Source organism: Corynebacterium pseudotuberculosis (assembly GCF_002155265.1).
Classification (GTDB): domain Bacteria; phylum Actinomycetota; class Actinomycetes; order Mycobacteriales; family Mycobacteriaceae; genus Corynebacterium; species Corynebacterium pseudotuberculosis.
Map to the genome: position 1 here is coordinate 402,610 of NZ_CP021251.1, position 55,655 is coordinate 458,264.

General features: G+C 53.0%; 57 protein-coding genes and 1 pseudogene (2 of these 58 only partly in view). 45 read left to right on the top strand and 13 right to left on the bottom strand.

The window, feature by feature from the left end:
* The 11 genes from CpATCC19410_RS01990 to CpATCC19410_RS02045 all read left to right on the top strand — a co-directional run.
* A protein-coding gene (locus tag CpATCC19410_RS01990; RefSeq protein WP_013241243.1) for a sialidase family protein crosses the window boundary here: on the top strand, positions 1–560 show its 3' portion. Its footprint begins 1,525 nt before the window's first position; 560 of the gene's 2,085 nt are visible here — the last part of the coding sequence; its start codon lies beyond the left edge, outside the window; its stop codon occupies positions 558–560.
* A gap of 175 nt (positions 561–735) precedes the next feature.
* Positions 736–1,476: a L,D-transpeptidase gene (locus CpATCC19410_RS01995; RefSeq protein ID WP_014400991.1), complete on the top strand. Its 741-nt coding sequence runs from the start codon at positions 736–738 to the stop codon at positions 1,474–1,476.
* A gap of 297 nt (positions 1,477–1,773) precedes the next feature.
* On the top strand, positions 1,774–1,992 hold the full coding sequence (gene infA, locus CpATCC19410_RS02005; protein ID WP_013241245.1) for a translation initiation factor IF-1: 219 nt from the start codon (positions 1,774–1,776) through the stop codon (positions 1,990–1,992).
* 193 nt (positions 1,993–2,185) lie between these two features.
* Positions 2,186–2,554 carry a 30S ribosomal protein S13 gene (gene rpsM, locus CpATCC19410_RS02010; RefSeq protein ID WP_013910826.1) on the top strand — a complete coding sequence of 123 codons (369 nt, stop codon included), beginning with the start codon at positions 2,186–2,188 and terminating at the stop codon, positions 2,552–2,554.
* A gap of 3 nt (positions 2,555–2,557) precedes the next feature.
* Entirely contained in the window at positions 2,558–2,962 is a 405-nt protein-coding gene (gene rpsK / locus CpATCC19410_RS02015) for a 30S ribosomal protein S11 (RefSeq protein WP_013241247.1), read from the top strand.
* Between the two features lie 23 nt (positions 2,963–2,985).
* Positions 2,986–3,591 carry a 30S ribosomal protein S4 gene (gene rpsD / locus CpATCC19410_RS02020; protein WP_013241248.1) on the top strand — a complete coding sequence of 202 codons (606 nt, stop codon included), beginning with the start codon at positions 2,986–2,988 and terminating at the stop codon, positions 3,589–3,591.
* Between the two features lie 139 nt (positions 3,592–3,730).
* Entirely contained in the window at positions 3,731–4,747 is a 1,017-nt protein-coding gene (locus CpATCC19410_RS02025) for a DNA-directed RNA polymerase subunit alpha (protein ID WP_013241249.1), read from the top strand.
* A gap of 75 nt (positions 4,748–4,822) precedes the next feature.
* A complete protein-coding gene (gene rplQ / locus CpATCC19410_RS02030; RefSeq protein WP_013241250.1) occupies positions 4,823–5,308 on the top strand; it encodes a 50S ribosomal protein L17 in 486 nt (161 codons plus the stop codon).
* A gap of 215 nt (positions 5,309–5,523) precedes the next feature.
* Positions 5,524–6,399: a tRNA pseudouridine(38-40) synthase TruA gene (gene truA / locus CpATCC19410_RS02035; RefSeq protein ID WP_013241251.1), complete on the top strand. Its 876-nt coding sequence runs from the start codon at positions 5,524–5,526 to the stop codon at positions 6,397–6,399.
* 58 nt (positions 6,400–6,457) lie between these two features.
* Complete coding sequence (gene eccB / locus CpATCC19410_RS02040) at positions 6,458–7,816, top strand: type VII secretion protein EccB (protein WP_014400994.1); 1,359 nt, start codon at positions 6,458–6,460, stop codon at positions 7,814–7,816.
* Between the two features lie 84 nt (positions 7,817–7,900).
* Positions 7,901–8,323, top strand: coding sequence for a TIGR02611 family protein (locus tag CpATCC19410_RS02045; protein ID WP_013241253.1), 423 nt, complete (start codon positions 7,901–7,903; stop codon positions 8,321–8,323).
* Between the two features lie 20 nt (positions 8,324–8,343).
* Here the strand turns inward: CpATCC19410_RS02045 and mycP are convergent, their stop codons facing one another.
* Both mycP and eccD read right to left on the bottom strand, forming a co-directional pair.
* A complete protein-coding gene (gene mycP, locus CpATCC19410_RS02050) occupies positions 8,344–9,522 on the bottom strand; it encodes a type VII secretion-associated serine protease mycosin (protein WP_014522348.1) in 1,179 nt (392 codons plus the stop codon).
* A 2-nt stretch (positions 9,523–9,524) separates the two neighbouring features.
* Positions 9,525–10,961, bottom strand: a complete 1,437-nt coding sequence (gene eccD, locus CpATCC19410_RS02055) for a type VII secretion integral membrane protein EccD (protein WP_014522349.1) — start codon at positions 10,959–10,961, stop codon at positions 9,525–9,527.
* Between the two features lie 146 nt (positions 10,962–11,107).
* Here eccD and CpATCC19410_RS02060 point away from each other — a divergent pair, with 146 nt between their 5' ends.
* The 10 genes from CpATCC19410_RS02060 to CpATCC19410_RS02105 all read left to right on the top strand — a co-directional run bounded on the left by CpATCC19410_RS02060 (position 11,108) and on the right by CpATCC19410_RS02105 (position 21,470).
* Positions 11,108–14,959: a type VII secretion protein EccC gene (locus CpATCC19410_RS02060; protein ID WP_014522350.1), complete on the top strand. Its 3,852-nt coding sequence runs from the start codon at positions 11,108–11,110 to the stop codon at positions 14,957–14,959.
* A complete protein-coding gene (locus tag CpATCC19410_RS02065) occupies positions 14,952–16,007 on the top strand; it encodes a type VII secretion-associated protein (RefSeq protein WP_014400997.1) in 1,056 nt (351 codons plus the stop codon). Before CpATCC19410_RS02060 ends, CpATCC19410_RS02065 begins: the two co-directional genes overlap by 8 nt.
* 146 nt (positions 16,008–16,153) lie before the next feature.
* On the top strand, positions 16,154–16,471 hold the full coding sequence (locus tag CpATCC19410_RS02070; protein ID WP_014400998.1) for a WXG100 family type VII secretion target: 318 nt from the start codon (positions 16,154–16,156) through the stop codon (positions 16,469–16,471).
* Between the two features lie 24 nt (positions 16,472–16,495).
* Positions 16,496–16,777 carry a WXG100 family type VII secretion target gene (locus tag CpATCC19410_RS02075; RefSeq protein WP_013241259.1) on the top strand — a complete coding sequence of 94 codons (282 nt, stop codon included), beginning with the start codon at positions 16,496–16,498 and terminating at the stop codon, positions 16,775–16,777.
* 332 nt (positions 16,778–17,109) lie between these two features.
* Entirely contained in the window at positions 17,110–17,553 is a 444-nt protein-coding gene (gene rplM / locus CpATCC19410_RS02080; protein WP_013241260.1) for a 50S ribosomal protein L13, read from the top strand.
* Positions 17,550–18,083 carry a 30S ribosomal protein S9 gene (gene rpsI / locus CpATCC19410_RS02085; RefSeq protein WP_013241261.1) on the top strand — a complete coding sequence of 178 codons (534 nt, stop codon included), beginning with the start codon at positions 17,550–17,552 and terminating at the stop codon, positions 18,081–18,083. The genes rplM and rpsI overlap by 4 nt, the downstream gene beginning before the upstream one ends.
* A 197-nt stretch (positions 18,084–18,280) precedes the next feature.
* Positions 18,281–19,624 (top strand): phosphoglucosamine mutase, encoded by a 1,344-nt coding sequence (gene glmM, locus CpATCC19410_RS02090; RefSeq protein ID WP_013241262.1) that lies wholly within the window; start codon positions 18,281–18,283, stop codon positions 19,622–19,624.
* Between the two features lie 70 nt (positions 19,625–19,694).
* A complete protein-coding gene (locus CpATCC19410_RS02095) occupies positions 19,695–19,994 on the top strand; it encodes a hypothetical protein (RefSeq protein ID WP_013241263.1) in 300 nt (99 codons plus the stop codon).
* 34 nt (positions 19,995–20,028) lie between these two features.
* Complete coding sequence (locus CpATCC19410_RS02100; protein WP_014400999.1) at positions 20,029–21,171, top strand: hypothetical protein; 1,143 nt, start codon at positions 20,029–20,031, stop codon at positions 21,169–21,171.
* Positions 21,165–21,470, top strand: coding sequence for a hypothetical protein (locus tag CpATCC19410_RS02105; RefSeq protein WP_013241266.1), 306 nt, complete (start codon positions 21,165–21,167; stop codon positions 21,468–21,470). Before CpATCC19410_RS02100 ends, CpATCC19410_RS02105 begins: the two co-directional genes overlap by 7 nt.
* Positions 21,471–21,519: 49 nt before the next feature.
* On the opposite strand, the gene CpATCC19410_RS02110 is transcribed toward CpATCC19410_RS02105, so the two are convergent.
* Positions 21,520–22,362: a dienelactone hydrolase family protein gene (locus tag CpATCC19410_RS02110; RefSeq protein WP_013241267.1), complete on the bottom strand. Its 843-nt coding sequence runs from the start codon at positions 22,360–22,362 to the stop codon at positions 21,520–21,522.
* A gap of 155 nt (positions 22,363–22,517) precedes the next feature.
* On the opposite strand from CpATCC19410_RS02110, the gene alr reads away from it, so the two are divergent.
* The 9 genes from alr (at position 22,518) to groL (ending at position 31,521) form a co-directional block, all read left to right on the top strand.
* Positions 22,518–23,630 (top strand): alanine racemase, encoded by a 1,113-nt coding sequence (alr, locus tag CpATCC19410_RS02115; protein ID WP_014401000.1) that lies wholly within the window; start codon positions 22,518–22,520, stop codon positions 23,628–23,630.
* A 151-nt stretch (positions 23,631–23,781) separates the two neighbouring features.
* On the top strand, positions 23,782–24,276 hold the full coding sequence (tsaE, locus tag CpATCC19410_RS02120; protein WP_014300484.1) for a tRNA (adenosine(37)-N6)-threonylcarbamoyltransferase complex ATPase subunit type 1 TsaE: 495 nt from the start codon (positions 23,782–23,784) through the stop codon (positions 24,274–24,276).
* A gap of 541 nt (positions 24,277–24,817) precedes the next feature.
* A complete protein-coding gene (locus CpATCC19410_RS02125) occupies positions 24,818–26,425 on the top strand; it encodes an aspartate:alanine exchanger family transporter (protein WP_013241271.1) in 1,608 nt (535 codons plus the stop codon).
* A gap of 186 nt (positions 26,426–26,611) precedes the next feature.
* Positions 26,612–27,088 carry a hypothetical protein gene (locus tag CpATCC19410_RS02130; RefSeq protein ID WP_013241272.1) on the top strand — a complete coding sequence of 159 codons (477 nt, stop codon included), beginning with the start codon at positions 26,612–26,614 and terminating at the stop codon, positions 27,086–27,088.
* Positions 27,089–27,205: 117 nt separating this feature from the next.
* The gene (tsaB, locus tag CpATCC19410_RS02135; protein ID WP_014401002.1) at positions 27,206–27,880 is read left to right on the top strand and encodes a tRNA (adenosine(37)-N6)-threonylcarbamoyltransferase complex dimerization subunit type 1 TsaB; all 675 of its coding nucleotides are present in this window, start codon (positions 27,206–27,208) and stop codon (positions 27,878–27,880) included.
* Positions 27,881–28,372 (top strand): ribosomal protein S18-alanine N-acetyltransferase, encoded by a 492-nt coding sequence (gene rimI / locus CpATCC19410_RS02140; RefSeq protein WP_013241274.1) that lies wholly within the window; start codon positions 27,881–27,883, stop codon positions 28,370–28,372.
* A 1-nt stretch (position 28,373) separates the two neighbouring features.
* Positions 28,374–29,429 carry a tRNA (adenosine(37)-N6)-threonylcarbamoyltransferase complex transferase subunit TsaD gene (gene tsaD, locus CpATCC19410_RS02145; RefSeq protein ID WP_014300485.1) on the top strand — a complete coding sequence of 352 codons (1,056 nt, stop codon included), beginning with the start codon at positions 28,374–28,376 and terminating at the stop codon, positions 29,427–29,429.
* Between the two features lie 161 nt (positions 29,430–29,590).
* The gene (gene groES / locus CpATCC19410_RS02150) at positions 29,591–29,887 is read left to right on the top strand and encodes a co-chaperone GroES (protein WP_004566891.1); all 297 of its coding nucleotides are present in this window, start codon (positions 29,591–29,593) and stop codon (positions 29,885–29,887) included.
* A gap of 11 nt (positions 29,888–29,898) precedes the next feature.
* Positions 29,899–31,521, top strand: a complete 1,623-nt coding sequence (groL, locus tag CpATCC19410_RS02155) for a chaperonin GroEL (protein WP_013241276.1) — start codon at positions 29,899–29,901, stop codon at positions 31,519–31,521.
* Positions 31,522–31,617: 96 nt separating this feature from the next.
* Here groL and CpATCC19410_RS02160 read toward each other — a convergent pair whose 3' ends face one another.
* Complete coding sequence (locus tag CpATCC19410_RS02160) at positions 31,618–31,899, bottom strand: WhiB family transcriptional regulator (protein ID WP_038615729.1); 282 nt, start codon at positions 31,897–31,899, stop codon at positions 31,618–31,620.
* 299 nt (positions 31,900–32,198) lie between these two features.
* Between CpATCC19410_RS02160 and CpATCC19410_RS02165 the strand changes: the two genes are divergently transcribed.
* Together CpATCC19410_RS02165 and CpATCC19410_RS02170 are read left to right on the top strand one after the other, a co-directional pair.
* A complete protein-coding gene (locus CpATCC19410_RS02165; protein ID WP_013241279.1) occupies positions 32,199–32,789 on the top strand; it encodes a sigma-70 family RNA polymerase sigma factor in 591 nt (196 codons plus the stop codon).
* 2 nt (positions 32,790–32,791) lie between these two features.
* Positions 32,792–33,673 (top strand): hypothetical protein, encoded by an 882-nt coding sequence (locus tag CpATCC19410_RS02170; protein WP_013241280.1) that lies wholly within the window; start codon positions 32,792–32,794, stop codon positions 33,671–33,673.
* A 13-nt stretch (positions 33,674–33,686) separates the two neighbouring features.
* Here the strand turns inward: CpATCC19410_RS02170 and CpATCC19410_RS02175 are convergent.
* Positions 33,687–34,099: pseudogene (locus CpATCC19410_RS02175) on the bottom strand (DUF5319 domain-containing protein).
* A 139-nt stretch (positions 34,100–34,238) separates the two neighbouring features.
* Between CpATCC19410_RS02175 and guaB the strand changes: the two are divergent.
* The 5 genes from guaB (at position 34,239) to CpATCC19410_RS02200 (ending at position 41,174) form a co-directional block, all read left to right on the top strand.
* The gene (gene guaB / locus CpATCC19410_RS02180; RefSeq protein WP_013241283.1) at positions 34,239–35,759 is read left to right on the top strand and encodes an IMP dehydrogenase; all 1,521 of its coding nucleotides are present in this window, start codon (positions 34,239–34,241) and stop codon (positions 35,757–35,759) included.
* Between the two features lie 27 nt (positions 35,760–35,786).
* Entirely contained in the window at positions 35,787–36,929 is a 1,143-nt protein-coding gene (locus tag CpATCC19410_RS02185; protein WP_013241284.1) for a GuaB3 family IMP dehydrogenase-related protein, read from the top strand.
* Between the two features lie 162 nt (positions 36,930–37,091).
* The gene (locus CpATCC19410_RS02190) at positions 37,092–38,945 is read left to right on the top strand and encodes an APC family permease (RefSeq protein WP_014401007.1); all 1,854 of its coding nucleotides are present in this window, start codon (positions 37,092–37,094) and stop codon (positions 38,943–38,945) included.
* 60 nt (positions 38,946–39,005) lie between these two features.
* A complete protein-coding gene (gene guaA / locus CpATCC19410_RS02195) occupies positions 39,006–40,583 on the top strand; it encodes a glutamine-hydrolyzing GMP synthase (protein WP_013241286.1) in 1,578 nt (525 codons plus the stop codon).
* 141 nt (positions 40,584–40,724) lie between these two features.
* The gene (locus tag CpATCC19410_RS02200; RefSeq protein ID WP_013241287.1) at positions 40,725–41,174 is read left to right on the top strand and encodes an imm68 putative immunity domain-containing protein; all 450 of its coding nucleotides are present in this window, start codon (positions 40,725–40,727) and stop codon (positions 41,172–41,174) included.
* A 5-nt stretch (positions 41,175–41,179) separates the two neighbouring features.
* Here the strand turns inward: CpATCC19410_RS02200 and CpATCC19410_RS02205 are convergent, their stop codons facing one another.
* Positions 41,180–42,232, bottom strand: a complete 1,053-nt coding sequence (locus tag CpATCC19410_RS02205) for a PspC domain-containing protein (RefSeq protein ID WP_013241288.1) — start codon at positions 42,230–42,232, stop codon at positions 41,180–41,182.
* A 104-nt stretch (positions 42,233–42,336) separates the two neighbouring features.
* On the opposite strand from CpATCC19410_RS02205, the gene CpATCC19410_RS02210 reads away from it, so the two are divergent.
* Positions 42,337–43,497 carry an ATP-binding protein gene (locus CpATCC19410_RS02210; RefSeq protein WP_014401008.1) on the top strand — a complete coding sequence of 387 codons (1,161 nt, stop codon included), beginning with the start codon at positions 42,337–42,339 and terminating at the stop codon, positions 43,495–43,497.
* A gap of 4 nt (positions 43,498–43,501) precedes the next feature.
* Positions 43,502–44,179 (top strand): LuxR C-terminal-related transcriptional regulator, encoded by a 678-nt coding sequence (locus CpATCC19410_RS02215; protein WP_013241290.1) that lies wholly within the window; start codon positions 43,502–43,504, stop codon positions 44,177–44,179.
* Positions 44,180–44,182: 3 nt separating this feature from the next.
* Here the strand turns inward: CpATCC19410_RS02215 and CpATCC19410_RS02220 are convergent, their stop codons facing one another.
* The gene (locus CpATCC19410_RS02220; RefSeq protein WP_013241291.1) at positions 44,183–44,815 is read right to left on the bottom strand and encodes an AMIN-like domain-containing (lipo)protein; all 633 of its coding nucleotides are present in this window, start codon (positions 44,813–44,815) and stop codon (positions 44,183–44,185) included.
* Between the two features lie 178 nt (positions 44,816–44,993).
* Between CpATCC19410_RS02220 and CpATCC19410_RS02225 the strand changes: the two genes are divergently transcribed.
* Positions 44,994–45,866 (top strand): sucrase ferredoxin, encoded by an 873-nt coding sequence (locus CpATCC19410_RS02225; RefSeq protein WP_013241292.1) that lies wholly within the window; start codon positions 44,994–44,996, stop codon positions 45,864–45,866.
* A 131-nt stretch (positions 45,867–45,997) separates the two neighbouring features.
* On the opposite strand, the gene CpATCC19410_RS02230 is transcribed toward CpATCC19410_RS02225, so the two are convergent.
* The 6 genes from CpATCC19410_RS02230 to CpATCC19410_RS02260 all read right to left on the bottom strand — a co-directional run bounded on the left by CpATCC19410_RS02230 (position 45,998) and on the right by CpATCC19410_RS02260 (position 51,578).
* Positions 45,998–46,675 (bottom strand): methionine ABC transporter permease, encoded by a 678-nt coding sequence (locus tag CpATCC19410_RS02230; protein WP_013241293.1) that lies wholly within the window; start codon positions 46,673–46,675, stop codon positions 45,998–46,000.
* Positions 46,672–47,694, bottom strand: coding sequence for a methionine ABC transporter ATP-binding protein (locus tag CpATCC19410_RS02235; protein WP_013241294.1), 1,023 nt, complete (start codon positions 47,692–47,694; stop codon positions 46,672–46,674). The genes CpATCC19410_RS02230 and CpATCC19410_RS02235 overlap by 4 nt, the downstream gene beginning before the upstream one ends.
* Before the next feature lie 54 nt (positions 47,695–47,748).
* Complete coding sequence (locus CpATCC19410_RS02240) at positions 47,749–48,606, bottom strand: MetQ/NlpA family ABC transporter substrate-binding protein (protein ID WP_013241295.1); 858 nt, start codon at positions 48,604–48,606, stop codon at positions 47,749–47,751.
* Positions 48,607–48,818: 212 nt separating this feature from the next.
* Positions 48,819–49,688: a MetQ/NlpA family ABC transporter substrate-binding protein gene (locus tag CpATCC19410_RS02245; protein WP_014366558.1), complete on the bottom strand. Its 870-nt coding sequence runs from the start codon at positions 49,686–49,688 to the stop codon at positions 48,819–48,821.
* Positions 49,689–50,527: 839 nt separating this feature from the next.
* Entirely contained in the window at positions 50,528–51,115 is a 588-nt protein-coding gene (locus tag CpATCC19410_RS02255; RefSeq protein ID WP_013241297.1) for a chymotrypsin family serine protease, read from the bottom strand.
* Entirely contained in the window at positions 51,096–51,578 is a 483-nt protein-coding gene (locus CpATCC19410_RS02260) for a hypothetical protein (RefSeq protein ID WP_013241298.1), read from the bottom strand. Before CpATCC19410_RS02260 ends, CpATCC19410_RS02255 begins: the two co-directional genes overlap by 20 nt.
* Positions 51,579–51,921: 343 nt before the next feature.
* On the opposite strand from CpATCC19410_RS02260, the gene CpATCC19410_RS02265 reads away from it, so the two are divergent.
* The 5 genes from CpATCC19410_RS02265 to CpATCC19410_RS02285 all read left to right on the top strand — a co-directional run.
* Positions 51,922–52,878, top strand: coding sequence for a metal ABC transporter substrate-binding protein (locus CpATCC19410_RS02265; protein WP_013241299.1), 957 nt, complete (start codon positions 51,922–51,924; stop codon positions 52,876–52,878).
* Positions 52,879–52,959: 81 nt separating this feature from the next.
* Entirely contained in the window at positions 52,960–53,718 is a 759-nt protein-coding gene (locus CpATCC19410_RS02270; RefSeq protein WP_014401010.1) for a metal ABC transporter ATP-binding protein, read from the top strand.
* The gene (locus CpATCC19410_RS02275; protein ID WP_013241301.1) at positions 53,711–54,553 is read left to right on the top strand and encodes a metal ABC transporter permease; all 843 of its coding nucleotides are present in this window, start codon (positions 53,711–53,713) and stop codon (positions 54,551–54,553) included. The genes CpATCC19410_RS02270 and CpATCC19410_RS02275 overlap by 8 nt, the downstream gene beginning before the upstream one ends.
* The gene (locus CpATCC19410_RS02280) at positions 54,547–55,356 is read left to right on the top strand and encodes a metal ABC transporter permease (RefSeq protein WP_014401011.1); all 810 of its coding nucleotides are present in this window, start codon (positions 54,547–54,549) and stop codon (positions 55,354–55,356) included. The genes CpATCC19410_RS02275 and CpATCC19410_RS02280 overlap by 7 nt, the downstream gene beginning before the upstream one ends.
* On the top strand, positions 55,314–55,655 hold the 5' portion of the coding sequence (locus CpATCC19410_RS02285) for a metal-dependent transcriptional regulator (RefSeq protein WP_013241303.1). 339 nt of this gene lie beyond the right edge of the window; 342 of the gene's 681 nt are visible here — the first part of the coding sequence; the start codon lies at positions 55,314–55,316; its stop codon lies off the right edge, out of view. The genes CpATCC19410_RS02280 and CpATCC19410_RS02285 overlap by 43 nt, the downstream gene beginning before the upstream one ends.

Here is a 55,655-nt window from a genome sequence, read left to right on the forward strand (position 1 = left end):
CCGATTTGCCGGATCCTGCTTTGGCTAAGGCTATTGAAGACGCGAAGGCTGCGACGGCTAAGGCTGAGGAAGCTACGGCGAACGTGCTAAAGCTAACTAAGGAACTAGAAGAAGCCGAGCTTGAAAACGAAGAGCTTGCACAGGCTCTGGCTGAGGCTAAGAGCGCAGCACAGGATGCTATCGCTGCCGCTGAGGAGGCTAATGCTCGGGTTAAAGCAGCTGAGGGAGCTACGATTGAGGCTGAAGAAGCTGCAATGAAAGCAGAGAATGAGGCTAAAGCGTTAGCGGAACAATTGGCTAAGGTTGAGGCGGAGCTAGCAAATTCCCAAGATCAAGCCAAGGCCTTGGCTGAGGCTAAAGAGGCTGCTGAGATTGCTCGGAAGGCAGCGGAAGAGGCCCTTAAGCTGGAAAAGGAGAAGTCTGGAAAAGCCGGCGGTACAGATAACACTGAAAATAAAGGTTTTTGGCAAGAACTTTTACGGATTTTTCCGGGATTTGCACCTATTTTCAGTTTCCTAGCGTCGATATGGGGCGGCATGCAGAAGCTGCTGGCATTTTAAAGCCAAGCAGACCGAAGTGATGTAGTTGCTGAAAAAGGGGGCGTGCGGAGCGGAAAGCAAGGCGCGCCCCTTTTCTTGTCTCTTGTTAAAAGTTGCCAAATTGTTATGTGCGACACGCCGAGAGAGGCCTGCTTAGGTTCCTAAGTTTTTGCTCAGTCGGGATATAGTGGTCAGCATGTCTTATAAGCCGCGTCATGCGAAGCAGTCCGTGGCCCGTCGTCGTATTGCGGCGATGGTTGGAACTGCAGCAACTTCCGCAGCTCTTCTGGTGAGCCAGGCTGCCACTTCTTCCGCACAGGACTTTGGGTCGAGCAATCTCAGTAGCTCTTTTGATCAGCAGCTGCAAAATATTGGTCGACAGACTCGTGACGGAGCTTGGGATTTACGTAATAACTTGCGGGCGCAGGCTGATGCAGGTTTGCCTGTCGACGCAGCTGCTGCGGTGAAACAGTCCGTTGACAATGCTGTTAACTTTGCCTTCCCGGGTCTGATCCAAGAGCGGACTGCACCGCCGGTTGTGCCAGCTCCTGCTCCGGCCCCTGTTCCCACCCCTCCGGCTTTTGATACCGGTTCCTGCCCAGCTTTTGCTCGTGCCTGCATTGACTTGGCGGGGCAGCGTTCATGGCTGCAGAATAATGGACAGGTCTCTTATGGTGCGGTGCCAATTTCTAGCGGACGTGTGGGACATGAGACCCCCAAGGGCGTTTTCTACGTTAACCGCAAGATCAAGGATGAAATCTCTCGAGAATTCAACAATGCACCGATGCCATTTTCCGTGTATTTCACTCATAACGGCATCGCCTTCCATGAGGGGAGCCCACAGGTGCCTTCGCATGGCTGCATTCACCTAAACCATAAAGATGCAGTGACCTTCTTTAATCAGCTGCAAGTTGGAGACGTTGTATACGTGTATTAATCAGCACGTATTTTTATGGCTCATGGAAACAGGCCACGGCATCGCGAGACGATGTCCGTGGCCTTTTCTTGTAGGGGTGGTGGGGGAGTGTGGACAAGTTAAAAGCCATACTGAATGGTGGCGCTGATAAAGAGCTTGGAAAAACTTGGTTTCTCGGGTGGGGTGCTGTACTGTTGTTCGTTGGTGTATTGCCAAAAGGTGAAACACCTGTAATAAGCAGTGATTATGCGGCATCGAACGATGAGCCGGTTGGGTTTTCAACCGATTCTCGGTATTGATGTCAGGAATGTGGAGGCTATGGCTAAGGAAGGCGCAATCGAGGTTGAGGGTCGTATCATCGAGCCTTTGCCCAACGCAATGTTCCGCGTCGAACTCGATAACGGACACAAAGTGCTTGCACATATCAGTGGCAAAATGCGTCAGCACTATATCCGTATCCTCCCTGAGGACCGCGTAGTCGTGGAACTTTCTCCTTACGACTTGAACCGTGGTCGCATCGTTTACCGCTATAAATAACTCGACTTAGTCGTTTATTTCTTTTGAAGCCTCCATGCTTCACTGATGTTTCGGCATCACCCACACCTTTGGCCGCGGTGGCCAAAGCCTTGCGCATCTCATCCCATCGTCCGGCATCCGTCCGGGCAAAGTGATGTTTGGTAAGGACGAGCATGGAGAAAACCACCGTAACAACCGGAAAGGTACTGCCCTTATGGCACGTCTAGCTGGAGTTGACCTTCCGCGCAACAAGCGCATGGAGGTTGCACTCACTTACATCTACGGTATCGGCCCTGCCCGTGCCGCCCAGCTGCTCAAGGAGACCGGCATCTCCCCGGACCTGCGCACTGACAACCTCACTGATGAGCAGGTTTCTGCTCTCCGTGACGTTATCGAAGCAACCTGGAAGGTCGAGGGTGACCTCCGCCGTCAGGTTCAGGCCGACATTCGTCGCAAGATCGAAATCGGCTGCTACCAGGGTCTGCGCCACCGTCGTGGCCTGCCCGTCCGTGGCCAGCGCACCAAGACCAACGCACGTACGCGTAAGGGTCCGAAGAAGACGATCGCCGGAAAGAAGAAGTAATTCATGCCTCCTAAGACTCGCAGCACGGCTCGCCGCACTGGTCGTCGTGTAGTTAAAAAGAACGTGGCTCAGGGCCACGCATACATCAAGTCCACCTTCAACAACACCATCGTTTCCATCACGGATCCTTCCGGTGCTGTCATCGCATGGGCATCCTCCGGCCACGTCGGTTTCAAGGGTTCCCGTAAGTCCACTCCGTTCGCAGCTCAGCTCGCTGCTGAGAACGCTGCTCGCAAGGCAATGGACCACGGCATGAAGAAGGTTGACGTGTTCGTTAAAGGCCCAGGTTCGGGTCGCGAAACCGCTATCCGCTCTCTTCAGGCTGCCGGCCTTGAGGTGACCTCCATCTCTGATGTCACCCCTCAGCCGTTCAACGGCTGCCGCCCACCGAAGCGTCGTCGCGTTTAATAGGAAAGGAAAGGTAACTTACAATGGCTCGTTATACCGGCCCAGCAACCCGTAAGTCCCGCCGCCTCCGCGTCGACCTCGTCGGCGGAGACATGGCATTCGAGCGTCGCCCCTACCCTCCGGGACAGGCTGGCCGCGCACGTATCAAAGAGTCTGAGTACTTGCTTCAGCTGCAGGAGAAGCAGAAGGCTCGCTTCACCTACGGTGTTATGGAGAAGCAGTTCCGTCGCTACTACGCAGAGGCTAACCGTCTTCCCGGCAAGACCGGCGACAACCTGGTTATCCTGCTCGAGGCTCGCCTCGACAACGTTGTGTACCGCGCAGGTCTCGCACGTACGCGCCGTCAGGCACGTCAGCTCGTTTCCCACGGACACTTCACTGTGAACGGCAAGAAGATCAACGTTCCTTCCTACAAGGTTTCTCAGTACGACATCATCGATGTTCGTGAGAAGTCTCGTAAGATGATCTGGTTCGAAGAGGCTCAGGAGAACCTCCTCGACGCAGTTGTGCCAGCATGGCTGCAGGTCGTTCCGTCCACCCTGCGCATTCTCGTACACCAGTTGCCAGAGCGCGCTCAGATCGACGTTCCGCTGCAAGAGCAGCTCATCGTCGAGTTCTACTCGAAGTAATTTTCTGTTCTCCTGCTTTCGTGGATTCCACACAACGGGATCTATGGAGCAGGACGCGACAGGAATCTTCTTTAAGTCCTTTCATCCTTTCCGCCTATAGACGTCAAATAGCGGTCGTCACTCACAGGAGAGTTCTTAAATGCTCATTTCCCAGCGCCCCACCCTCACCGAGGAATACGTTGATTCCGCTCGTTCGCGCTTCATTATTGAACCGCTTGAGCCAGGTTTCGGTTACACCCTTGGTAACTCGCTGCGTCGCACCCTGCTTTCGTCCATTCCGGGCGCTGCAGTGACCAGCGTGAAGATCGACGGTGTTCTTCACGAGTTCACCACGATCAACGGTGTGAAAGAAGATGTCTCTGACATCATCCTGAACATCAAGGGTTTGGTTCTGTCTTCTGACTCTGATGAGCCAGTTGTCATGTACCTCCGTAAGGAAGGCGCTGGCGTTGTATCTGCTGGCGACATTGAGCCACCAGCAGGCGTGGAGATCCACAACCCGGACCTTCATATCGCAACTCTGAATGAGCAGGGCCGTCTTGATATCGAGATGATTGTTGAGCGTGGCCGCGGTTACGTTCCAGCTTCTCTCTACGCAGGCACCAATGAGATCGGTCGCATCCCTGTTGACCAGATCTATTCCCCGGTGCTCAAGGTGAGCTACAAGGTCGAAGCTACTCGTGTTGAGCAGCGCACCGACTTTGACAAGCTGATCATCGACGTTGAGACCAAGAACTCTATTGCTCCGAGTGACGCTCTCGCGTCTGCTGGCAAGACCCTGGTTGAGCTGTTTGGCCTCGCACGCGAGCTGAACACCGCTGCTGAAGGCATCGAGATCGGCCCTTCCCCGCAAGAGACCGAATATATCGCTGCTTATAGCATGCCGATCGAGGATCTGAACTTCTCCGTTCGTTCGTACAACTGCCTGAAGCGTCAAGAGATCCACACCGTTGGTGAGCTCGCAGAGTGCACCGAGTCGGATCTGTTGGATATCCGTAACTTTGGTCAGAAGTCGATCAACGAGGTCAAGATTAAACTCGCTGGCTTGGGTCTGTTCCTGAAGGATTCTCCTGAAGACTTTGATCCCACCCAACTTGAGGGCTACGACGCCGCTACCGGCGACTACGTGGACACGGATCTGGAAGATTCCGAGTAAGAAGCCCAGTAGGGGCCTGGTTCTTGCAACCAAGGTCCCAAGCGCTCAATAAAACTTGTACACGAGGAGTACACAATGCCTACCCCTAAGAAGGGCGCCCGTCTCGGCGGTTCCGCAAGCCACCAGAAGCACATTCTGTCAAACCTTGCGGCACAGCTTTTCGAGCACGGCGCTATCAAGACCACCGATGCTAAGGCTAAGCTCCTGCGTCCTTACGCAGAGAAGCTGATCACCAAGGCTAAGAAGGGCTCTGTTGCGGATCGTCGCAACGTGCTCAAAGCAGTTCCCAACAAGGACGTCGTTGCATACCTATTCAACGAGTTGGCTCCGAAGTTTGAGAACCGTGAGGGTGGCTACACCCGCATCATCAAGCTCGAGAACCGCAAGGGTGACAACGCTCCTATGAGCCAGATCTCCCTCGTTCTTGAGGAGACTGTTTCTGCAGAGGCAAGCCGCGCAACCCGCGCAGCTGCTTCCAAGGAAGCTGAGAAGATAGAGGAGCCAGCAGCTGAAGAGGCTGTTGCAGAGACCTCCACCGACGAGGCTGCAGAAGAGAAGTAGTCTTAAAGGGCTGTAACGCCTGGACATAAAACGTCCCTCATCGCCGATAAGAGCAGATGAGGGACGTTTTGCTATGGGGATAGAAACCATATGTGTGCTCTTTGTTAAATTAGAATGCGCCCGGTTCCGCGTTGATGGAACGCGCGAGGTTGAGGTGGGCGTCGAAAAGCAAAAGCAAGCACTGCTTCAGCATCCTTCGTGGAGGAATAACAAAAATGGAGACCAATCAGCCAACTGTGCGTATCCGCCTCGATTTGGCCTACGATGGCACGCATTTTCATGGGTGGGCGCGCCAAGGAACCTCCCAGTTGCGCACGGTGCAGCGGGTGCTTGAAGATTCGCTTGAACTTATTCTGAGACACCCGATTCAGCTGACCGTGGCTGGACGCACTGATGCCGGAGTCCATGCCGCGGGGCAGGTGGCCCACTTTGACGTGCCGGCCATTGCTCTGGACACGCGAAGCATCGACGGTGATCCGCGAAACCTGGTACGCCGCCTGGCACGTTTGCTTCCCGAGGACGTACGAGTCCATGCTTGTACGCTAGCTCCGGAAGGATTTGACGCGCGCTTTTCTGCTTTACGACGCCACTACGTCTACCGCCTTACCACCCATCCACGAGGTGCTCTTCCTACTCGCGCAACAGATACAGCGCACTGGCCTAAACGGATCGATATAGATGCGATGCAAGCGGCGGCAGACGTTCTCATTGGTTTGCATGATTTTGCTGCCTTTTGTAAACACCGAGAAGGTGCCACAACGATCCGCGACCTGCAAGAATTCACATGGCATGACGTCTCCACCTCGCTCGAACCGCAGCTTTATGAAGCCCATGTGACGGCCGATGCCTTCTGCTGGTCCATGGTTCGGTCACTTGTTGGCAGTTGTCTAGTCATAGGAGAAGGAAAACGGCCGGAGGGATTCGTCGATTCCTTGCTCACGGAAACCTCCCGATCCTCCCAAGTCCCAGTTGCTCCAGCCAAAGGGCTAAGCCTTGTTGGAGTCGATTATCCCGTGGACAGCGAATTGCTTGCTCGCGCAAACACGACCCGTGCAGTGCGCACTGCTGAGGACATTTCAGGGAACCTCTAAAGCCCCCGCATCCGTCTAAGTAGATGGCCCATTTAAGGGGCTGTCTAGTCAATTTCCTATGCGCATGAGGACGGATGACATGGCCAAAAGAATAACAACACCCCACGAGGATGTAAGACAACGCAAAGGTATCGCCCCCGCAACAAAAGCCCAGGTATCAGGGCATAGGTTTCTTGTTCGTCGTGCAGAGTTAGGACTCTTGCTTGGCGACGTCCGGATGATCCACGACCCGCTAGGAAGGCTGCGTCGAGCCATTGCGTTTGGGCTCAGCGCGGTAGGTCTTGTGGCCTTAGGAGCAGGCGCTTTAGCGCTTTTTAGTCCGAACCCCGATCCCGGCGACGCGCGCATTCTCTCTTCACAACGAGGCGACCTCTTTGTGCGCGTTGGCGAACAACTCCACCCGGTAACCAATCTGACCTCGGCGCGGCTGGCGGTGGAGGAAGCCGCGACACCAGTAAAAGCTGGTGATTCCGTGCTTGGGAGTAAACACATAGCGGTCCCCATCGGCATCGCGGATGCACCCAGCATCTTTAACAACACCTCTGATACAGAGCCTGTCTGGCAAATTTGTACATCTACGCCTGGACCAACGGAGTCGCATTCCCCACGGACGACTTTCCTTATCAACCACACCACGCCCTTTGAACAAACCCCACAATTAGAGGCGGACGAGGCTCTTTTGGCAACAAGCCACATGGGTGACGTGGTTGTAACCGCTGCAAACAGGCGGCTTCTTCCTCCAGCGGAGACACCTGAGGGAAGGAGCATCCGCCGGAGGCTTGGCATTGGCTTTGAAACTCCTCGGTGGCACCCAGAGGCAGATGTGTTGGCGATTATTCCAGAGGCGCCCCAGTTTCACCTCCCCGTGGGGAATCTGGAACTTTTTGTAGCTGATGGAGAATATTGGTTAAAAAATGACTCGGGGGTGGTTCGCATTACTTCTTTGCAAAAGGACATCCTCACAGATTTAGGTTGGGAACTTAAAACTGTCTCGAAAACAGAGATGACAGCGCTACCTGACATAGATCTTCACATAGCTTTTCCCGATAAGCCGTTACGTTGGCAAGATTCTGATAAAGCACATACCTGCATATCGGTGTCTTTTACCCAAACGGACACGGAACCGAGTACGTCTGTGGGTATCACAAATTCCGCTGCTACTTTTGCGTCTGCAGTCGAACTTTCGGGAGAATCCGTGGCGACACATTTTGTAGGAGGCGGAGGGGCCGTAGCTGTAGAAACAGGAGCCGGGGTACATCTCATATCCGAACATGGACTGCGCCATCAATTGGCGCATAATGCCGTTTTAGAACATTTGGGTATACAGAAGGTACGGCGTGCATCATGGTTTCTACTTCGCTTGCTGCCGGCAGGAACTACGCTGAGCAAAGAAGCAGCATTAACGCCGCTCTACTAGCGTGTAGACTTCCTTTCGAGTCTGAATAATTCTGGAGGACTGTACACGTTTTTGTTATCACGCCGCAAGGGGAAAGGAACGCGCATGAGCTCGATGCGTGACGCAGTTGCGGACAAGCTTGCCCAAATCAATCAACATTATGAGAACCTCAAGCGCCATCGTTTTGGGTTTCTTGTGCGTCCGACTGTTCTCATCCTTGGATGGATAGTTGTGATCGTGGGGATTATAACTATTCCCTTTCCCGGCCCTGGGTGGCTTACAGTGTTTGTGGGAATTGGGATCCTGTCTTTGGAGCTCCATTGGGCAAGCGGCCTTTTAGCATGGGGCGTGAAGCTCTATGATCGCTTCTTTTCTTGGTATCGTGTACAGCCTAAAAAGACATGCTACTCCCTGATCGCAGGCACTATAGTGGCTGCTTGGATTGCTGGCATCGCAATTGTTTTGGTGTTATGGAAGTTGGGATTTGTGCCATTTTTAGATCCCCTATTGCCTATACTGATCGGTTAATTTTCCAGGTGTCATCCTGGCTAGGGACGCACCCGCGAAAGTAACAGCGCTGTGGCAGTGAAGGTTATGAGCAGCAAGGACGTCATAATGATGGCAATCATTCGCCCCTGCGTCCCATACTGGCTTGGCTGTGTAACTGTCACGAGCGATGGGTGTGATGGTGGAGAATCCCTTGGAAAAACCTGCGTAACAGCTAACTCAGGATCAATAGCACCGGTCATTGGATCGACGCTGTGATAGAGCAGCGCCCTGATATCAGCAGCAGTAGCCTGCGGATAACGTTCCCGGAGCAAGGAAGCAGTACCTGCTACAACAGGCGCTGCGAAGCTAGTCCCCTCAAAAGGAACAATCTCGCGATCTTTGTGGGTGCCCTGAGATAAAACATCACCTTCGTGCGATAGCGCCGCTGCTACGTGTCCCGAGGCACTGAGCATTGGGTGTGGGGACGGCAAGGAATATTGCGTAGGAAGGCCATTGCTGTGCAAGGCAGAGACCGCCAGCACCCTATCCAAATGAGCTGGGTAGACATGATCGCCTGGTTCACATGAAGAAGAACTGGCATTACCTGCGGCAGAAACCACAACTACGTTCGCATTTTCAGCTCGATCGAGGGCTGTATGTAAATCGGAAAGATCTACTACGGTATCTCGACGCACGCACGACACCACGGAGATGTTGATCACGTGCGCGCCATGGTCGATGGCTGCATGGATACTCTGGGCCAAGGTAGAGAGATTTCCACTAGCAGTAGGTGCCGCACCCGGGGAATAGTTGTGTCGTGCGCTCATCTGTTTGACAGAAATGATGGTTGCGGCAGGAGCTATCCCGATTACTCCATCGGGACCATCACGTGTCGCAATAATTCCGGCAACAGTGGTTCCATGAGCATCACAATCGTAGAGGCCAGTGCGGCGCATGCCGTCGTTGATAAAGCTTCCCCCATCTTCTACCGGGCCAAGACGTGGATGCGGAGAGACACCGGTATCTATTATCGCGACTCGTATACCAGCGCCGGTGGCGTAGCGGTGAGCGCGTCGAAACTTTTGAGAAGCGGCAGCTTGATTGTGGATATTTTCTGTTGATGCATGAGCTGCTTGAACACAGGATCTTTCTTGGGCATATCCCAATGGACAGAAAACTATTCCAAGACTAATGATGAACAGTGCGCAAGTCAGTCTGGAAAATCGAAGTATTGGCATAGCTATCCCAGTCCTCGAATGAGCGAAAAGACTCCTATGAGTTGGCACGATAACGGGAATACCGCAGCAAGAGCCAACGCCTCACATCTGCCGATCCATAGTGCAGTGACCGGCGTGAAGCGGGGGAGGAGCTTGGCCCAAAGGGAAGCCGTTAGCGCGCACAGCGAGACTGATAAAGACACGATCGCCAGCCAATGAGTGGACACATCGATAGCTAGGGACAACCCGATAATTCCGCCGAGAGCAATGAGCCATAGCATCCATACCGACACCCCAGTCGCATGACGATGCGAATGCGCTGCGGAGCAGATAATGACGCAAACACAAAGCCCACAGGCATACCCGTTGCCGTTTGATAGGTAACCAATAACTAATAATGCCGTAGTGGCGCTTGCCGACGCCCCCATCAATATGCCCTCCATCAACAAGAGGGACTTTCTGGCCAGGTATTTGAGGTGTTCGGCTGAGATCTGTGAGTAGGCTACGCTAAGATCTTCGCCCGCGCTGGGGAGACGAGGAACCTGAACACCAGCTAATTTGACTGCCAGAGTCGGGGCCAAGACTACTGCGGTAAGCGAGCAAACAATGACTGCGCTAGCGGCTCCCAGGAACCAACCATGTGGTTGCGACTCGGGTGATTGATAAAGCAACCCCACCGCAGCCACGGGAGAAGCTGATAGAGCACAAGAGATAATCGCGCTGAGGCATCGTAAGTGGCCGAGGGGCTTTTCATCGAATGGCGTAGTGGCGCGAGAGGGGCGTCGAAAAGCAAACAAGTGCAGTGAAACAGAGCTGGCTATCGACGCGAAATTGGCTGCTAAGACTGCGGCCGCAATGTCAGGCGCTCTGGCTTCTGACACCGGGAAGTCCACGACAAAGAAAAATGCTGCACAAGCGCAAAAAGCTGCGAATGTTACCAACACCAAGGCGTTGCGGGTCCATAGATAAGCGAGTGCAGCTAAGCAGCACAGAATCAGCCATCGGAACTCAGGCAGGCCAATTGAATTCATGCGCATGATGAGGCAAGCACACCCCACGATCCCTAAGAGTTCTGTGGCAGCAGCAATACCTCGTGGGGGAAGAGAACTCTTGCTGCTGTGCGCGAGAGTTTCCGCAGAATCGCGCACAACAGGTGCTTTCGAGGCTTGTCGCGGTCTCAGAAGGACAACCGCACCGTCGGGGAGCCCCGTAGTGTGAAGGGGATCGGAGGCGTCGATACGCAATCCAGAAGCCGTAATGGATTGCCACGGTGTAGTCCCCACCTCTACTCCTGCGAGCGACAAAATATCCGGGATTACCTCTACCAATGCGGAAGACCTCGGGACGGAAATATCTACATTGACGCATGCAGCAGGTGACGCGCAATCCTCAGAGAGATCAGTGGACTCATCTCTTGAGAGCTCAATACGAAAATGAAGCCGAATATCTTGATCTATCAAAGAAACCCCCCTCTTTTGGTACCCCCTACCAACTACTGTCCATCCTGACCTATGATCGCTTCAGTGTCTAGCCCAAGGGGGAACTTCGGGTGGAGCACAAAGGGGAATCTGGGAAGTAACATTTCCACGCGTACGCAAGGGGGAAAATGGTGGGGACCAATGTATCCACTATTCAGAAAAACGATGATGCGAAGCTCTCTGAACAGCAGTTTTTGTTCAAAGGAGAATCCTCTTGTGCCTCTGCAACACCACAGAAGAACGAGTCCAACAATAAGGCTGACCGCGGGATAATCCCACAACTCAGTGAGGACGAAAGGTTACCCGCGCCGCCGCTTCCAACAGGAAGTTTAAAACCGGAACCCGTTCCAGAAGCTGCGCGTGCGCAACCTGTTCCCCTGCTCAAGATGCTCATGCCGCTAGCCATGGTGGTAGCGGTCATAGCAATGGTGGGACTGCTTGTTATCTCGGGTGGGGCGCTGAACCCGATGATGCTCACGCTGCCGCTCATGATGGGGATGTCTTTGCTCATGATGTTTTCCCCCGCGCCGGGAGAAGATACAGCTGAGATGCGCCGAACATATCTACGGCACCTGGTGGCATTGCGTGAAAAAGCAATAGAAAACGCTGATGCGCAGCGCGCACACGAGTTATACCGGCATCCTTTGACTTGCGAGCTGTGGTCGATAGTCGGAACCGAATGGATGTGGGAGAGACTTGGGGATGCTTCTGACGCCTTAGAAGTACGCATTGGCACAGGAAGTACCGCGTTATGCACGCCGTTTGAGATATCAGATTCGGGTGCTACAGAAGATCTGGATCCGGTGTGTGCGGTATCTCTGCGTTCTATGGTTCAGTCTTTGAGCTCCGTCCACGACATGCCGCTGATCATACAGCTCCAGGCGTTTCGCGTTATCAATATTTTAGGAGACGCTGCACCTGATTTAGCTCGTGCCATCGCAGCCCAGCTGTGTTTTTATCATGGTCCTGAGGCCGTGGGAATAGGTCTGGTTGCAAGGACGGAAACAGCGAGTGTTTATCCAGATGCTGAGGAGAGTTGGGCTTTTATCAAATGGCTTCCGCATCACCGAGAACCACAAAACGCACAACATAAAATTTTCATTGTGGACTGCGCAGGTGCGAAAACCTCCGAACTAGACGTACTTGATATAGGAAGCTGGGACGTGATCATCGCAGTTAACGCGCATCCAAGCTCCGATTTAGGTGTGTGGGCTGAAGAGGAAGGAATTGTATTACAAGCAGATTCTAACCTTGGCGTAATCACAGAAAATGGGTTTGAAAGTATTGGCACTCCTGAAAGTTTGAGTAACAGCGGGGCGTTGCTCCTTGCACGGCTTCTCACCAGATACAAAAGGGCAGAATCTGAGAACACGGCCTCCTCTGACCTGCGTGCCCTCTTAAAGCTTCATAGCCTAGAAGGCCAGCTTGATGTGGGTTCTTTGTGGGAGCATTGGAATACTAAAAGCGCGAAGAACCGACGATTGAGCATTCCTTTTGGCCTTAACGCATCGGGAAAACCTGTGGTGCTTGATATTAAGGAATCTGCACACGGCGGAATGGGGCCGCATGGTCTTTGCCTAGGTTCCACAGGTAGCGGAAAATCTGAGCTCTTGCGGACGCTAGTTGTGGGGCTTGCTGCTACGCATAGCCCGGAGGACCTCAATTTTGTACTTGTAGATTTCAAAGGTGGCGCCACTTTTTTAGGGTTAGACCAGTTGCCGCATACCTCTGCGGTGATCACTAACTTGGCGCAGGAAACTGTCCTTGTAGAACGAATGCATGATGCGATCTCGGGGGAGATGAATCGACGCCAAGAGATGCTCCGTCAAGCCGGAAACTTTAGCAACGTTAGTGAATACACTGCAGCGAGGCAGCATAGACAAGAGCTACCGCCAATGCCGGCGCTACTTATCATCGTTGATGAGTTTTCGGAGTTATTAGGGCAGCACCCTGATTTTGCTGATCTTTTTGTGGCAGTGGGTCGTTTGGGTCGTTCTTTACACATACATCTGCTGCTAGCTAGTCAACGGCTTGATGAGGGAAGGCTGCGAGGCCTGGACTCCCACTTGAGTTATCGAATCGGATTAAAGACGTTCTCTGCAGCAGAATCCCGTCAAATACTGGGAGTTCCTGATGCACACGAGCTACCCAACCAGCCGGGCGTCGGTTTCCTTTCCACCGGAGCAGGGGAACTACAACGCTTCAGGGCGTCCTATGTGTCCGGTCCTATGCAGAATCTTGACGCTGAGAACAACAGGAGCCGCACAGTGCGGTTGTGGACTGGTTGGGAAGATCCTGAACCACAGTCAGAAAGAACACCCCAAAATATCCATGCCAAGGGGAAGACGCTTGTTGACGCTATCGTGTCAGCTAGTGTGCACGCTGCAGCACAGCAACAATTAAGGGCGCATCGTATATGGCTTCCGCCGCTCCCAAAAACTATAAGTTTAAGTTCTTTGGCGCCCAATCAGGCATTCTTAACTGCATCAGTAGGGGTTATTGATCGTCCCTATCTACAGCGCCAGGACTCTTTGATAATGAATTTTCTTGGTCAAAGCGGACATGCCGCACTATGCGGCGGTCCGCAAACTGGGAAGAGCAATGCGTTGCACACCATCATGGCTTCGTTGGCTATCGCACATTCCACGCATGACCTCAGGTTTTATGTATTGGATCTGGCTGGAACAAGTCTGGCCGCAACGGTAGCGTTGCCCCACGTAGCTGGGGTTGCACACCGAACTGAAGTAGAAAAGGTGCGAAGAATCGTAGATGAGGTTGTGTCCTTTATTGATGCTCCTGAAGAACGCCACACTTTTCTGGTAATCGATGGATGGCATGTGGTGGGACAGAACTTTGAAGACTTGCTTGAACCTCTCGCTCGCATAGCCTCCGACGGGCTATCCGCACATGTTCATTTGCTGATCTCCACCCCGCGATGGACCGCTCTGCGCCCAGAGATCCGAGACCTGATACCGCAGAGAATTGAACTAAAACTAGCCGAGTCTTTGGATTCTCTCATTGATAGGAAGGCACAGAGCAAACTTCCTCTTGCCGCTGGCCGGGGTCTGAACACAGATAAAGAGCATATACTTTTTGCGTTTTCTACTCCGCAGGACTTAGAACAAGCGGCGTTAGCCTCTGCACGCAGAGGAGACAGCGTTGTACCTAAACTCAAAATGCTTCCTTCTCTCGTATGCGTTTCAGAATTGACCGCAGGCTTGGAAAAGCAGGAAATCCCTTTTGGTATAGGTGGCAAAAATCTGAGCCCATTAACCTGGAAATTCCAGCATTCGAGTCATCTCCTGTGCGTAGGAAATCAAGGTTGTGGGAAGAGCACTTTGATGCGCGCAATAACCACAGGCATCGAAGCTATGGGGAAAGAGCACGCTCGTATTGTGATGATTGATCATCGACGGGCGCACCTTGGAGCGATACATGAGGATATGCTTGCGGCGTATTCTGCAACTTCTCAGGACACTGAAAGACTGATAAGCGATGTGATCGTGACGCTTCGTTCGCGGTTGCCTAACTCGGACGTGACCGCGGAACAACTAAAAAATCGTTCGTGGTGGTGTGGCCCTGACATATTTTTGCTTATCGACGATCTAGATATCCTCCCCGACGGTTGTTTATATCCGCTGCTTGAGCTTCTTCCACACTCAAAAGATATTGGTTTGCACGTGGTGGTCTGCAGAAAACTTGGAGGTATGCAGCGAGCTTTGTATCAACCATTTCTCGCAGAGCTAAGAGATCAACAACCTACGGTTATCATTCTCGACGGCGACAGGGACGAAGGTCCTATCTTTGGGGTAAGGCCTAGCCAATGGCCTCCGGGACGCGGAATTTTGGTGGAACGCGGTAGCAATATGGGAGTCTTCCAGATCGCTGTTGCGGGTACCTGCTCGACTACTCAGCCAGACGGTCCACAGGAGGCTGGGAGTGCAAGGGCGAATGGTTGTGGGGAAGAAGAGCATGTCTAAATCACACGATCTGGTGATTACTGTTTTGGATACTGCAACAGTTTTTGAAGGGACAGAAGAAGCATTTCGTTATGATCTCACTGGTGCCGGGATCGTGGAGGGGTGGGCTATTGAAAAAATCATCGAGCAGGCTAAGCAGCTGTTGCCCCAGTGGCCTGCAGTAACAATCCACATCACTGCGGAATCAAAGATTAAAGAGATTCTTACAGAGTGTGTATTGGAACACGGAGCGGCGGTGACGTCGGTAGCGGCTGAGGAGATTTCTTATATCAAAAATGACCCGATGGAAGGTGAGCGCCTTGCGTATATGCGGGAACCGCAGTTAGGCGAACCACAATTAGATAAGGAAACAAAAGGTGTGAGGAGAAAAACCGGCCGCGCGAGAACCTCAGTTTTCAGACGTATCGCGGGGACGGAGAAACTGCACCCTCTTCATGGCGTGCTCGTCGTACTTGTTGTAGTCGTGGCCGCGGTTTCATGGTGGGCGATGGGAAAAGGCCTTAAGAATCCCTCTATCGGAGCATCGGCGGCGCACATTGCGGAGGATCGAGAGTTAGTCGATAAACCTCAGAACGCACACACTGAGGTAACACCAATTCCGACGACGAGTGCTTACCCACCTCCCAGCAATGATGTGATGTTGCACCATGCTCGTATCCAGGTGAGTTTACCTAGCAGTTATCACTTGTCAGAAAAAGAAGGAATGAATGGCATGGTGATAGCTGCCGGCGATGATCCAGACCTGCGGATCTTGTTGTCTATAGATCCCATGGGGTCAGCAGACATAGATGCCGTATATGCAGAGCTAGAAACTATGATTACTCATGATCCCACCTTGACTAAAGGGCAAGCTCTGGGGGTGACTAAACCAACACGTTTGGTGGCATATGAAGAACGTCCCGGTGACGGATCCTATGCACGCTGGTGGTCCTGGGTGGATAACGGGCACATATATTCCGTGGGATGCCACAGCAAGCGGATGTCCACTATTCCTCAGCGAGCAGTATGCCGCAAGGCAGTAGAGAGCATGTCACTGCGTAGTTTCTGATGGCGGGTATGGGAAGAAAATGTGATGGTGAAAAAGATTAAAAAGGGAACCGAAAGAGGAGACGTTACGTCTAAAAGATCAAGGCTGATGTAACAGCCGATGGAAACCCCGCGTAGGGGAAACACACAATTTATGGGGGAGGGATTATGTCCGGTCAATTTAGAACGGAAGCGGACGTGATGGTGGCTACTGCCAGTCGCGTTGATAACACCAATGCTGAGGTGCAGTCGGAACTTGCTCGATTGCGGGGGATCGTCGATGGGGTTCGAGGCTCTTGGGCAGGATCTGCTCAGGCAAGTTTTGACAACTTGATGCAGCGCTGGGACGCGTCGGCAGGCAAACTTCGCATGGCGCTGCAGTCTATTTCAGACAACATCCGTAGTAATGCGACTTCATTTGATCAAACCGAGGCTGATAACAAAGCAGCTTTCGCCTCCGTGGGGGCGCAGGGGCTTACTCTATAACGAATATTTAAGGGGACGATATACATGATTAAGTATGGATTCGCGGCTATTGAAGGCGCGGCGGGGGATATCCAATCTACGTCGGTTCGGATTAGCTCTTTACTTGAAGAGCTCAAGGCGGGTATCCGGCCGATGGTAAGCACCTGGGAGGGAGATTCCGCTTTGGCCTATCAAGAAGCCCAATCCCAGTGGGATCAGGCAGCGTATGAACTCAATACAATTTTGTCTACTATTTCTCAGACGGTTCGAGCTGGCAATGAGAGAATGAGCGAAATAAATAGAGTCGCCGCTGCTTCGTGGGGATAACTCGATGTTGAGCTCAGATAGTGGGTCCGCAGCTGATCGCAAAGAAAACCAAGGCAGGCTGTGATAGCTACGGAGTGGAAGAATGGGCGCTTCTCCTACTGTCGTCGAGCTGGGGCATACGGCATCTTATGCGGCCAGTCGTATGCCCCCTTTGTATTTCTCAATAAAGTTGTCTAGACCTCATAATTCGCGTAATGTTAAACGCCTGTGTGTTCAGAGCTCCGTTAATGCGGTGCAGCAGTGCACGATCGGGTCACCACCGGCCGCCGTTCGTGATTTCCTCTTGAATAACACCTGGCTGGCAGTTCTAGACAGACTTAAAGGAGTCATCAGTGTCTACTTACCACCCGAAGAGCGGTGACATCACCCGTAAGTGGTACGTCATCGACGCCACTGACGTGGTCTTGGGTCGTCTTGCTACACACGCAGCTGATTTGTTGCGCGGTAAGGGCAAGCCTCAGTTCGCACCGAACGTTGACTGCGGTGATCACGTGATCGTTATCAACGCTGACAAAGTTCACATTTCCTCCAACAAGCGCGAGCGCGAGATGCGCTACCGTCACTCCGGTTACCCGGGTGGTCTGAAGACCATGACGCTGGGACGCTCTCTTGAGGTTCACCCAGAGCGCGTGATCGAGGAATCCATCCGTGGCATGATGCCGCATAACCGTCTTTCCCGTGCTTCTGTAAAGAAGCTTCACGTGTTTGCAGGTTCTGAGCACCCATACGCTGCTCAGAAGCCCGAAACCTACGAGATCAAGCAGGTGGCCCAGTGAGCGATCAGAACGTAACCGAGAACTTCGAGGCAGATGCAGCGGATATCGCCGCAGCAGTAGCAGCTTCTGAAGAATTCACCAACACCATTGGTGATGTTGTTGCACCTGAGGCTGAGGTTGAAACCGCAGCTCCAGTTCTGCACGAAGGTCCGATCCAGACTGTTGGTCGTCGTAAGCGTGCCATCGTCCGCGTCCGCATGGTTGAGGGCTCCGGCCAGTTCACCTGCAACGGCCGCACCTTGGAGGAGTACTTCCCGAATAAGCTGCACCAGCAGCTGATCAAGGCTCCTCTGGCGCTCATCGATCGCGATGGCCAGTTTGATATCCAGGCTACCCTCACCGGTGGCGGCCCGACCGGCCAGGCGGGCGCATTCCGTTTGGCTATTGCTCGTGCACTCAATGTCTACAACCCGGCAGATCGCGCAGCCCTGAAGAAGGCTGGCTTCCTGACCCGTGACGCACGTGCTGTCGAGCGTAAGAAGGCTGGTCTGCACAAGGCACGTCGTGCCCCGCAGTACTCCAAGCGTTAATCTTTTTTCGCTGGCTCAAGCCGCTTCACCTTTGTGGTGGGGCGGCTTTCGCCGTTTATGTACTCGTGTGCCGTAGGAGCTAATCGCGCGTATCCGTCGAATGGTAGTGGACAGGGAAAGTCCACTGTAGGAAAAGCTTTGGAGCGCTTAGGGAGCCAACTATAAGAACATAATGCTAGGCGTGCATAATAGAACGCATGACTCGACTCTTTGGAACTGATGGTGTCCGCGGCCTTGCCAATAAAAAGCTTACGGCTTCTCTAGCGTTGAAATTGGGGGCTGCAGCTGCCGAGGTATTGACCAAAGACAACCGTAGCGGTAGCCGGCGTCCAGTTGCCGTGGTCGGTCGTGACCCTCGCGCATCTGGTGAGATGCTGGCAGCAGCTTTATCTGCTGGAATGGCGAGTCGGGGAGTGGACGTGCTTAGGGTGGGAGTTTTACCGACCCCAGCGGTCGCGTATCTGACAGATTTTTATGGTGCGGATATGGGGGTTGTTATCTCTGCCAGCCATAACCCTATGCCGGATAATGGCATAAAGTTCTTCTCCAAAGGTGGGCATAAGCTTCCGGACTCGGTGGAAGACGAGATAGAGATGATGATGGAGACCATCTCAGATGGTGGACCCACTGGGCATGGCATTGGGCGGGTGATAGAAGAAGCCGTAGATGCGCAAGAGAGCTATCTGAAGCATTTGAAAGGCGCGATCCAGCAATCGCTTGAGGGGATTACGGTGGTCGTTGACTGCGCCAATGGCGCGGCAAGTGAGGTGGCTCCGCTGGCTTACTCCACAGCGGGGGCCAACGTCATTGCTATCCATAATCACCCCAACGCCTACAACATCAACGATAACTGTGGATCCACTCATATAGACCAGGTAATCGCAGCGGTAAAGGAACACGGAGCGGACCTCGGTCTGGCCCACGACGGCGATGCTGACCGTTGTTTAGCAGTTGATGCTGAGGGTAACGTTGTGGATGGTGATCAAATTATGGCCATCCTCGCGCTTGCCATGAAAGAGAATGGTGAGCTGCGTAAATCCACGCTTGTGGCTACCGTGATGAGTAACCTTGGCCTGCGTCTTGCAATGAAAGAATCCGGTATCAATCTCATAACTACTCAAGTCGGCGACCGCTATGTGCTTGAGGCGCTCAATGCTGGTGGTTATAGCCTGGGAGGCGAACAATCAGGCCATATCGTGTTGCCAGATCATGGGACAACTGGTGATGGAACGTTGACAGGGCTATCGCTCATGGCGCGCATGGCTGAGACAGGGTTGTCTCTTAAAGTACTTGCCGGTGCAATGGCAGTTTTGCCGCAAGTCCTTATTAATGTCCCAGTTTCTGACAAGACCATAATCATGGAGCATCCAGAAGTGATAGCGGCGCTAGAGCAAGCTACCGACGCGCTCGGTGAAACTGGACGCGTATTGTTGCGAGCCTCTGGCACGGAAGAACTTTTCCGCGTCATGGTAGAAGCAGCCGAGGAAGAGACGGCTCGTCGAATAGCTGGTGAACTAGCCGCATTAGTAGCAAAAATTTAATGTTGGAACCGCTGGTCCCCTTTCATACGTCTAAGCCTTATAAGCAAGATGACGTTTGGAGGGGGATTTTGTGTTTGATGTGCTCATTGAGCCGACTACTGCAGTGCGGATCATTAAAGGCTTTATTAGGGAACTCGATAGCCAGGAACGCAAGCATGGCCAACCCCCAGAGTTTGATCCGGAGGCATTGGGAAAAGCATTTGCACACCACGGGGAAAAGATTTCTGAGGCATTGTGGCTGATACATCGTAGTAATGGAACGCGGCTGCAGCGGCTTAATGCGGGAGTAACTAAAGCATTGGCTGATACGCAGAAGCTTATCGACGCCGACCTCATGCATTCTGCGAGTCTCAAGGCCAGCGGGGAATAACAATGGGATTCTTTTGCATAGTAGGTGGGGGCTAATGGCTAAGCCTGATCTTAGACAGTATGAAAGAGCAATTACTATGCTCCGAATGGTTTCAGAAGGAACCTATTCCGGTCCTTTAGTGAGCAGCTCAGAGGTGGAGCAAGCGGCGTCGAGCACAGAGGGGCTTAACACCAAGGCCCTGCGTCAAGCGGCTATTGGGGCAGTGGGAAAAACAAACTTTTCCGCCAAGAACAAGCTATGGCCTGTGCTGTTCAACGTGGTAAAGCAATTTGCGATGACACTCATTGCCAGCGGGATTGCAGAGCTTGCAATGACATGGTTGGGAGGGCTGAGCGGAGCTAAAAACCTTGCTCAGGAGGCCAATCAAGCAGGGGACGCTATAGATGAGGTCGATGCGCACGCTAATAAGGCTATAACTACCGTTTTGTCCCAGTTAACGGTGGCCATTGAAAGGTTGGCTGAGCAGATAGGGACCATAGATAAAAAGGAAGATCCGAACGGTTTTCTTCATTGTGTTCAAGCCGGGGCTGATTGCATAGATTCCGCAGCCAAAACCATAACCTTAACTTGCCGAGACCGAGACAAGGCCATTGAGGCGTGTTATTCCCAGCTGGGGGCGTCGTTAAGCAAAGAATGCGGAAGACAAGACGCTCAGAAGGCTTCCGGTGCCGTTAAGGGGCAGGGGATAACGGTGATGGCGCAGGCAGAGTCCATTTTGTTGGGAACCTTTGCAGCGTCTACAGAAGAGCAGATGAGTGAGCCAGCGTCACAGCCTTGTGCACAGGAGAAAAGTATGGAAAAGACGCGAGAGCTGAAGGCAGAAGCCCTGGCGAGACATACGATGCACGGGGAAACCAATGAGGGGCTGTGTGGCGTCCTAGGAATATTCGGGGTGGGAGTCGCGCTTATAGGGCTTAGTCTGATCGTTGAGGCGGTCTGTGGAGGCTTAGACAGCGATGTTGGATGCGAAGAGAAGGCCCCGGATAATCCTGAAAAGCCAGAACCAGAGCCTGCTCCACCACCGCGGACGGAAGAGCCTACCAAGATATCAAAGGTGCCTCCACCAGCTGTAGAACAGGCTGAAGGATTTGATAAACAGAAGTTCATGCCTAAGCAGCAGGAATGCGTGCCACAAGAAAATAAGGGAGTAACGATCAAGAAAGCCGGTGCATGGTGAACGCTGAAGAGGAGTTTCAACGGCGCGTTGAGAATCTAGAAAAGCAACGGCAAGCGGCTGTTAATAATTATGCGGATTTTGCCAAGGAATTTCGCGCAACCGTAGCCAGACGAATGGAAGAATTTGAACGCGAGTTAAAAAAGTCGCAGGAGATCGTGGAGAAAGCCCGTCAGCGTGGGGAGGCTCGTGCGGCAGAAAAATTCCGGAGTGATCGGATTGATAACGCGAGCTCGTTACGGGGTATGGCTCCCGATCGCGGAAGGCGTGGTCGTGTGAAAAGCGTATTGCGTCGAGTATGAAAAGAAGCCTCTCGGAGTGAGAGGCTTCTTGCATTATGAGAGTGTGGCTTTAGATTGATTCTGGTTCAGCGGAGATAAGGGCGCGCTTTTCTAGTGCGTCACCCCAATAAGAAGTTATCTTTTTAGATTCTGCCTCAGGTTGGGAGAACGCCGAGTACTTGTTTTCATTGGTGAGACGGTGGAGCAAGAAGCCGGTGACAAGTCCACGGATTTTTTCACGTGAGGTGGCCTTAGAGCGTCCCTGTCCTGTGACAAGTTTGAAAAAGGTATCTTCGGTGATTGCGTTATGGGAAGTCCCATCGATTTCTCTATAAGCGACCTCTCCCTTCCAATGCGCTGCGAGTTTAGCAGCGTTACCGTAATCGAAGAGGGCGTTATCTTCAGTACCTAATATCAGACCGGGGGCCTCCACGTTGCCTGAAGCCAGTTCAGCCGAAGGTGTGGTTTGTGAAGGATAGAGAGCAGCTATGGCAGCTAATTGTGGGCGGTTGACTGCCGCTAAAACAGCTGCACCAGCGCCCATTCCGTGTCCGACGATTCCGAGGCGGCCAGGAGCTACCGTGATGTTGCCGCTACCAAGCTTCACCCCCGTGAGGATCTGCAAGCTTGTTTCTATGTCTGCAGCAAAACCGCGGTGGTTTGGTGAGAATCCCTTTTCCGTGTTGGGTGCTGCCACGACAAAACCCCAGCTGGCAAGATGCCTCAGAGTTGCGTGGTAAACGGATATATCCTTCAACCAATCGTGGGCAAACACAATGGCGGGAAGCCCATTGCCCTCAGCCGGAGTATAAATTTTCCCTGGTAAACCTGCGTAATCGAGGTCACCAACGAGAACGCGATGCCGGCCGCGCTTGGATAGGGTCGCTAGATGTTTTGAGAATTTATCAGCCACATTTTCCAAGGATAGTGGAAATTAGTATTTGTTATGGCTGAAAAGGTGCGCCACTGGGTTTGCGATAAGGCATTTTGGGGGAGTTTGCTGAGAAAATCCCTGAAAAGTAGAGGTAGTTATTCGTGGGGAAAATAACAGTGGCACAATGATTCACCATGAACTTGCTCGAGGCCCGTATCGATTTGGCCGCCATCGCACACAACACCCGTCTGATTAAAGATAAAGCTGCGGCACAAGGTGCGCAGCTGATGTGCGTGGTAAAAGCCGATGGGTATAACCATGGCGCCGTGGAAGTGGCCACAGTGATGGAAGAAAATGGCGCGGATCAGTTTGGTGTAGCGACTATCGGGGAGGGCCTTGCGCTAAGGGAGGGTGGGATAGAATCGTCGATTCTTTCCTGGATTTGGTCGCCGGAGCAAGACCTCGGGGCGGCGATTACTGCAGAAATTGATCTGGCTGCGATCTCGCTTGAGCATGTTAAGGCGTTGGTGCGGGCGTCGGAAAGCTATGGCAAAAAACCTGTACGTGTCACCGTAAAAGTAGACACTGGCCTGCATCGTTCTGGTGTGGATAAGCAGGATTGGAGAGAGTCTTTCTGCATGCTGCGTGATGCCGAGAATATTCAGGTCACAGGGGTGTTCAGCCACTTTTCTAGTGCAGATGAATCGGATTCTACAGAGACAGAACAGCAGGAGAGGGCTTTTCTCAACGCGATTGAACTCGGGCGCTCGCTGGGCTTGGAGCTTCCTGTCAATCACATTGCTAATTCGCCTGCAACGCTGAACCGGCCAGATTTATATTTTGATATGGTTCGTCCTGGCCTGGCCCTTTACGGACACGAACCGATTCCTGGAGAATCTCATGGTCTACGTGAGGCGATGTCTTGGGTTGGGCGAGTAACGGTGGTAAAACCAATCGCCAGGGGAGAAGGGACTAGTTATGGTCTCACGTGGCGTGCAGAGCAGGACGGATACCTCTGTGTTGTTCCTGTTGGATACGCCGATGGGTTGCCGCGCTCTGCGCAAGGACATTTAGAAATCACGATTGGTGGACGAAGGTATCCGCAAGTGGGTCGCGTGTGTATGGATCAGATCGTGGTGGCTTTAGGCGAGAACCCTTATGGTGTGGCTCAAGGCGATGAGGCAGTCATTCTCGGTCCGACGGGCATGACCGCCACGGAGCTCGCCACAGCAATGGGGACAATCAACTATGAACTCGTGTGTCGTCCTTGCGGGCGCACCGTGCGAGTATTTGAGCACAGCGATTAATACGGGGGCATCGACGGCGCGATAAAAATGCAATGATGTCGCGTGACCCGATGTCGCGTGACCCCCGAAAATCCCCCTAAAACTGGGAATACGAGCAATATAGGATGAAAAACACGTCGACTTCCCTAGTGTCAGAGGAGACACACTAAGTATGAGAGATTCTTTTCCTTCCAGCGGCGAGCGCCGCCTTGAGCTTCCTGCTGACACTCAGGCTTTGGCAGAGCAGCTGGGGGCTGCTTTGGAACCGGGAGACGTGCTTATTTTGGACGGGCCCCTTGGAGCTGGCAAGACCACCTTCACCCAAGGGCTAGCCAAAGGACTCCAGGTCAAAGGGCGTATTACCTCGCCTACTTTTGTTATTGCCCGCGAGCATAAGTCTCTTATAGGGGGACCCACGCTCATTCATGTTGATGCGTACAGACTTATCGACGAAACCGCGGGGGCCGCTGATCCCATTGGCGCATTGGACTCTTTGGATTTGGAGACAGAACTCGAAGATGCCGTGGTGGTAGCAGAGTGGGGAGGGGATCTTGTAGAACAGATTTCTGACTCCTACCTGCGGATATCCATCGATCGAACCACAGCCCATATGGAAAATCCCGATTCAGAGGCCCGGATCATCCGCTGGGAAAAGATAGTTTCTTAACCGCATCAATCGTTGATTGATTTGCGTATTACCAGTTCAACGGGGTTCTTTCTTTAGCTCTTCGGATTTCTTATAGACCCTCAACAGGATGCAGCACGGGGCTCGGCTCATCACATTAGACATGTTGTGACCGAGGCGTCTGATCACAGCCGACAAACAGTGTGACGGAATTGTGTTTTTAGATAACCCATATAACAATGTTGTCTGTTCACGAGCAGAAACCATGCACCTGGAAAAATCCGTGGTCTTGCGCAGACATGACGGATCCGAGTGAATCCCCGTGTACAAGAATGCTGAGGTTACAGCTCAACAATTTTATGGTTGTTGCTTTCAGCTAACGACTCTCGTTTTTATCGGCTCCTGAATTTTTGGCTTCCCCACGATTCCTTAAATTCTTGTGCTGCCCAAAAACTAGGCCAGTTGTTCAAACACCGGGGATAAACGCTTCCGTGGGGAAAGTGGGCGTAGCCATGCTGCGATCGCACCTGGTTCTGCGCGAGGAACAAGTCCTTGTATCTTCAGATTGGAGTCTCGAAGCGCCGTGCTCGATTATCTTGCGACGCAACCCCTTATCACTCTGGTCCTCATCCTCGCGTTGGGATTAGCTCTGGGGAAGATCCGCCTATTCGGCATTTCTCTCGGCGCTGCGGCCGTCCTCTTTGTCGCACTCGCCCTTTCCACTATTCATCCAGCTCTGCAATTGCCCCCACTAATTTTCCAGCTGGGTCTTGCGATGTTCGTGTATGCCATAGGCTTGAACGCCGGTGCTGCTTTCTTCGCAGAGTTTAGGCATCGTGGTTGGAAGCTCACCCTGTATGTGATTGGTCTACTGGTGGTGCTTATGGGGATCTCTTATGCCCTTATCACCACATTTGACCTTGGTTCGCGCGCTGCGGGAGCAGGTATGTTTGCGGGGGCTATTTCTTCTACTCCTGGTATGGCCGCAATGGTAGCGATTCTGGAAGGAATCGACGATTCCCTCGTAGCAGAACCGGTGGTGGGGTATTCGTTGGCGTATCCCGGTGCCGTTATTGGTTCGATCTTGGTTGCTGCGATTGGTGCTCGTGTGTTGAAGGTTAACCATACCCAGGATGCAGAGGAAGAGGGCCTGGTCATGGATCCCCTGGAGTGGACCGGCGTGCGCATCGGCCCGAGGATCACGGGAACTATCGCTCAGCTTCCATCGATAGTGGGCGAAGAAATTATTGCTACCCGCGTGGTGCATTCCGATAGTTTTCATTCGCTTGCGGATCCCAACGATCGACTTTTTGAGGGCATGGTGCTGGTTATCAACGGCACGACTGAAGCATTGGACCGGGCGATCGCCAAGCTTGGCGCGCCTGTAGAAGTAAAGATTGAAGATACCGACCTTGAATATTTGCGGGTGACGGTTTCTAGCAAACACGTAGTGGGGCGGAAAATCTCTGAGCTAGACACTGTGCGCTCTGGTTTTATCATCGCTAGGTTGCGCCGCGGCGATGCTGAGGTTGTTCCAGAGGCGGATGATGTCTTGCACTATTCTGACCGCGTACGCGTGATCGCGCCGAAGAATCGGATGAGTGAGGTGCGTCGTTTTCTTGGTGACTCGGAACGTCAGCTTGCCGACGTAGATTTGCTTCCTTTTGCCATCGGTTTGTCCTTAGGCCTGCTGATCGGGGCTATTCCGATTCCGCTGCCTGGCGGAAATACCTTGTCCTTGGGTTTTGGCGGTGGTCCTATTGTGGTCGGCTTAATCCTGGGGGCCATGCACCGTACGGGTCCGATTCGCTGGTCTTTGCCGTACCATGCGAATCGCACGATCAGTACTTTTGGTTTGGCGATTTTCCTTGCTGGCGTGGGGACGTCGGCAGGCGTTGGCTTCCGCCACGCGCTGACAGATCCGTCTTCACTAAAACTTATTGCGGCAGGTTTTGTGGTTACCTTGGCTTCTGCCTTGATTACCGCCGCGGTATGTATGCCGTTGCTTAAACTCAAATGGGATGAGGCCATGGGGGTGGCTGCTGGTGTAACTACAAACCCGGCGATCATTTCCTACCTGAACGGACAAACCGGCACGGAATTGGCTACGCGTGGCTACGCTACGGTGTACCCAACAGCCATGATCGGAAAAATCGTGGCTAGCCAGATGCTTTTGCTTCTGCTGCTCTAAGAAACGAGTTTATCCCCGCACGCCCCGTGTCTGTTTGCTATTACAGCGGATGCGGGGCTGCTTACGCTCATGGAAAACTCAGTCGGTGCAGTGGTTTATGCTCTCAACGTAGTACGGTTTTAGCTCAAGAGGCTTCCATAACGGTTGACCCACCCCTATTGTGCAATCCAGGAGCATTACGAGCCCATGAACAAACTTGCCCGTGGCCTATTTGCCGCTATTATCGTTGCCTTTCTCGTAGTTATCATCGCGATGATCGCCATGGCACATGGTCGGAGCGGGACTACCAACAAAGAAGGCGCTTTGGAAAGCACCCTGCACAAAATTGGTAGTTCTAATGTCCACGTCACTGCGCTATCTTTAAGCGATCTCTATGGTCCGGAGTGGGTGGCTGGCGCAATGATCTGTCCCGGCGCTACTGAGCAGAGCATCGCTCAAAACTATGGTATTGATACCACCGATTTGCATCTCAATGGCGGCCAAGTGCCCGAGGACGTGAACTACATTGTGATGGCGAGCGGCGACGGAGACATTCGTTTTGAGCAGCTCAATCGTAATGAGATCGATGTATGCTCCGTTGGCCCGCAGGGTGGTTTTGAGACTTCTTCCCTGATCCCGTTTATTAAGCAAGACGGCGTGTGGAAAATTGGAACCGGCCACTAAAAATAGCTTGATCTTTCAGAATTTGGCAGCTCAGGGCTAGGGCTCTGTAGGTTTAAGCCGATGAAGAACTAGGTCTTTGTAACAAGCACGCTTAAGAAGCGACTACGCTTCTTAAGCGTGCTTGTTCTTGCTTTGGATACCGCCACCCCAGATCTCATAGTCGGACTCGTCCGAGTTCCCTCGGATACAGACACTGGGGTTGTTGTTGCGCAACGGATTTTGACGGATAGTCGGCAGCATAATGAGCTGCTGACTCCCACTGTCGTGGAGATTTTAGAAGAATCAGGGCAAAAGTTCGCTGATATCGACCGCATTGTGGTCGGCTGTGGGCCGGGGCCTTTTACCGGCCTTAGGGTAGGGATGGTAACTGCGGCAGCCTTTGGTGATGCTCTTGGTATTCCTGTGCACGGTGTATGCACTCACGATGCAATTGCAAACCAACTTGACGGGCAAGCTCTTGTTGCCACGGACGCAAGGCGCAAAGAGATCTATTGGTCGCTCTACTCAGACGGCGTGAGAACGATGGGTCCAGGCATTGTTGCTCCGGCAGAATTGTCGATTCCTTCCAGAATCTCGACGGTCTCCATCCCCGAAAAATTAGGGCAACTGCTTCCCGGCCCCCTGAGGGACGTACCTCAGGTAAATTTGCGTCCTTTGCCGGAATGCCTTGTTGCTGTTGCTGATTTTTCGCAGACTCCTGAGCCTTTAGAACCGTTGTATTTGCGCCGTCCGGATGCGAAAGAACCGGCCCCAAAGCCAAGGTCTTCGGCCATCCCGAAGGTGGAAATCTAAGTGTTTCTCCGCGAACTAACTGCTGCCGATGCGCCACGGTGCGCGGAATTAGAAACGCTCCTTTTTTCCGAGGAAAATCCGTGGTCGGTAGAGGACCTGCGTGCGGCGATAAATCATCCGCACACGCTATATATTGCAGTTGTGGATTCGCTTGAGAAAGGCCTCATACTTGGATATGCGGGCTTGGCAATGCTGGGACCGGCCCATGACCCCGAGTTTGAAATTCATACCATTGGGGTGGATCCTCAGTTTCAACGTCAGGGGGTGGCTCGTTTGATGATGGACAACATAACGTTTGTGGCGGATCGTGCCGCGGGGCCGGTTTTCCTAGAAGTACGGACAACAAATGAGCCCGCCATACGTTTGTATGAGTCGTATGGTTTTGAGCGACAAGGGGTTCGGAAAAACTATTATCAGCCCTCAGGCGCGGATGCCTATGTGATGATGCGAACGCCATCCGCTGTGGAAAGCAATGAAGAGAGTGGAAAATAATATGATTGTCCTTGGCATCGAATCGTCGTGTGACGAGACCGGCGTGGGCATTATTGAGCTTTCGCCTGACGGAAGCATGCGGATACTGGCCGACGCAGTGGCCTCCTCCATGGAAGAGCATGCGCGTTTTGGCGGCGTGGTTCCTGAGATTGCTTCTAGGGCGCATCTTGAGGCGATGGTGCCGGTGATGCGGCAGGCATTGGATGCGGCGGGCGTCGATAAGCCTGATGCAGTGGCCGCGACCGTGGGGCCGGGGCTCGCCGGTGCTCTGCTGGTGGGGGCTTCCGCAGCAAAGGCCTATGCGGCGGCGTGGGACGTGCCTTTTTATGGGGTAAACCACCTGGGTGGACATGTGGCAGTGGCCAATTTGGAGGGCGAGGAGCTTCCTCATTCCATTGCGCTTTTGGTATCGGGCGGGCATTCCCAACTGCTGGAAGTTCAAGCGGTGGGTAAACCGATGAAGGAATTGGGTTCTACGCTTGACGACGCCGCCGGGGAAGCCTACGACAAGGTTGCACGGCTGCTCGGCTTGGGATATCCAGGCGGACCTGTGATAGATAAGCTCGCCGCGCGAGGTAACCGCAAAGCGATTCGCTTTCCCCGAGGACTTTCGCGTGCCGACGATCTACGCGGTGAGCATCGTTACAATTTTTCCTTCTCTGGGCTAAAGACATCAGTGGCGCGCTACGTGGAAAAGGCGGAACGCGAGCAGAGCGTGATCAGCGTTGAAGATGTATGTGCTTCTTTTCAAGAAGCAGTGTGTGACGTGCTAACGCACAAGGCGATCCTTGCCTGCCAGGACACCGGTGCCAAGGTTCTGCTTTTGGGCGGCGGTGTCGCAGCCAATTCACGATTGCGAGAGTTAGCTGCAGCGCGATGCCAAACTGCGGGCATTGAGCTTCGCGTCCCGCGCTTTAAGTTATGTACGGATAATGGAGTAATGATTGCCGCTGTGGCGGCGCAGCTCATTCACGAGGGTGCCCCACAGTCGGGGTTACGTATTGGTACTGATACCTCGTTGGAAGTAGAGATTCCGCTTGTGTATGCGGCTACGTAGAGCAGGGGAGTTCGCTGGCAGATAACTTTGTTGAGTGCTGGCACTTGCAGGGGTAGAGTGCCAGTAGGTTGTACTCACACAGTTGTTCACCCGCGACGACGGCTGTGCTGGAATTCTCGCAACCGGCACAAAGAGAAACTTCATTTTACGGAAGGTATATCGTGGCTAACGTCAACATCAAGCCCCTTGAGGACCGCGTTCTTGTCCAGATCAGCGAGGCAGAGACCACCACTGCATCTGGCCTGGTTATTCCAGATTCCGCTAAGGAAAAGCCACAAGAAGGTGTAGTTGTTGCAGCAGGTCCTGGCCGTTTTGACGGCGATGACCGGGTTCCTATGGACATCAAGGAGGGCGACACCGTTGTGTTCTCCAAGTACGGCGGAACCGAGCTGAAGTACAACGGTGAGGAATACCTCCTACTCAACGCTCGCGACGTTCTCGCGATCATTGAGAAGTAAGGCGACTATCTATGGCAAAGCTGATTGCATTCAACCAGGAAGCCCGTGAAGGCATCCTGAAGGGTGTGGACACGCTGGCTAATGCGGTGAAAGTAACGCTTGGTCCCCGTGGACGCAACGTGGTACTGGAAAAAGCCTTTGGTAGCCCCACGGTTACCAACGATGGCGTGACTATCGCCCGCGAAATTGACGTTGAGGATCGCTTTGAAAACCTCGGCGTACAGCTTGTGAAATCGGTGGCCGTAAAGACCAACGATATTGCTGGCGACGGCACCACCACCGCAACGCTGCTGGCCCAAGCAGTTATTACAGAGGGCTTGCGCAACGTTGCAGCTGGAGCTAATCCTGTTGAGCTGAACCGAGGCATCCTTGCGGCAGCTGATAAAGCCGTGGAGAAGCTAGGCGAGCGTGCAGCGGAAGTAGCCTCTGCCGCAGACATTGCCAACGTAGCCACTGTTTCTTCTCGCGATGCTGAGATCGGTGACATGGTCGCCGCAGCAATGGAAAAAGTGGGCAAGGACGGTGTGGTAACGGTTGAAGAGTCTCAGTCCATCGAGTCCTACCTTGATGTGACCGAAGGAGTGTCCTTTGACAAGGGCTACCTATCTCCGTACTTCATCACCGACACCGACTCTCAACGAGCCGAGCTAGATGATCCGTACATTCTCCTCGTACGGAATAAGATCTCCTCGCTGCCGGACTTCCTGCCTTTGCTGGAAAAGACAGTCGAAGCGAACAAGCCGGTTCTTATCATCGCGGAAGACGTAGAGGGTGAGCCTCTGCAGACTCTCGTGGTGAACTCCATCCGGAAGACGCTGCGCGCTGTTGCCGTGAAGTCTCCGTATTTTGGTGAGCGTCGTAAAGCATTCATGGACGACCTCGCAGTGGTTACTAATGCCACCGTGGTGGACCCAGAGGTGGGCATTAACCTGAATGAAGCGGGCGTCGAGGTATTTGGTACCGCTCGTCGCGTCACTGTAACCAAAGACGAGACCATCATCGTGGATGGCGCGGGAACTTCCGAGGCGGTGGAGAATCGCCGTCAACAAATCCGTCGCGAGATCGAAAACACGGACTCCAGCTGGGATCGTGAAAAAGCTGAGGAGCGCCTGGCCAAGCTCTCTGGTGGCGTCGCTGTGATTAAAGTCGGTGCAGCCACGGAAACCGAGGTCTCCGAGCGTAAACTGCGTGTCGAAGACGCCATCAATGCTGCCCGTGCAGCGGCTCAGGAGGGCGTTATCGCGGGCGGTGGCTCCGCGCTTGTGCAGATTGCGAAGGAACTGCGCGTATACGCCGAAGAGTTTGAAGGCGACGCTAAGGTCGGCGTCAACGCTTTGGCCAATGCCTTGAGCAAGCCTGCTTATTGGATCGCCGACAACGCAGGTCTCGACGGTGCAGTTGTGGTCTCTAAGATCGCTGATTTGCCTAACGGGGAAGGCTTCAACGCTGCAACTTTGGAGTACGGGAACCTGATTGAACAGGGCATTATTGATCCTGTAAAGGTCACCCACTCTGCAGTGGTGAACGCAACCTCCGTTGCCCGGATGGTTCTGACCACCGAGGCATCTGTTGTGGAGAAGCCTGTTGAGGCTAAGCCACAGGCTGGTGGGCATCACCACCACCATCACCACTAGAAAATGCAAAGAGTCCCGAGCGTTGGTTTTCTGTCCATGCTCGGGACTTTTGCTATTCACGGCAATTGGATGATGGCTCTTTGAACAAGTTGTGGCTTAGCCGTACCTCCTCGATAGCATTGTTGCGCGTTCCGATTCGGAAAGACCTCCCCATATTCCATAAGGTTCAGCGTATTGGAGAGCATGTTGCCTGCAATTCCTCAGCACCGGACACAAGGAACAAATTTCTTTTGCCTGGCGTTCACGGGACCGTCTAGCCAGACCCCGTTCGCCCTCGGGGTGATAAAAAATTTCCGACTGGGTTCCCCTGCATGCTCCGTGCAATTGCCAATCCCATAACTGGGTTTGTGGAGCCGGTAATAGGTCGGTGTTGTTCATATGAAGGGTAATTCCTTATATCAATGGTATGTGGTGGGTAGAAAAGCAGACTCTGAACATGAGGAAGCTGCGTTTTTGATTGTGCGGGCGTGAAGTAAACAAGGCATGGACGCGGAGGGAAGAGAGGGAAAATTCTGGAAAAAATCGTCGATTCTTTCCAGAACCGCCGCTACCACTAAAGTTGATAACTGAGGCTATGTCCCAGGTATTATTTACTTTTTGTATCGTTGGACAATTCGGTAATTCTGATTCGGGCTGCAAGTACTGCCGATGATCGTGCTTAGACGGTCCGATTCTAAATGCGAATGATGGAAGAGAAAGGGCTAGCAGTGGCCGAAACAGAGACTGAACTCTCAAGTCTCGTACCGCGCGCTGCCGGGGGTGATTCTCGGTCGCTGCAACGAGTTATCTCCATCATTTACCCGAAGGTATTGAGCTACGCGCGCATTCGTCTGAGTGGCGGGCGACACCCCACCCCGGAGGACGTGGCTCAGGAAATTTGCTTGGCTGTGGCTACGTCGATAAGCAAATTTGTGGATCAGGGCAAGCCTTTTATGGCTTTTGTGTATGGCATCGCTTCCAACAAAGTCGCTGATGCCCACCGGGCGTATTCCCGTGATGTGGCCAACCCCACGGAAGACGTTCCAGAAACCGAGGTAGAACTCGAGACACCGGAATCGTTTGCGCTGGTAGCGGCCGGTAGTAACAGAGTTAAGGAACTTCTCGATTTACTAGGTGATAAGCCTCGCGAGATTATTACTCTTCGAGTTTTTGTGGGGCTCTCGGCTGAAGAAACAGCTGAGATTGTTGGAAGCACACCAGGTGCGGTGCGAGTAGCGCAGCATCGGGCACTTGCCACATTGCGCAAGGCATTAGAGCAGGAGAACTAAGGATGACAGAACGCCGTTGGGCGAGAGACGGGGTCGAGGCCGCGCAATCTGTTGAACAGTTGCGGGCAGACGATCAGTTTCTAACGCACCTGTCTCAGGGCGTTGACCCGACCGATGGGCAGGACCCGTTGGCTCGGTTGTTCTTGGATGCGCGCGCTGAGATTCAAACGAACGTCCCACAGGCTCCTACACTGGCGATGCTCGGCCTTGGTTCGGCGGAGGAGTTTCCTACAGGGGAGCTAGCTCCAGTGACAAACGAATCCGTGGATTCTTCCCAGCTTATCGACGCTCCCGCGGCCAAGGTGATCGAGCTTCCTCGCCGTAGATGGAATAATGCTTTTGCCCATGCCCTGGTTGGCGCAGCGGCAGCAACACTCATCATTGCTGGTGGTGGCACCGCTATCTATAACGCAGGCGAAGGTTCTGCGTTATATGCGTTGAATCAAAAGTTCTTTGGACAAACAACAAACACTGAAGCCGTTGTAGCCCTTGCCTCAAAGCTGGACCAGGCAAATGATCTCAACGCAAAGGGCGATAAGGAAGGCGCACGCCAGCTGCTGGAGCAGGCTCGAGAGCTGGTCAATATGCTTAATGCGCGTGACCGTGCGCAAGCTGAGGAAAGAATCAAAGAGGCCGAACGCGGCAGCAACGTAGCTCCGGTACCTCCGCCAGCTGAACCGGAAGCCTCCTCTGAAACTGTGGTTACTACTATGACCACCACAGTGACTGAAACCGTGACTGTGGAACCTACCCCGGCGCGTTCTACGTCAACGGCTCCAAGTACTGATCGTTCCGCAACCTCAAGTACTTCGCCTGTGGCCTCGACTCCTTCGCTTACCCCCGCGTTTGAGCTGCCGCAGCCGGAGCACTCTCAAGCCCACTAGAGCGGGGCTGCTGTTAAAAGAAGCGGGGAGCCTCGAGCCCGTCTAGATATCCTAAGCAATAATCCCAGGGAACATAGGCCTGGGGGTTGGGATTGAGACTTGGTTCGTGGACTGGGCTGAGCTCTCCGTTGAGAGTGGCACGGATGTTTTCCATCATGATGTCCCAGTCGTAATAGTGTTCCTCGTTGCAGTCTTCGCAGAGGAAGAAAATTCCGTTGATGCCACGCGGGGCTGTAGGACTTTTTTAAACCGCTGAACCAGCCGTAGGTCTTCTTCTATATGCCTTTTCTCAGCCTCGCTGAGCGGAGGTAATGGCTCGTCTTCATCTAAGAACGAGGCAGGATCGTTCGGATCATCAGCGAAGGGGTCGCGGGGCATTTGCCAGTCAAAGTTCACGTGCTTAACCATATTGATCTGTCTAAGCATGGGCAAGCATCTGCGATTCCACCTGTGGATTCCTACAAAATGCTGGTAGGGGTTAGTCTAGGTAGAGCGTGAAAACGCCCATTTTTCGAATGCATGCACCCACAGCGGTCACATATTTACCTTTGGTAGGAGTACATAGATGACGCAGCAGCGCGTATCTACTGGTGGCGACAACCCAGACAAAGTGGCTCTCGTTGGCCTGACATTTGATGATGTTCTCCTTCTCCCAGACGCATCTGACGTCATTCCGAGTGAAGTGTCTACATCTACGCAGCTCACCCGCAACATATCGCTGAACATCCCGATCATTTCTGCAGCCATGGATACGGTTACAGAGTCGCGCATGGCGATTGCTATGGCCCGCGAAGGCGGCATGGGTGTTTTGCACCGTAACCTTTCCATAGAGGAACAGGCTCAACACGTAGAGACAGTGAAGCGCTCTGAATCCGGTATGGTGACAGACCCAGTTACATGTTCCCCCGATATGAGCATCGCGGAGGTAGACGCTTTATGCGCACGCTTCCGAATCTCCGGTTTACCGGTAGTCGATGACAACGGGACCCTTTTGGGAATCTGCACTAACCGCGATATGCGCTTTGAGCAAGACTTCAGCATTAAAGTCTCGGAGATTATGACCCGGATGCCGCTTGTTGTGGCAGAAGAAGGCGTAACAAAGCAACAGGCGTTGAACCTGTTAAGTGCTAACAAGGTGGAGAAGCTGCCGATCGTCGATAAGCAAGGAAAGCTTGTCGGACTGATTACGGTGAAAGACTTTGTTAAGACCGAGCAGTATCCTCACGCTTCTAAGGACAGCACAGGTCGTCTGCTCGTCGGCGCTGGCATCGGAGTGGGGGAGGAGTCCTGGACTCGTGCCGGGGCGCTTGTCGACGCAGGCGTGGACGTGCTCGTTGTCGACTCCGCGCACGCGCACTCTAGCGGCGTTCTAGACATGGTTTCTCGTGTTAAGAAGGAATGGGGAGACCGCGTCGACGTTATTGGTGGAAACCTTGCTACTCGTTCAGCAGCAAAAGCCATGATTGAGGCAGGTGCCGACGCAATCAAGGTTGGCATTGGGCCTGGCTCGATATGCACAACTCGCGTTGTCGCAGGTGTAGGCGCACCCCAGATCACCGCGATTATGGAAGCTTCTGTTCCCGCACATGCAGCGGGCGTGCCAATCATTGCAGATGGTGGCATGCAATTCTCCGGCGATCTTGCAAAAGCACTGGCAGCAGGAGCGTCCTCTGTGATGCTTGGCTCAATGTTGGCAGGAACTGCAGAGGCCCCCGGAGAGATCGTCGTCGTGGGCGGAAAACAGTACAAACGCTACCGTGGCATGGGGTCCATGGGGGCAATGCAGGGCCGTGGCCTCAGCGGTGAGAAGCGCTCTTACTCTAAAGACCGGTATTTCCAGGCAGATGTGAAGAGCGAAGACAAGCTTGTTCCGGAAGGAATCGAAGGACGCGTCCCATTCCGTGGCTCCATCGAGGCCATCACTCATCAGCTAGTAGGCGGTCTACGCGCATCCATGGGCTACACCGGATCGGCTACCATAAACGATTTGTGGAACGCGCGCTTCGTCCAAATTACTTCTGCTGGGCTTCGTGAATCACACCCGCATCACATTCAGCAGACAGTTGAAGCACCTAACTACCACTAATTACAACCGGGAAGGCTCATCTTCATCATGCGTGATTACGTCGAAATTGGAATTGGCCGTGAGGCCCGCCGCACCTACGACCTCGATGACATCGCGGTCGTACCAGCGCGTCGAACACGTTCCTCCAAAGATGTGGATACTACCTGGCATATTGATGCCTATACCTTCAAAGTTCCATTCATGTCTCATCCCACCGACGCGCTGGCAAGCCCTGAATTTGTCATCGAGATGGATAAACAAGGTGGACTTGGCGTAATCAACGCGGAGGGCCTATGGGGCCGCCATGAGGACCTGGACTCGGTGATTAAAGAGATCGTGGAAGCTCACGGCCAAGATGAGCTCGATCTAGCATCATTTGGCAGAGCGACCAAGAAACTGCAGGAACTTCATGCCGCGGAATTGGATAAAGACCTGCTTACTGAGCGGATTGCTCAGGTGCGTGACTCCGGCGCAGTTGTTGCAGTGCGAGTATCACCGCAAAAATGTCGCGAGCTTGCGCCTTTGTTGATCAAAGCTGGAGTGGATCTGCTTATCATCCAGGGGACTATCATTTCCGCTGAATATGTAGAGACGAGTGGTGAACCACTTAATCTCAAAGAATTCATCGGTTCAATTGACGTGCCAGTAATCGCTGGTGGTGTCAGTGATTACACCACAGCGCTTCACCTCATGCGAGCTGGCGCGGTCGGCATTATCGCCGGCGGTGGCTCCAACACCAACGACCTCGCCTTAGGTATCGATGATTCCTTGGCCACTGCAATCGCAGACGTGGCCGCAGCACGCCGTGACTACCTCGATGAGACCGGAGGACGTTACGTTCACGTGATCGCAGATGGAAACATCAATAACTCGGGGCAGGCCGTCAAGGCTATTGCATGCGGTGCTGATGCCGTCATCCTAGGGGAGCCTCTTGCTAGGGCTACTGAAGCCGCAGGGAAAGGCCTCTTCTGGCCCTCGGCTGCAGCTCATCCTCGGTTCCCACGGGGCATTGTGGGGACCGTTGGAATTATCCCAACTACGGAGCGTGTCAGCCTAGAAGTCGTTTTGCATGGTCCATCGGCAAATGTGTTCGGTGAAGAAAATTTTGTTGGCGGTCTAAAGCGAGCTCTGGCTAAGTGTGGCTACACGGATTTAAAGAGCTTCCAAAAAGTTGAGTTGACGATCCGATAGAATCGTCGATTCTTTCCCACATAACGCCGGTCTTCCTTTATTGGAGGGCCGGCGTTTTATGGTGGCGTCGATAAGCAATGAACCTAGAAAGCACAAAATAGTGATTTATCATACAATTATAGCTATTGGTCTTGAGGGCTCCTAGGCGTAGAACTGTCTTCCATGACGCATTTGGTCAAGAGGGATCGCCGTTTACAGGAGTCCCCAGCCACCAAACACCCTTGGTGGAAGGTCATGTGTTTGACTGGCGTGGATTATTACTCCACGCTCGGTTACCAGCCCGGCATAGCGGTTGTTGCTGCAGGGGTGTTGGCGCCCATCGCCACGCTGGTTCTCGTTGCAGTGACGATGCTGGGCGCGGTACCTGTTTACCGACGCATCGCGCGAGAATCGCCAGACGGACAGGGATCCATCGCCGTGCTTTCCCACTTTGTGCATGGATGGAAAGGGAAGTTCCTTATCCTCGTCCTGCTCGGCTTTGCCGCAACGGACTTCACCATCACCATGACTTTGTCGGCTTCAGACGCCACAGCGCATCTGCTACACACGACTTCTAGCCCATGGACAATCCCACTTACGATCGCAATGTTGGCGTCACTAGCGTTGGTCTTTTATCGAGGTTTTACCGAGGCGATCAGGGTATCTGTGGTCTTAGTCAGTGTCTATTTGTTTCTGACTTTCGTTATCGTGCTTGCAGGGCTTATCCGTATCGGCTCGCACCCTTCCACGGTGGAGAACTGGTGGCATTCTGTCCTCGTGGCGCACCCGCAACCGTTGAGTATTGCCCTCGTTGCGCTGCTCGTTTTCCCCAAACTTGCGCTGGGCCTTTCCGGCTTTGAAACAGGTGTGGCAGTGTTACCCCAGATCGACGGCGGTGCGGAAGGCCGCGCTGGTAGAGTGCGCGCTGGCCGGAAGCTGCTTCTCGTAGCTGCGTCCATTATGAGCGTATTCCTCATAACCTCATCGATTGTGGTGACTCTGCTTGTCCCCGCGGAGGCACTCACCGGCCCCGCCAGCGGACGCGCTCTCGCATACCTTGCCCACGAGCAGTTTGGCCCGCTATTCGGCGGTGCTTATGACCTGGTAACCGTGGTGATCCTGTGGTTTGCGGGCGCCTCAGCCATGGCCGGCATGATTAATCTGATTCCGCGCTATCTGCCGCGTTACGGTATGGCCCCTGCATGGGTGGTTAAAACGCGCCCGATGGTCAAAGTGGTGGCCGTTATTACTTTTGCTGTAGCTATAATTTTTAGAGCAAACGTGGATAAACAATCCGGAGCCTACGCTACGGGTGTCCTGGTTCTTTTATTATCTGGGGCATTGGCGGTCACACTATCATCTGCTGCGGATGCTCGGCGTAAGGTTGGCCCGCGATGGAAGCCCTACGCTTATGGTCTAGTGACCTTGGTATTGGGTTATACAACAGTAACCAATATGGTTGTGCGCCCCGAGGGGCTTAAAGTGGCTTTTTGGTTTATCGTGGCGATCATCGTGGTATCTGTGGCTTCCCGAATGAGAAGGGCTTTTGAGCTTCGGAGCCCTATTATTGCTTATGACGAGAAGGCACTGCGCATTATAGATTCTGCGTGTGGTCCCTTCGCGATCATTGCGCATTCCTTAGGCGCTGCGGACCCAGCTGAATACGAGCGCAAAGAGCATGAAGTTCGTACCCGTAACCATATTCCGGATCTTCAATCCGTTATCTTTTTGGAGGTAGGAGTACGCGACGCCAGCGAATTTAACTCAGCGCTTATGGTCACGGGACACGTATGCGGGGATCATCGGATTCTTCGGACAGAAGCTGCTGCGGTCCCTAATGCTATCGCGGCTCTTGCCACAGACCTGCATCATCGTGGGAATGTGGACTTGTACTTCTCCTGGTCTCCAGGCTCTCCTGTGCGGGATATGCTGCGGTATCTGGCTATTGGCAAAGGCCAAAACGCAGTGGTAGTCCACGAGATAATTAGACGCGCTAATAAAGATGGGAAACCACATCCGCATGTGCACTTGGGTTAAAGCTTCTTGTTGCTAAGCCCCGATATCTAGGTACCTGGTCCATGCGGTAGTGTAGGCAGCGTGACACAGCAAACTCCCCAAAAACATAATCCGGTACTAGTCGTCGATTTTGGCGCTCAGTATGCGCAGCTCATTGCTCGGCGCGTCCGTGAAGCAAAGATCTACTCTGAAGTGGTTCCGCATACCGCTACTGTTGAAGAAATCAAAGCCAAAAATCCTGCGGCGTTAGTCTTATCGGGTGGGCCTTCCTCCGTCTATGAGACCGGGGCGCCGTCTCTTGACCCAGCGTTGCTGGAATTAGGGATCCCTGTCTTTGGTATTTGTTATGGATTCCAGGCGATGACCCACGCACTTGGGGGAACCGTTGCCAACACAGGGAATCGCGAATACGGGTGCACCGAGTTGATCGTCGATGGTGGAATACTGCACGACGGATTAGAAAAGGCCCATAAGGTTTGGATGAGCCATGGCGATGCTGTGTCTCAAGCTCCGGAAGGATTCGTCGTTTCTGCCCACTCGGAGGGCGCTCCGGTGGCAGCATTTGAGTGTGCGGAAAAGCGCATGGCAGGCGTGCAGTATCACCCCGAGGTGCTGCACTCGCCGCATGGACAAGAAGTCCTAGTTCGTTTTCTCACGGAGATCGCAGGCCTGGAACAGAATTGGACTGCGGCAAATATCGCTGAAGAGCTTATTCAGGCGGTTCGGGAGCAGGTCGGCCCTGAGGGACGTGCCATTTGTGGGCTCTCAGGTGGCGTCGATTCTGCGGTAGCTGGTGCGTTGGTGCAGCGCGCTATTGGAGATCGCCTCACATGCGTCTTTGTGGATCACGGCTTGTTGCGTGCCGGCGAGCGCGAGCAGGTGGAAAAGGACTTTGTGGCGTCGACAGGCGCTAAGCTGGTCACGGTTGATGAGCGAGCTGCATTCCTGAATAAATTGGCCGGCGTTACCGATCCGGAGGCAAAGCGCAAGGCTATCGGTGCGGAATTTATTCGCTCCTTCGAGCGCGCTGTTGCAGGTGTGCTGGAAAGCGCTCCCGAGGGATCGAGCGTAGATTTCCTTGTCCAGGGAACCTTGTACCCAGATGTTGTTGAATCCGGTGGAGGCGCGGGTACCGCGAATATCAAGAGCCACCACAACGTTGGCGGTCTTCCTGACGACGTAGAATTTAAGCTCGTTGAGCCACTGCGCCTGCTTTTCAAAGATGAAGTTCGTGCGGTTGGCCGAGAGCTAGGTTTGCCCGAGGAAATTGTGAATCGCCAGCCTTTCCCAGGACCCGGTCTAGGCATTCGTATTATCGGTGAGGTCACCGAGGATCGCCTAGAGACTTTGCGTGCCGCTGATCTTATCGCCCGCACCGAGCTCACGGCTGCCGGCTTAGACGATCAAATCTGGCAGTGTCCTGTGGTTTTGCTTGCCGACGTCCGCTCCGTGGGCGTCCAGGGCGATGGTCGCACGTATGGTCACCCGATTGTGCTGCGCCCGGTTTCCTCAGAAGACGCAATGACTGCGGACTGGACACGCTTGCCTTATGAGGTCTTGGAGAAGATCTCTACACGCATTACCAACGAGGTACCAGACGTTAATCGAGTGGTTCTCGACTGCACATCCAAACCCCCAGGAACCATCGAGTGGGAGTAATCGCTGACTAATGGCTACCGGGTTGTCGGTAGCCATTGGCGTTTATTAATACGTTTCGCGGATGTAACTTTGCATAATTGGGTCTAGGATGGCTCTGGTGTAGCAAACGGGTGTAGCAAACGCACGAGGAAGGATACTGCGATGATTATTGATACCTACTGGGGGAAATTCTTCGGCGATTCTGCCGATAGCCGCACTCTAACGCAGTATCTGGGCTCCAAAAGTGAAGTGGTCACGGTCGAGGAAATCTTCCAGGACTTTAACCTCGATGAACTCCACGGAAATTACACTGAGGCATCCCTCGACGGCGCCGGCTTTCACTTCGATTCAGCATTCCAAGTGGTCCTGGACCTCTCAGTGTTGATCTTGGAGTCGAAGAAAGTCGGGCGTTTTAACCTTGCTCGCATCGGTGGTCCCCACGATCGCATGATGCGTATCGACGCCACCTCCGAGCGCATCCTCCCCCTTGCCATAGCACTCAAGCATTTTGCCCTCAGCCCCGAGGACTACCGCCTTGAGCATATCGACGAATCCGACTGGTATGAGCTCGGAAACCTCTGTGAAGAAATCCGAGCCCAACTTGATTCTTAATTTTTCTACTGAACTGTGACGTCACCAACGCCACTGGTTACTCGCAGATTCAATGTTTCTCCTTGAGCGTCAGGATTATGTAACCCCTCGGAGCAGCGCTTATCACCGATCCGTGTTCCGCAGCTGACCTGTACGCGTATATTTTGGGGCAATCTGACGTGTACGTCGCCGATCTTTGTTTGCACGCGAACGTGTCGAGGCTTGTCTAAATCGGCCATGCGGCTGAGGTCAAGGTCGATGTCGCCAGCGCGAAGAATATAGGAGTCTGCAAGTTGTGCGGCGTTTGTAGGATGTGCGTCGATATCTCCGAAAGAATCGTCGATTCTTTCCGGAGCTCCCGCCATAGCCGCGATGATTATTCCAACAATAACAAGGCCGCCAGCGAACCATGCGAGTCCTCTGATCAAAGGGTTACGAGGCTTCTTTTGCTGCGGCGCGGGACCAGGCTCGGGGAGATCCCAAGCAAAAGGAGCGGTTTCTAATGGATCCCACGCGGGTGGTTGTGGAGCAGCAAGCGGCGCATCAAAGCCTTCTATCGGACTGTAGGCACTTAAGTCTACTTGTGGCCCAGAGCTATCTGGATGCCGTTGCAACAGCCCCACTGGAGGTTCAGGAGTGCGCTGGTGCAACAAATACCAAGCGAGGAAGAAGACGATGAACGAGGTAAAATAACCTGTCCTAAAGAATGCTGTACCTGAGCTACTAGATGAAAAAATTATCAGAAAAATAACGAGGATCAGTATCCACCCGGTATTCCTCTCACTACGGAGGATTTTGCTATTTTTAACGGAATCATCTTGATGCAAAGTTAAATCGACAGGCGCTTTAACCAGAGAATATTTTGGCATTATCAACCAAGCGATGAGATATAACAGAAAGCCGCCGCCGAAAAAAGCGAAGAGAACAAAAAAGATACGCACCAAGGTTGGGTCAATTTGGTAGCGGACTCCAATGCCCTCACAAACTCCCAAGAATTTTGCCTCACTGCCTTGTTCGCGAGGTAAACGCACGGGGCGAGCGTCCCACATCTGATGAAGTGTCTCGTTCATACTTTCCATTGTGAAGGGTTATGTGAGAATACACATCGGGGAAGACCCTGAATTAAAAAAGATCCGGGTTTCACCTGATGGGGAATCAGAAACGCTGTGGGAAGATAACAGGCATGCAACAGGCTTATCCTCCTTTCTACCGAGACCGTGATAATAACGTCATCGGAGGCGTTGCAGCAGGTTTAGCCAGATATTTTGGGTTGAGCGTGATGCAAGTCCGGATCGGTCTTGCAGCATTGGCTTTACTCAATGGGGCGGGAGTGATGGTCTATGCAGCTTTGTGGATCTTCACAACGTCGAGGTCTTTCCGGAAAGAATCGTCGATTCTTTCCGGAAAGACCTCTGAAACATCGGCATGGGCGAAGCCCACAAATTTACTTCTTGCGATAGCCGCATTGGCTGGGGCGTTTGGGGTCTCGGGTTTCTTTGGAAAATCGGTCGGTATTTCCTCGGGTGTAGTGGCAGCTTTTGCCGTCATTGGCGCTGGAGTGCTGTTGGCGTGGTTGGCATATGACCGCATTAATTCTGATTATGCGGTAGTCATGATCGGCGTGGGGGCGTCGTTAGTTTTTGCGGGGGTGTTGTTTGCTGCTGTTCAATGGCAGGATCGACAGTTTTTTGGTTCAGCTGTGATCACAGTAGTTCTTACTTTGGCTGGAGTGGCGGCGTTGGTGGCGCCGTTTGTGGTGCGGGTGGTGCAGAAGCTGAACGCGGGCCAGGTGGAGAAGGCTGCTGCTGATGAGCGGGCAGAGATTGCAGCGAGAATCCACGATTCGGTGCTGCAAACGTTGGCTCTTATTCAGAAGCGGTCGGAGGATCCGGAGGTGCGTCGATTAGCTAGGGGACAGGAGCGTGAACTGCGACAGTGGTTGTTTTCCCCACGAGAGGACGCCACTGTTTTTAAAGCGATTGAGCGGGCCTGTGGTGAGGTGGAAGACATGTTTGCTATAACGATTTCGCCTGTAATCGTGGGGGAGGATCGACCATTGGAAGCATCGACGAAGTCCGCGGTGTTGGCTGCGCGCGAGGCCATGGTGAATGCCGCGAAGCATTCGGGGCAGGATTCTGCGGATGTGTATGCGGAGTGCTTTGATGAGTTGGCCATTTTTGTGCGGGATCGTGGGCCGGGGTTTGATCTTGAAACTGTGGATGAGAGTCGGCATGGAGTTCGCGATTCTATCCTGGGCAGGGTGAAACGCGCTGGCGGTGACGTGCAGATTCATAATTCTGCGGGAACCGAGGTAGCTATTCGTATGCCGTTCAAGAAACAATAGGAACATGAAGGTTTTTCTCGTTGACGATCATTCTGTCTTTCGTGCGGGCGTTCGCGCTGAGATTGGGGGTGCCGTGGAGATCGTGGGGGAAGCTGGGACAGTGAGCGAGGCCGTGGCGGATATCGACGCAACCCGTCCTGATGTGGTGCTTCTCGACGTCCACATGCCCGACGGCGGCGGCGTAGCAGTGTTGCGCGGGGTCACAAGCCCTGCGCGCTTTTTGGCCTTGAGCGTTTCAGACGCTGCTGAGGACGTGATTTCAGTGATCCGGGCGGGAGCTAGAGGCTATGTGACAAAAACCATTTCGGGAGCAGAGCTTATCGACGCTATCACGCGCGTACACACCGGCGATGCTGTGTTTTCTCCGCGACTAGCGGGCTTTGTGCTCGATGCTTTCGCGCGCCCTGATCCAATGGGAGCAGGGGTTGTCGACTCACCAGAGACCGACAGAGAAGTAGAAGAGGGCAAGCAGGTCTCTGACCCGATAGTGGATGCGTTGACCCGAAGAGAATTGGAGGTGCTGCGGTTACTGGCCCGCGGGTATACCTATAAAGAAATTGGGGCGCAGCTTTTCATCTCGGTCAAGACTGTCGAAACGCATGCTTCGAATATTCTCCGGAAAACGCAGCAGTCGAATAGGCACGCGCTTACGCGCTGGGCACATTCCCGTGACCTGGATTAGACGCTAAGACTGTGAACGGATATCGATTACAACGCGTGTGGGGTTGGGGACAATCTGCACAGAATAAGGATGCTCGGCATCTAAACCGATAACAAATTGTGAGCGGCCCTCTACAGTACCGGCTGCTTTAACCTCGGTGATGTTCCCAACTCCTTGCACGGTACCGATCCGCGGATCCTGTTTGCCTAGCTCAAAAGGAAGCAGCGTGCCATCAATGTTGACGTTGAGTGCCGTCTTGCCACGAACCTGGATAGGTTTGCCGCTTGCTTGTTGAGTGGGGGATGAAGTGTAGTCTACAAACCAACCGGGGTTTCCGGAGCCCTCGATATTAAACACCACACGATCAAAAGTCTCGTGGTGTCCCACTCGGACGCCTGTGACGATGGATTCAGATTTTTCAGGTCGCTGCGTTTTGGCTTCCTTGTTAGCATCGCCCAAAGGAGTAAGTCCTGCGTTAGACGAGGATGCAGGTGCTGAAGGCAAATCCGAGTGGGTGGATGCTGAATCAACAGCATCAGTCGGGGCGGAAGCTTTATCTGTAGAACATGCGGTTAGTCCCGTTATGCTTAGGGCAACTGCAAATGCAGCAGCAGGCAGCTTCCAACGAGAACAACTGCTAACTGGATGTTCATTCATGTGTTTTACCGTAACGTGTCTAGGTGCTCATAATGAAGCTTAGAGGCGATAATCCGGCTAATCGTTGTGAAATTGAGATACGCATCAGATGTGATGTCTCTTAATGGGTGACCGGTTTTCAGACACTAAACGCATAGATAAGACTTAGCTGCACCTTACTTAATTACACGGTACGCTAATGGTCATGACTGACCTGTGCTCTGACGTTCATATCGAGCCTTTACCTGGAACATCTAGAGTGGGCGATACCTATGTGTTGCTAGAGCACACTGGGGCATGGAGCCATGACATTCTCGACGGAAAGACGTTTACTGCAGAAGTTTCCTCACAACTTAAAGCACTGGATGTCGGGCTTTATTTGATCCGGAAGCCGGGGCGGGCTGGGCACGTGGATAAACCGCTCAAAACGGTGTACTTAGTATTCGGGTCCGTAGGAATAGCGGAAACACTAGTGGTAGAAAAGGCCGAAGATATCTGTTCTTTGGACCTTTCGGGACCTGGAAAAAATGGGGCGGTGCGGGTTGAAGATCCGATTCTTCTTATTTGCACCCATGCCAAGCGAGACGCTTGCTGTGCGATCAAAGGCCGACCTATCGCGGCATCGCTCTGCAGGGCTTTCCCAGAAGCTCCCATTTGGGAGTGTAGCCATACCAAAGGGCATCGTTTTGCCCCATCTATGGTTTTGATGCCTTGGGGATACGCTTGGGGTCGGCTTAATGAGGTCGCGTCGCAAGAACTCTATCGCACTGCACGCCGCGGCGAACTTTTTCTTCCTGGATGTCGCGGTCGAGGACTTTGGGAGCCGGAGGGGCAGGTAGCAGAGATCGCGGTGGCAGAGCACGTAGCGAGTAATGGCGAAAAACCACAACTTGGGCAGTTTGTGTGGGAAAGAATCGACGATTCCTCCCTAATCACCGAGGCGTCAGGAGGCCGCTCTTGGGCCGTGTCTATGCATGAGGCGGAAGTCGAAGGCGTTGTGGCCTCTTGCGGGAGCCCTCCCACAACAGGAAAGGCCTGGTTTGTTGATTCAGTGGTGCAACAGCGGAGATAGGCTACGGCGGGAAAATACAGCTCCAGGTCATCCCTGTGTGATCACAAGATGCACTAGTGAATTATGGGGATAGAAAATGGGCGCCATACAAGGAAATATGACGCCCACTGGAAAGAATCGACGATTCCTTCCTACCTCCGCATGATTTTCTTTGATAGCCAGTTGCCAAAGAGCTGAGCAATCTGCACGATGAGGATGATCACGAAGGTCGCCACGTAGGTGACCTCCCAATCATAAGCACGGTAGCCGTAGACGATGGCAAAGTCTCCGAGACCGCCGCCGCCGATATAACCGGCCATTGCAGACATATCCACGATGGCGATAAAGATAAAGGTATAGCCGAGAACTAGTGGCCCCAGGGCCTCGGGGACGATCACCGACGTGATGATCTTCCAGGGGCTCGCTCCCATGGAACGAGCGGCCTCGATAACGCCGGGGTCAATTGTGACAAGATTTTGTTCTACGATGCGAGCAACGGCGAAGGTCGCTGCAATGGACATGATGAACATGGCGGCTTCGCGACCAATGGTTGTTCCCACCACCGCCAGCGTGAGGGGGCCAAACGCCGTAATCATGATGATAAACGGTATTGGTCGAACAAAATTCACCAATATATTGATAATGGTGTAGATGAATTTATTGTGAAGAATTCCGCCGGCCCGGGTGGTGTACAGCAGGATACCGAGGGCAAGGCCGAGAAGACCGCCGACGACGAGCGTGACCGATACCATGATGAGGGTATCCACGATGGCGGAGGTGAATGTGTCGCCGAGTCGGGACCAGTTGGCGGCGAGGATCTGAGTGGTCATCGCTGGATCTCCTGGATGTCGGTAGTGGTGGAAAGATAATCGAAGAAGCTATCAATGACGTTGTCAGGGCCGGTGAGGCGGACAGTGACTTTGCCAAAGGAATGTTTCTGCAACGTAGTGATGCCGCCGTGAACGATTCCGATCCCGGCCCCTGCGTCCTTGGCCTGCGCCGCTGCTGTGAAAAATCCGGAGTCCTCGGAGAGCGTGATCGTAAAGAGTCGGCCCTCGTGCGCCAGAAGATCTTCCGATTCGATGGCATCGGGAGTATTGCGTAACGACGTAGCGACGAAGCGCTGGGCCACGCGCGTCTGCGGGTGCGAAAAGACCTCATAAACACTGCCGTATTCGACCACTTTTCCGCTTTCCATGACCGCGACTTTATCTGCGATAGAGCGGATAACATCCATTTCGTGAGTAATCACGACGATGGTGATTCCTAATTCGCGATTGACCTTACGCAAAAGATCGAGGACCTCATGCGTGGTTTCTGGGTCGAGCGCTGAGGTGGCTTCGTCGGCAAGCAAAAGCGCTGGATTGTTGGCAAGCGCACGGGCAATGCCGACGCGCTGTTTTTGTCCGCCCGAAAGCTCTTCAGGATAGTTGCCGCCGCGATCAGAGAGCCCCACGAAAGTGAGAAGCTCGTCGACACGCTTCTTACGCTCCTGCTTATCGACGCCCGCCAGCTTCAACGGATACTCGATATTTCCGGCAGCCGTGCGAGAGGTAAACAAGTTGAATTGCTGAAAGATCATTCCAATGCCAGCACGAATGCTGCGGAGTTTCTTCTCAGGCATACCCACGATGTCGGTACCGTCCAGACGTAGATGCCCTGAGGTGGGGAAATCTAGACCGTTAATCATGCGGACAAGGGTTGATTTTCCGGCGCCGGAATAGCCAATGACTCCGAGAATCTCTCCCGGTTCGACAGTCAACGTGACGCCGTCCAGGGCGGTGATATTTTTCTTACCTGAGCTGAAGACTTTGGTGATGTCTTCGAACTCAATACGGGTTCCGTTCATAGGAAATGCTTTCTGCTGTTAAATCGCGTGCCTGTTAAATCGCGTGTCAAACTTTTAGGATTGCTTTTGAAGTCGATCCAGAATTTGCTGTAACTCCTCGGGTGAACGCTTGACTTCCACAGAGGTTCCCTTTGAGTCCTCTGCAAGTGCGTCCTGCACCTCGGGGGTGTGCCACAGCTCGATAAGCTTCTGCCACCTAGGGTCGTCCTTGTTCTCCTTTTTAGCCACCAACACATTGATATAGGGCTCTGACTCAGCAGAGGAAGGGTCGTCCTGGAAGATTGTAGTTTTGGCATCGATCCCCGCACGATCAAGGAACGTATTATTGATGACCGCAGGTTTCCCCTCTCCATATGCTGCCGGTGCTGATGCCGCCTCGACCGGAGTGACAGACACCTTGGACTGCTCTTTATCAATGTCCGCCGGTGCTGGAAGATCGGGGCTGCCGTCTTTAAGCTTGAGCAATCCCGCTGCTACCAAAACGTTCAAAGCACGAGCTTGATTTGTCGGGTCATTGGGAATCGCGACGGAATTTCCTTCAATTCCGTCGAGCGAATCGTGTCCCTTCCAGAACAGAGCGAGTGGGATAATCTCGGTCGAACCAACAGGGACCAAATCGGAACCAGATTTGACGTTATATTCTGCGAGGAACTTTAAGTGCTGGAACAAATTCACATCTAGCTGGTTCTGGCTGAGAGCCTGGTTAGGAGTAGAGAAGTCGGAGAATTCGACGACATCGAGTGCGATGCCGGCTTCTGCGGCTTTGTCCTTCCAAACTGTCCATGCCTTTTTCGTGGAATCAGTGGTGCCGATTCGGACAGAATCGTCGATTCTGTCCGAAGAACAAGCGACCAATCCGGTAGCGGCGATGGCTGCCGCTGCGATGGTCGCGATGCTGTGACGAATATTCATGGACGCGTATTTTCTTCCTTTTTCGCAATTGCTGAGTAAGCATGCTTTTCGCCGATTGATGAAAGATCAGCTGATTCTTGTTATCGCTGGCAGAGTAGTCGAGTGGATCTACTTTGTACAGCTCGGTCTACTCGGTATTGGGTGTCTATGGCTTGACAAGGCGTAGACGCCCTGTCCCCAGCGGTGGGGTGGGCGTCGAAAAGTAAGAAATGTTACTTGCCTTGAGCTTCTTCGAGTCGCTTAAGAATCTTCTGTAGCTCCTCCGGAGAGCGCTTTACCTCAACAGAAGTACCCTTGGAATCTTCCTTGACGCCCTCTTGGACTTCGGGGGAGTGCCAGAGCTCGACCAGTTTGTTGATGTTCGGGTCATCTTTCTTGTCGGCCTTGGTTACAAAGGCATTGATATAAGGCTCGGCTTCTTGGGACTCTGGGTTGTCTTGGAAAACGGCGAGCTTTGGATCAATGCCAGCCCGGTCTAGGAAGGAGTTGTTGATGATGGCTGGTTTGCCCTCGCCGTAGGCGGCAGTTGTCTGGGCTGCATCAATGGGAGTGACCTTGACTTTAGATGCTCCCTCATCGATATCTGCGGGCGCTGGCGTGACTATGCCATCGTGTTTGAGCTTGAGCAGTCCGGCCTGGACAAGCACGTTGATTGCGCGGCCCTGGTTGGAGGAGTCGTTAGGGATAGCGATGGATTCGCCCTCGATGCCATCTAAAGAGTCGTGGTCCTTCCAGAACAAAGCCAGTGGGACAATCTCGGTGGCTCCGATGGGCGTGAGGTCAGCGCCTTTTCCAGTGTTGTACTCTGCGAGGAATTTGAGGTGCTGGAAGAGGTTAACGTCGATTTGGTTCTGGTTGAGGGCGTCGTTGGGGGTGGAGTAATCGGAGAAATCGACAATGCTGAGCTTGATCCCAGCTTCTTTGGCTTTGTCCTCAAAGGCGCTCCAGGCCTTCTTTGTGGAATCTGTCGTGCCTATCTTAATGGTGGTGGTTCCATCCTTTGCATCGGAGGAACAAGCGACTAATCCTGTTGCAGCAAGTGTAGACGCGGCGATAATTGCGAGGCTGCGACGCAGTTTCATTGTGGATTCCTTTAATAGATTTTGTTCGAGGTTATGAAAATAAGAGGGTGAGCGGGCAAGCTTTTCGACGCCAGCCGAAGATCGCTTATCTATAGACAGCTCAGTAAACCCATTGAACTCTGTGGGGATCGTCATAATGGTCGAATTTCGTGTACAGGCCCTGGAGATTGCCGATATTAGCGCTGTTCAGATCCTATTTTGATTCGAGAGAAAATGAAAATCCTCAAGGTTTATGTGGTTATCTCTGGGACAGTAGCTGAGGTCGGGAAAAATGTACAGCTTTGTCTATTGATTGGTTGCATTTTTATGGAACAAAGATTCTATTATTTTGGTTTTCTTTGTGGGGAAATCCTGTGTTTTTCAGATGATATTCCTCCCTTTATGCATCGCATCATTAAATTTATCGACTTTATATTTGAATAAATTCATTTGGGTTGAGCTTAAAGGGGGTGGGAAAGAATCGATGATTCTTTCCCATCCCTTTGTCGGCTGTCTAGCCGCGATGCCCTATAGCAGGACGTTATTGCTGCGCGGGAGTTTAGAAGGAGTGGCTTTCTGCCGTCGCAACGCAATCGGGGCACAGGTATTGTGCGGTCGATTGTTGATTGAATATTTCGTGTGGTGGAGACATTCTGTTCTCTAATGGGACAGGGCTTGCAGCACTCCTGGAGAAATATTTCTGTTTTGAGGCGCTCTTTGTAGGGAAAGAATTGAAGACAACTGTCGTCTTCTCTGGATGTCTCAAAGGGTGAAGGTGGCTATTCTAGAGTTCTTGTTGATTGGATGCGGCGCAGCGTTGGCAGCTGGGAGGTGCGCAATGTGCACCTCCCCAAGCGTAGTTAGAAGTTGCGCGGTAGTAGCGAGATTCCGGGCAGTCCGAAAACCTGCGCCATACCAAAAGCTGCGATACCGAAGACCGCGGCTACTGCCGCTATGATGCCGATAATTGGTCCTGGGGACGAGACTTTATGGCTGGGGGTAGAAGGGGTCTTCTGATCTGTGTCTGAGGAGGGGATATCCTCGGGCGCGATAATTCCTGGCTCGACGGGGATGATTGGATCGGCAATCTCTGAGGTGCTCGGCACGCTGGTGATTGGTGGCATATCCGAATCCCTGCCGGGGATGGCGGCATCGTCGGGAAGCTTAACCTTCCCATTTTTACGTGGAAGGAGGGTTACTCTGCTGTATCCGGTCTGGGCTCCGTAATGGACACCGATTAATTCCTTAGTTTCTTTCAGCCACACCGGGCCACCGGAATCGCCCGGCTTTGAGTGCGGGGTGGAGTTGTAGTGGGCAATGCCGCCATTCTCGATTCCGTCGTTGAACGTGGCTGTGCTGTGCGTGGAAAAATGGCCACACCGGACCGTTTTGGTGACAACACCATAGGCGCAGACTTCGGCATTCCGGTCAATAAGGGTTGTCCCCATGTAGGTGATCGGCGTATGGGTTTTCTACCACGATCCGATCGGCGTTTTTGCTGTAATCAATCGCTATAAAATCTCCGCCGATGAGTGGATTGATGTCCTTGGGCATGTATGCCAATGTGCCCAGATCTGACCAGTCGGCCAGATGGAATGTTGCTCTCCTGCTCCCCACGCAGTGCGCTGCGCTGAAGATGAGCTTTCGCTCCTGGTCGATGTAACCTACCGTGCAAAAAGTTCCGACCTTATGGCCTCGTGAGCCCCATTTGATGCGGAACTTATCGCCTTGGCGCAGGATGGGTTTGTTATCGGCCGTTCTTTCCATACGAAACGGTTCGACCGCAACCGCGCTGGGGACTGCGCTGTGTCCCGTACTTATCAGGGCGGTGGCCATGATCGCCACGAGTATTTGCCGTCCGAAGCGTGCAGAAAAGGCACGGCTAACCTGAGATTTCCACGAGTTAAGCACCGTCGTAATCCTTCATGGTCAATTCCTTAAAAGGTTTCTATTATGGGTTTTATTATGACCAGCTTAGGCTATCATTGGATAAAGAAAATGTTTATCGGTAAAACTGGTCGGGGGTAGCCTCTGGATTTGCTTGTATGGGTGCGGCATTGCGGCGGGGATTCTGCCGTAAAAGTGCAGGTACGGGGAGATAATGTGGTTTAGTGTTAACCTTGGCCAAGGGGGGGTTTGGGGTCTGTGAATTATCTAAAGAGAAAAAGTTCATAGTGTTGAATTAGCCACATTGATATAGCTGAAATGTAGTGTTAGCTTGTATTCTGAAATATTTTTCAAACAGGAGCATTTCATGTCTAAACTTGTCCGCGGTTTGGCCGCAGGAATGGTCGTTTCCCTTGCGCTTGTCGGATGTTCAAGCGCCGGCAACAACAAAGATAAGAGTCATAACAAACTCGGAATTGTGGCGACCACCACCCAAATCTGCGATTATGTGAAAAACATCGACGCCGATGTTAATCTCACGTGCTTACTTGCCCCCAACGCTTCAGCGCATGAACACGAAATGACTCGTGAACAAATGGATGCGTTGTCTAAAGCGGATCTGCTCCTGAAAAATGGCATCGACCTCGAAAGCTTCCTGGATAATGCCGTCACGTCCTCAGGGTTCGCCGGTACTACCGTTGACACTTCTGAAGGAGTGTCCGTAGCGAAGTGGCCATTCCCTCCAGAAGAAGGCGAGAGCCAACCTGAGTTCACTCACGATCCACATATTTGGACAAGCCCGCGCAACGCGAAAATCCAGGTAGAAAACATTGGAAAAGCGTTGGAAAAAGCTGACCCGGACAATGCCGCTGAATACAAGAAGCACGTGGACGGGTACGTCAAAAAGCTTGTGGACCTAGATAAATGGATCTCTGAATCCTTGGCTTCCGTTCCCGAGCCGGAACGAATCCTCTTTACTTCTCATGATGCTTTCGGCTATTTCTCGCGAGACTACAACGTGAAGTTCATCGGAGCTGCGCTATCCGATTTCAACTCTCAGCAAGATGCCACCGCAGACCACATTAATTCGGCAGCAGCTCAAGTGCGTGAATCCGGGACCAAAGTAATCTTCGCGGAAAACTCCAACAGCTCGCGCTCCATCGAAGCTGTGGCAAAGGCCGCCGGGGTGAAACTCGGTGGAGAACTCTACGGGGACTCGCTAGGTCCTGACGTCAGCTATATCCAATCAATCGTCCACAATGTAGAGACCCTGGTGGAAGGATGGGGCGGCAAACTCGCAGAAAAACCAGCCTCGCTGGGATGATCTGCTTTTTAAGCACCACCTAAACAACGAGCCGTGAGGGCCTTCATATGAAGGTCCTCACCTGTCTTTCTAGAGAAGCCCATGAATACTGACAACACCACAACAAGGAATACCGATGTGAACAGCCCAGTCTTGCAGTTTGATAACGCGAGTTTTGCTTATGGGAAAGGGCCCAGCAGAAACGTTGCTCTGCAAGGGGTGACAGGCAAACTATATCCTGGTGAAGCTCTCGCATTGATCGGGCCCAATGGGGCGGGGAAGACGACTTTGCTTAAGGGGATTGTAGGAATCGTCGATTCCTTCCAAACAATCGTCGATCGCGGGGCCAACAACTCCATCGGATACGTTCCTCAATCAGCGGATCTGGACCTGACCTTCCCGGTCACTGCGCGGGACGTTGTGGCGATGGGGCTATATAACGAGTCGGGATGGAAACCCACTTTTTTGCGGAAAAACCCAGCAAAGGATCCGAGGGTGGACGCAGCATTGACGCGGGTTGGGTTATTGGATCGGGCGTCGAAACGCTTCGGTGAGCTTTCAGGTGGGCAGCGCCAGCGCGTTCTCATTGCGCGTGCTTTGGTGGCGACGCCCAAATTAGTGCTTCTCGACGAACCCTTCAACGGACTTGACGAGCCAAACCGCAAAGAACTGCTCCGCATCATCGATGCCGCTAAACGCGAAGGCGTGGCAGTTGTTGTATCTACTCACGATCTGCTTCTAGCCGAGGAAACCTGCGATAAAGCGCTGCTTCTGGCCGGTCGGCAAATTGCCTTTGGCGCCATCAACGATGTTATGACGCCGGACCTTATCTCTCGTGCCTATGGAGGAACCCGTGGTTAACGAGTTAGCACAGCTTCTCAATATCCCGCCCTACCTTCTGCGCCCGATCATTCTCCTTACGGTTCTCGGCATAGTGTCTGGGCTCGTAGGAGTGATAGTTAACCTCCGTAAACTGGAATTTAACGCAGAGGCCGTAGTACATGCTGTCTTTCCTGGAATAGTGGCTGGGGCGGTGTTTGGTGGGAGAGAATCGATCATTCCTTACGCCTCCGTGGTCGCAGTAGTAGTGGCAGTGGTTCTCACTTTCGCGTCGCGTCGCTCAGAAGCGGGGACTGCTATCGTTCTTACTTCATTTTTCTCCGTGGGCATTGTCTTGTCTCTGCGGAAGGGTGACTTGTCGGGACAACTTGAGGCGTTGATGTTTGGGCGCTTACTTGAATCGACAGACAAGCGCTTAGGAGAAGCTCTGATTGTCTGCGCGATCGCAATTCTCATCATGGTGATTACGTGGAGGAACCAAATTTTTGTAGCTTTCGATCGTCTAGGTGCGAAAGCTACAGGTGTGAACGTTGTGCTGTATGACGCTGCCATCAACGTCGCAATCGCAGCGGTTGTGGTTTCTGCATCCACAGCCATCGGAACGCTTCTTGTTATCGGTTATCTCGTTATTCCCGGTGCCGCTGCTCGCCTTGTCAGCACGCGTATCCGTTATATGGTCCCCCTAGCTATGGCCGTCGGATTGATCGGCGGTTATATCGGGCTATGGATCACCGGAGTCTCTGCACGAATCTCCCCGCAGGCAGCCGTTGCGCTCTCCGTGGTGGCTATGTACTTCCTAGCGTTAGGCCTATCAAAGGTAGGGCGTCGAACGGAAAAGAGTGATGCATCATGCTAATCGACGTTCTCACAGTTCCCATCCTGGAACTCATCATTGTAGGCGCCCTCTGCGGCCTGGTCGGCGTATTCGCATTGCTGAAGCAACGCGTATTCTTTACTGAATCCGTAACCCATGCCACATTTCCCGGAGCTATCGTGGGCGTAGTGATCCTGGGTCGCGACGGCCTTTATCTCGGGGCCCTTATTATGTGTGTTTTCATGGCCGTAGCGATGCGGTGGCTCACCCGAATACATGGACAGTCATCGCAGGCATCTGCCGGAATCATCCTTACAGTGAGTTTTGCGCTTGGCTACTTTCTTAACAAATGGTTCGCCCCGCTGCCCATTAGGATCGAAGGGTTTCTAGCGGGGTCGGTGCTCACCGTAAGGATTCTTGATGCAGTTATAGCGGGGGTTGTGTTGGTTGTTTCGGTAGGAATCGTCAATTCTTTCCAGAAACACCTCATCTACTACAGTTTCGACGAGATGGGCTTTCGCGCAGCAGGCGGAAACGTAAAGCTGGCGGAATCGCTGATTCTTGGCATGATTGTGGCAACCGTGGTGTGCGTTATCCCCGCGATCGGAACAATCTTATCTATCGCGCTTATTGCGGCACCTACTGCAGGTTTGCTCCTTCTTGTCTCGAGCCCCAGCAAATTATTGTGGCTTGCTCCTATGGTGGGTGTGATCATAGGACTGGCCGGTTTAGGAATTGCTGTCGTCTTTAACCTGTCAGCCGGTGGAACAATCGCGGTGGTGGCCGGTGTATTCTACGGAGTATGCATGTCTCTGAGCTCCCTCAAAAGTCCCAGGACTACTTGAAAAATGTGTGGGATCTACACGAAGCCACCGGAAAACCCGTCCCATTGGGCGAACTCGCAACTAGGATGTCTGAGAAAACCTCGACGGCGTCTGAAGCGGTAAAAAAACTCGTTGCCCGGGGCTTCCTCGACCACGAGCGCTATGGAGGTATTCTCCTCACTGAGGCTGGCAATGCTTTAGCAACTCAAGTTGTCCGTCGGCACAGACTCATTGAGATGTTCCTGTTTGACACGCTTGGTTACACATGGGACGAAGTCCATGAAGAAGCAGAAGTTCTAGAGCATGCGCTTTCTGACAGA

What these genes read in the sequence shown, in the direction of transcription:
- CpATCC19410_RS01995 (WP_014400991.1), top strand. Translation starts at nt 736, where the DNA reads ATGTCTTATAAGCCGCGTCATGCGAAGCAGTCCGTGGCCCGTCGTCGT.
- infA (WP_013241245.1), top strand. Translation starts at nt 1,774, where the DNA reads ATGGCTAAGGAAGGCGCAATCGAGGTTGAGGGTCGTATCATCGAGCCT.
- rpsM (WP_013910826.1), top strand. Translation starts at nt 2,186, where the DNA reads ATGGCACGTCTAGCTGGAGTTGACCTTCCGCGCAACAAGCGCATGGAG.
- rpsK (WP_013241247.1), top strand. Translation starts at nt 2,558, where the DNA reads ATGCCTCCTAAGACTCGCAGCACGGCTCGCCGCACTGGTCGTCGTGTA.
- rpsD (WP_013241248.1), top strand. Translation starts at nt 2,986, where the DNA reads ATGGCTCGTTATACCGGCCCAGCAACCCGTAAGTCCCGCCGCCTCCGC.
- CpATCC19410_RS02025 (WP_013241249.1), top strand. Translation starts at nt 3,731, where the DNA reads ATGCTCATTTCCCAGCGCCCCACCCTCACCGAGGAATACGTTGATTCC.
- rplQ (WP_013241250.1), top strand. Translation starts at nt 4,823, where the DNA reads ATGCCTACCCCTAAGAAGGGCGCCCGTCTCGGCGGTTCCGCAAGCCAC.
- truA (WP_013241251.1), top strand. Translation starts at nt 5,524, where the DNA reads ATGGAGACCAATCAGCCAACTGTGCGTATCCGCCTCGATTTGGCCTAC.
- eccB (WP_014400994.1), top strand. Translation starts at nt 6,458, where the DNA reads ATGCGCATGAGGACGGATGACATGGCCAAAAGAATAACAACACCCCAC.
- CpATCC19410_RS02045 (WP_013241253.1), top strand. Translation starts at nt 7,901, where the DNA reads ATGAGCTCGATGCGTGACGCAGTTGCGGACAAGCTTGCCCAAATCAAT.
- mycP (WP_014522348.1), bottom strand. Translation starts at nt 9,522, where the DNA reads ATGCCAATACTTCGATTTTCCAGACTGACTTGCGCACTGTTCATCATT.
- CpATCC19410_RS02060 (WP_014522350.1), top strand. Translation starts at nt 11,108, where the DNA reads ATGGTGGGGACCAATGTATCCACTATTCAGAAAAACGATGATGCGAAG.
- CpATCC19410_RS02065 (WP_014400997.1), top strand. Translation starts at nt 14,952, where the DNA reads ATGTCTAAATCACACGATCTGGTGATTACTGTTTTGGATACTGCAACA.
- CpATCC19410_RS02070 (WP_014400998.1), top strand. Translation starts at nt 16,154, where the DNA reads ATGTCCGGTCAATTTAGAACGGAAGCGGACGTGATGGTGGCTACTGCC.
- CpATCC19410_RS02075 (WP_013241259.1), top strand. Translation starts at nt 16,496, where the DNA reads ATGATTAAGTATGGATTCGCGGCTATTGAAGGCGCGGCGGGGGATATC.
- glmM (WP_013241262.1), top strand. Translation starts at nt 18,281, where the DNA reads ATGACTCGACTCTTTGGAACTGATGGTGTCCGCGGCCTTGCCAATAAA.
- CpATCC19410_RS02100 (WP_014400999.1), top strand. Translation starts at nt 20,029, where the DNA reads ATGGCTAAGCCTGATCTTAGACAGTATGAAAGAGCAATTACTATGCTC.
- CpATCC19410_RS02105 (WP_013241266.1), top strand. Translation starts at nt 21,165, where the DNA reads ATGGTGAACGCTGAAGAGGAGTTTCAACGGCGCGTTGAGAATCTAGAA.
- alr (WP_014401000.1), top strand. Translation starts at nt 22,518, where the DNA reads ATGAACTTGCTCGAGGCCCGTATCGATTTGGCCGCCATCGCACACAAC.
- tsaE (WP_014300484.1), top strand. Translation starts at nt 23,782, where the DNA reads ATGAGAGATTCTTTTCCTTCCAGCGGCGAGCGCCGCCTTGAGCTTCCT.
- CpATCC19410_RS02130 (WP_013241272.1), top strand. Translation starts at nt 26,612, where the DNA reads ATGAACAAACTTGCCCGTGGCCTATTTGCCGCTATTATCGTTGCCTTT.
- tsaD (WP_014300485.1), top strand. Translation starts at nt 28,374, where the DNA reads ATGATTGTCCTTGGCATCGAATCGTCGTGTGACGAGACCGGCGTGGGC.
- groL (WP_013241276.1), top strand. Translation starts at nt 29,899, where the DNA reads ATGGCAAAGCTGATTGCATTCAACCAGGAAGCCCGTGAAGGCATCCTG.
- CpATCC19410_RS02160 (WP_038615729.1), bottom strand. Translation starts at nt 31,899, where the DNA reads ATGAACAACACCGACCTATTACCGGCTCCACAAACCCAGTTATGGGAT.
- CpATCC19410_RS02165 (WP_013241279.1), top strand. Translation starts at nt 32,199, where the DNA reads ATGCGAATGATGGAAGAGAAAGGGCTAGCAGTGGCCGAAACAGAGACT.
- CpATCC19410_RS02170 (WP_013241280.1), top strand. Translation starts at nt 32,792, where the DNA reads ATGACAGAACGCCGTTGGGCGAGAGACGGGGTCGAGGCCGCGCAATCT.
- guaB (WP_013241283.1), top strand. Translation starts at nt 34,239, where the DNA reads ATGACGCAGCAGCGCGTATCTACTGGTGGCGACAACCCAGACAAAGTG.
- CpATCC19410_RS02185 (WP_013241284.1), top strand. Translation starts at nt 35,787, where the DNA reads ATGCGTGATTACGTCGAAATTGGAATTGGCCGTGAGGCCCGCCGCACC.
- CpATCC19410_RS02190 (WP_014401007.1), top strand. Translation starts at nt 37,092, where the DNA reads ATGACGCATTTGGTCAAGAGGGATCGCCGTTTACAGGAGTCCCCAGCC.
- CpATCC19410_RS02200 (WP_013241287.1), top strand. Translation starts at nt 40,725, where the DNA reads ATGATTATTGATACCTACTGGGGGAAATTCTTCGGCGATTCTGCCGAT.
- CpATCC19410_RS02205 (WP_013241288.1), bottom strand. Translation starts at nt 42,232, where the DNA reads ATGGAAAGTATGAACGAGACACTTCATCAGATGTGGGACGCTCGCCCC.
- CpATCC19410_RS02210 (WP_014401008.1), top strand. Translation starts at nt 42,337, where the DNA reads ATGCAACAGGCTTATCCTCCTTTCTACCGAGACCGTGATAATAACGTC.
- CpATCC19410_RS02215 (WP_013241290.1), top strand. Translation starts at nt 43,502, where the DNA reads ATGAAGGTTTTTCTCGTTGACGATCATTCTGTCTTTCGTGCGGGCGTT.
- CpATCC19410_RS02220 (WP_013241291.1), bottom strand. Translation starts at nt 44,815, where the DNA reads ATGAATGAACATCCAGTTAGCAGTTGTTCTCGTTGGAAGCTGCCTGCT.
- CpATCC19410_RS02225 (WP_013241292.1), top strand. Translation starts at nt 44,994, where the DNA reads ATGGTCATGACTGACCTGTGCTCTGACGTTCATATCGAGCCTTTACCT.
- CpATCC19410_RS02230 (WP_013241293.1), bottom strand. Translation starts at nt 46,675, where the DNA reads ATGACCACTCAGATCCTCGCCGCCAACTGGTCCCGACTCGGCGACACA.
- CpATCC19410_RS02235 (WP_013241294.1), bottom strand. Translation starts at nt 47,694, where the DNA reads ATGAACGGAACCCGTATTGAGTTCGAAGACATCACCAAAGTCTTCAGC.
- CpATCC19410_RS02240 (WP_013241295.1), bottom strand. Translation starts at nt 48,606, where the DNA reads ATGAATATTCGTCACAGCATCGCGACCATCGCAGCGGCAGCCATCGCC.
- CpATCC19410_RS02245 (WP_014366558.1), bottom strand. Translation starts at nt 49,688, where the DNA reads ATGAAACTGCGTCGCAGCCTCGCAATTATCGCCGCGTCTACACTTGCT.
- CpATCC19410_RS02255 (WP_013241297.1), bottom strand. Translation starts at nt 51,115, where the DNA reads ATGGGGACAACCCTTATTGACCGGAATGCCGAAGTCTGCGCCTATGGT.
- CpATCC19410_RS02265 (WP_013241299.1), top strand. Translation starts at nt 51,922, where the DNA reads ATGTCTAAACTTGTCCGCGGTTTGGCCGCAGGAATGGTCGTTTCCCTT.
- CpATCC19410_RS02270 (WP_014401010.1), top strand. Translation starts at nt 52,960, where the DNA reads ATGAATACTGACAACACCACAACAAGGAATACCGATGTGAACAGCCCA.
- CpATCC19410_RS02280 (WP_014401011.1), top strand. Translation starts at nt 54,547, where the DNA reads ATGCTAATCGACGTTCTCACAGTTCCCATCCTGGAACTCATCATTGTA.